This is a genomic window from Bradyrhizobium sp. LB8.2, from assembly GCF_040548035.1.
Taxonomy (GTDB): domain Bacteria; phylum Pseudomonadota; class Alphaproteobacteria; order Rhizobiales; family Xanthobacteraceae; genus Bradyrhizobium.
In genome coordinates, this window is sequence record NZ_JBEPQV010000009.1 from 1 (window position 1) to 54,448 (window position 54,448).

The 54,448-nt window shown below is 64.5% G+C and carries 57 protein-coding genes (1 of these 57 cut by a window edge); 36 read left to right on the forward strand and 21 right to left on the reverse strand.

Annotated features, from left to right (window positions below):
* Positions 1-151: 151 nt before the first annotated feature.
* Together ABIB06_RS13335 and acnA are read right to left on the reverse strand one after the other, a co-directional pair.
* Positions 152-928: a DUF1223 domain-containing protein gene (locus ABIB06_RS13335; protein WP_247444084.1), complete on the reverse strand. Its 777-nt coding sequence runs from the start codon at positions 926-928 to the stop codon at positions 152-154.
* A gap of 221 nt (positions 929-1,149) precedes the next feature.
* Positions 1,150-3,870 carry an aconitate hydratase AcnA gene (gene acnA / locus ABIB06_RS13340; RefSeq protein ID WP_247344443.1) on the reverse strand — a complete coding sequence of 907 codons (2,721 nt, stop codon included), beginning with the start codon at positions 3,868-3,870 and terminating at the stop codon, positions 1,150-1,152.
* Between the two features lie 243 nt (positions 3,871-4,113).
* Between acnA and ccmA the strand changes: the two genes are divergently transcribed.
* From ccmA to ABIB06_RS13365, 5 genes are all read left to right on the forward strand, one after another.
* Positions 4,114-4,716: a heme ABC exporter ATP-binding protein CcmA gene (gene ccmA / locus ABIB06_RS13345; RefSeq protein ID WP_354048369.1), complete on the forward strand. Its 603-nt coding sequence runs from the start codon at positions 4,114-4,116 to the stop codon at positions 4,714-4,716.
* 76 nt (positions 4,717-4,792) lie between these two features.
* A complete protein-coding gene (ccmB, locus tag ABIB06_RS13350) occupies positions 4,793-5,461 on the forward strand; it encodes a heme exporter protein CcmB (protein ID WP_354048371.1) in 669 nt (222 codons plus the stop codon).
* 76 nt (positions 5,462-5,537) lie between these two features.
* A complete protein-coding gene (locus ABIB06_RS13355; RefSeq protein ID WP_354048373.1) occupies positions 5,538-6,329 on the forward strand; it encodes a heme ABC transporter permease in 792 nt (263 codons plus the stop codon).
* Positions 6,326-6,511, forward strand: a complete 186-nt coding sequence (gene ccmD, locus ABIB06_RS13360) for a heme exporter protein CcmD (RefSeq protein WP_354048375.1) — start codon at positions 6,326-6,328, stop codon at positions 6,509-6,511. The genes ABIB06_RS13355 and ccmD overlap by 4 nt, the downstream gene beginning before the upstream one ends.
* Positions 6,508-7,095: a DsbE family thiol:disulfide interchange protein gene (locus tag ABIB06_RS13365; protein WP_354048377.1), complete on the forward strand. Its 588-nt coding sequence runs from the start codon at positions 6,508-6,510 to the stop codon at positions 7,093-7,095. Before ccmD ends, ABIB06_RS13365 begins: the two co-directional genes overlap by 4 nt.
* 102 nt (positions 7,096-7,197) lie before the next feature.
* Here the strand turns inward: ABIB06_RS13365 and ABIB06_RS13370 are convergent, their stop codons facing one another.
* Together ABIB06_RS13370 and ftsY are read right to left on the reverse strand one after the other, a co-directional pair.
* Positions 7,198-7,800 (reverse strand): septation protein A, encoded by a 603-nt coding sequence (locus ABIB06_RS13370; protein WP_247344460.1) that lies wholly within the window; start codon positions 7,798-7,800, stop codon positions 7,198-7,200.
* Between the two features lie 3 nt (positions 7,801-7,803).
* Positions 7,804-8,751 carry a signal recognition particle-docking protein FtsY gene (ftsY, locus tag ABIB06_RS13375; protein WP_354048379.1) on the reverse strand — a complete coding sequence of 316 codons (948 nt, stop codon included), beginning with the start codon at positions 8,749-8,751 and terminating at the stop codon, positions 7,804-7,806.
* Positions 8,752-8,811: 60 nt separating this feature from the next.
* Here ftsY and ABIB06_RS13380 point away from each other — a divergent pair, with 60 nt between their 5' ends.
* Together ABIB06_RS13380 and ABIB06_RS13385 are read left to right on the forward strand one after the other, a co-directional pair.
* Entirely contained in the window at positions 8,812-9,513 is a 702-nt protein-coding gene (locus tag ABIB06_RS13380; protein ID WP_354048381.1) for an RluA family pseudouridine synthase, read from the forward strand.
* A 252-nt stretch (positions 9,514-9,765) separates the two neighbouring features.
* Complete coding sequence (locus ABIB06_RS13385) at positions 9,766-10,875, forward strand: DUF2336 domain-containing protein (RefSeq protein WP_354048383.1); 1,110 nt, start codon at positions 9,766-9,768, stop codon at positions 10,873-10,875.
* 133 nt (positions 10,876-11,008) lie between these two features.
* Here ABIB06_RS13385 and mtaB read toward each other — a convergent pair whose 3' ends face one another.
* Both mtaB and dapF read right to left on the reverse strand, forming a co-directional pair.
* On the reverse strand, positions 11,009-12,262 hold the full coding sequence (mtaB, locus tag ABIB06_RS13390) for a tRNA (N(6)-L-threonylcarbamoyladenosine(37)-C(2))-methylthiotransferase MtaB (RefSeq protein WP_354048385.1): 1,254 nt from the start codon (positions 12,260-12,262) through the stop codon (positions 11,009-11,011).
* Positions 12,262-13,137, reverse strand: a complete 876-nt coding sequence (gene dapF / locus ABIB06_RS13395; protein WP_247344475.1) for a diaminopimelate epimerase — start codon at positions 13,135-13,137, stop codon at positions 12,262-12,264. The genes mtaB and dapF overlap by 1 nt, the downstream gene beginning before the upstream one ends.
* A gap of 220 nt (positions 13,138-13,357) precedes the next feature.
* Here dapF and ABIB06_RS13400 point away from each other — a divergent pair, with 220 nt between their 5' ends.
* Both ABIB06_RS13400 and ABIB06_RS13405 read left to right on the forward strand, forming a co-directional pair.
* Positions 13,358-14,170 (forward strand): GyrI-like domain-containing protein, encoded by an 813-nt coding sequence (locus ABIB06_RS13400; RefSeq protein WP_354068856.1) that lies wholly within the window; start codon positions 13,358-13,360, stop codon positions 14,168-14,170.
* A gap of 5 nt (positions 14,171-14,175) precedes the next feature.
* The gene (locus tag ABIB06_RS13405; protein ID WP_247344481.1) at positions 14,176-14,895 is read left to right on the forward strand and encodes an SIMPL domain-containing protein; all 720 of its coding nucleotides are present in this window, start codon (positions 14,176-14,178) and stop codon (positions 14,893-14,895) included.
* A 145-nt stretch (positions 14,896-15,040) separates the two neighbouring features.
* Here ABIB06_RS13405 and ABIB06_RS13410 read toward each other — a convergent pair whose 3' ends face one another.
* Complete coding sequence (locus ABIB06_RS13410) at positions 15,041-16,105, reverse strand: MBL fold metallo-hydrolase (RefSeq protein WP_247344485.1); 1,065 nt, start codon at positions 16,103-16,105, stop codon at positions 15,041-15,043.
* Positions 16,106-16,435: 330 nt separating this feature from the next.
* Between ABIB06_RS13410 and ffh the strand changes: the two genes are divergently transcribed.
* The 7 genes from ffh to ABIB06_RS13445 all read left to right on the forward strand — a co-directional run bounded on the left by ffh (position 16,436) and on the right by ABIB06_RS13445 (position 22,454).
* Positions 16,436-17,983 (forward strand): signal recognition particle protein, encoded by a 1,548-nt coding sequence (gene ffh / locus ABIB06_RS13415; RefSeq protein ID WP_247344487.1) that lies wholly within the window; start codon positions 16,436-16,438, stop codon positions 17,981-17,983.
* A gap of 86 nt (positions 17,984-18,069) precedes the next feature.
* Positions 18,070-18,402 (forward strand): 30S ribosomal protein S16, encoded by a 333-nt coding sequence (gene rpsP, locus ABIB06_RS13420; RefSeq protein ID WP_247330959.1) that lies wholly within the window; start codon positions 18,070-18,072, stop codon positions 18,400-18,402.
* 9 nt (positions 18,403-18,411) lie between these two features.
* Positions 18,412-18,948, forward strand: a complete 537-nt coding sequence (gene rimM, locus ABIB06_RS13425) for a ribosome maturation factor RimM (protein ID WP_247344490.1) — start codon at positions 18,412-18,414, stop codon at positions 18,946-18,948.
* Positions 18,949-19,055: 107 nt separating this feature from the next.
* Positions 19,056-19,811 (forward strand): tRNA (guanosine(37)-N1)-methyltransferase TrmD, encoded by a 756-nt coding sequence (gene trmD / locus ABIB06_RS13430; RefSeq protein ID WP_247344493.1) that lies wholly within the window; start codon positions 19,056-19,058, stop codon positions 19,809-19,811.
* 107 nt (positions 19,812-19,918) lie between these two features.
* Positions 19,919-20,302: a 50S ribosomal protein L19 gene (rplS, locus tag ABIB06_RS13435; protein ID WP_247344496.1), complete on the forward strand. Its 384-nt coding sequence runs from the start codon at positions 19,919-19,921 to the stop codon at positions 20,300-20,302.
* Between the two features lie 441 nt (positions 20,303-20,743).
* Positions 20,744-22,150: a 3-isopropylmalate dehydratase large subunit gene (leuC, locus tag ABIB06_RS13440; RefSeq protein WP_354048391.1), complete on the forward strand. Its 1,407-nt coding sequence runs from the start codon at positions 20,744-20,746 to the stop codon at positions 22,148-22,150.
* A gap of 94 nt (positions 22,151-22,244) precedes the next feature.
* Complete coding sequence (locus ABIB06_RS13445) at positions 22,245-22,454, forward strand: hypothetical protein (protein WP_247344503.1); 210 nt, start codon at positions 22,245-22,247, stop codon at positions 22,452-22,454.
* Between the two features lie 54 nt (positions 22,455-22,508).
* On the opposite strand, the gene ABIB06_RS13450 is transcribed toward ABIB06_RS13445, so the two are convergent.
* The 3 genes from ABIB06_RS13450 to ABIB06_RS13460 all read right to left on the reverse strand — a co-directional run bounded on the left by ABIB06_RS13450 (position 22,509) and on the right by ABIB06_RS13460 (position 23,827).
* Positions 22,509-23,075, reverse strand: a complete 567-nt coding sequence (locus ABIB06_RS13450) for a hypothetical protein (protein ID WP_354048393.1) — start codon at positions 23,073-23,075, stop codon at positions 22,509-22,511.
* Between the two features lie 152 nt (positions 23,076-23,227).
* A complete protein-coding gene (locus ABIB06_RS13455) occupies positions 23,228-23,494 on the reverse strand; it encodes a hypothetical protein (protein ID WP_247344509.1) in 267 nt (88 codons plus the stop codon).
* A 51-nt stretch (positions 23,495-23,545) separates the two neighbouring features.
* Positions 23,546-23,827 carry a hypothetical protein gene (locus ABIB06_RS13460; protein ID WP_247344596.1) on the reverse strand — a complete coding sequence of 94 codons (282 nt, stop codon included), beginning with the start codon at positions 23,825-23,827 and terminating at the stop codon, positions 23,546-23,548.
* Positions 23,828-23,982: 155 nt separating this feature from the next.
* On the opposite strand from ABIB06_RS13460, the gene ABIB06_RS13465 reads away from it, so the two are divergent.
* The 3 genes from ABIB06_RS13465 (at position 23,983) to ABIB06_RS13475 (ending at position 25,946) form a co-directional block, all read left to right on the forward strand.
* On the forward strand, positions 23,983-24,384 hold the full coding sequence (locus ABIB06_RS13465; protein WP_354048395.1) for a metallopeptidase family protein: 402 nt from the start codon (positions 23,983-23,985) through the stop codon (positions 24,382-24,384).
* A gap of 90 nt (positions 24,385-24,474) precedes the next feature.
* Positions 24,475-25,080, forward strand: coding sequence for a 3-isopropylmalate dehydratase small subunit (gene leuD / locus ABIB06_RS13470; RefSeq protein ID WP_354048397.1), 606 nt, complete (start codon positions 24,475-24,477; stop codon positions 25,078-25,080).
* 80 nt (positions 25,081-25,160) lie between these two features.
* On the forward strand, positions 25,161-25,946 hold the full coding sequence (locus tag ABIB06_RS13475) for a glycosyltransferase family 32 protein (protein WP_354048399.1): 786 nt from the start codon (positions 25,161-25,163) through the stop codon (positions 25,944-25,946).
* A 229-nt stretch (positions 25,947-26,175) separates the two neighbouring features.
* Here the strand turns inward: ABIB06_RS13475 and ABIB06_RS13480 are convergent, their stop codons facing one another.
* Positions 26,176-27,339 carry an MFS transporter gene (locus ABIB06_RS13480; protein ID WP_247344520.1) on the reverse strand — a complete coding sequence of 388 codons (1,164 nt, stop codon included), beginning with the start codon at positions 27,337-27,339 and terminating at the stop codon, positions 26,176-26,178.
* A 306-nt stretch (positions 27,340-27,645) separates the two neighbouring features.
* Between ABIB06_RS13480 and ABIB06_RS13485 the strand changes: the two genes are divergently transcribed.
* Positions 27,646-28,164: a hypothetical protein gene (locus tag ABIB06_RS13485; RefSeq protein ID WP_247344523.1), complete on the forward strand. Its 519-nt coding sequence runs from the start codon at positions 27,646-27,648 to the stop codon at positions 28,162-28,164.
* Between the two features lie 17 nt (positions 28,165-28,181).
* On the opposite strand, the gene ABIB06_RS13490 is transcribed toward ABIB06_RS13485, so the two are convergent.
* Complete coding sequence (locus tag ABIB06_RS13490) at positions 28,182-29,069, reverse strand: HpcH/HpaI aldolase/citrate lyase family protein (protein ID WP_247344525.1); 888 nt, start codon at positions 29,067-29,069, stop codon at positions 28,182-28,184.
* Positions 29,070-29,180: 111 nt separating this feature from the next.
* Here ABIB06_RS13490 and ABIB06_RS13495 point away from each other — a divergent pair, with 111 nt between their 5' ends.
* Positions 29,181-29,825 carry a carbonic anhydrase gene (locus ABIB06_RS13495; RefSeq protein ID WP_354048401.1) on the forward strand — a complete coding sequence of 215 codons (645 nt, stop codon included), beginning with the start codon at positions 29,181-29,183 and terminating at the stop codon, positions 29,823-29,825.
* Positions 29,826-29,945: 120 nt separating this feature from the next.
* On the opposite strand, the gene ABIB06_RS13500 is transcribed toward ABIB06_RS13495, so the two are convergent.
* A complete protein-coding gene (locus ABIB06_RS13500; RefSeq protein ID WP_247344531.1) occupies positions 29,946-30,980 on the reverse strand; it encodes an aspartate-semialdehyde dehydrogenase in 1,035 nt (344 codons plus the stop codon).
* Between the two features lie 116 nt (positions 30,981-31,096).
* Between ABIB06_RS13500 and ABIB06_RS13505 the strand changes: the two genes are divergently transcribed.
* Entirely contained in the window at positions 31,097-31,885 is a 789-nt protein-coding gene (locus ABIB06_RS13505) for a hypothetical protein (protein ID WP_247344533.1), read from the forward strand.
* Positions 31,886-32,041: 156 nt separating this feature from the next.
* Entirely contained in the window at positions 32,042-32,419 is a 378-nt protein-coding gene (locus tag ABIB06_RS13510) for a hypothetical protein (protein ID WP_247344536.1), read from the forward strand.
* A 99-nt stretch (positions 32,420-32,518) separates the two neighbouring features.
* Here ABIB06_RS13510 and leuB read toward each other — a convergent pair whose 3' ends face one another.
* Positions 32,519-33,631, reverse strand: a complete 1,113-nt coding sequence (leuB, locus tag ABIB06_RS13515) for a 3-isopropylmalate dehydrogenase (RefSeq protein ID WP_247344539.1) — start codon at positions 33,629-33,631, stop codon at positions 32,519-32,521.
* Between the two features lie 156 nt (positions 33,632-33,787).
* Between leuB and ABIB06_RS13520 the strand changes: the two genes are divergently transcribed.
* Positions 33,788-35,020, forward strand: coding sequence for a YbfB/YjiJ family MFS transporter (locus tag ABIB06_RS13520; RefSeq protein WP_247344542.1), 1,233 nt, complete (start codon positions 33,788-33,790; stop codon positions 35,018-35,020).
* A 10-nt stretch (positions 35,021-35,030) separates the two neighbouring features.
* Here ABIB06_RS13520 and ABIB06_RS13525 read toward each other — a convergent pair whose 3' ends face one another.
* The 4 genes from ABIB06_RS13525 to ABIB06_RS13540 all read right to left on the reverse strand — a co-directional run bounded on the left by ABIB06_RS13525 (position 35,031) and on the right by ABIB06_RS13540 (position 38,261).
* Positions 35,031-35,813 carry a molybdopterin-dependent oxidoreductase gene (locus ABIB06_RS13525; protein ID WP_247344544.1) on the reverse strand — a complete coding sequence of 261 codons (783 nt, stop codon included), beginning with the start codon at positions 35,811-35,813 and terminating at the stop codon, positions 35,031-35,033.
* A gap of 14 nt (positions 35,814-35,827) precedes the next feature.
* Entirely contained in the window at positions 35,828-36,457 is a 630-nt protein-coding gene (locus ABIB06_RS13530; protein ID WP_247344548.1) for a cytochrome b/b6 domain-containing protein, read from the reverse strand.
* Positions 36,458-36,639: 182 nt separating this feature from the next.
* Positions 36,640-37,194, reverse strand: a complete 555-nt coding sequence (locus tag ABIB06_RS13535; RefSeq protein ID WP_247344551.1) for a fasciclin domain-containing protein — start codon at positions 37,192-37,194, stop codon at positions 36,640-36,642.
* A 305-nt stretch (positions 37,195-37,499) separates the two neighbouring features.
* Positions 37,500-38,261, reverse strand: coding sequence for an SDR family oxidoreductase (locus ABIB06_RS13540; RefSeq protein WP_247344554.1), 762 nt, complete (start codon positions 38,259-38,261; stop codon positions 37,500-37,502).
* 115 nt (positions 38,262-38,376) lie between these two features.
* Between ABIB06_RS13540 and ABIB06_RS13545 the strand changes: the two genes are divergently transcribed.
* Entirely contained in the window at positions 38,377-39,906 is a 1,530-nt protein-coding gene (locus tag ABIB06_RS13545) for a malonate--CoA ligase (protein WP_247344557.1), read from the forward strand.
* Positions 39,907-39,933: 27 nt separating this feature from the next.
* Positions 39,934-40,440: a hypothetical protein gene (locus tag ABIB06_RS13550; protein ID WP_354068854.1), complete on the forward strand. Its 507-nt coding sequence runs from the start codon at positions 39,934-39,936 to the stop codon at positions 40,438-40,440.
* Here the strand turns inward: ABIB06_RS13550 and ABIB06_RS13555 are convergent.
* On the reverse strand, positions 40,433-41,293 hold the full coding sequence (locus tag ABIB06_RS13555) for a sulfite exporter TauE/SafE family protein (RefSeq protein WP_247344563.1): 861 nt from the start codon (positions 41,291-41,293) through the stop codon (positions 40,433-40,435). The genes ABIB06_RS13550 and ABIB06_RS13555 overlap by 8 nt on opposite strands.
* Before the next feature lie 508 nt (positions 41,294-41,801).
* Between ABIB06_RS13555 and sdhC the strand changes: the two genes are divergently transcribed.
* From sdhC to ABIB06_RS13605, 10 genes are all read left to right on the forward strand, one after another.
* Complete coding sequence (sdhC, locus tag ABIB06_RS13560) at positions 41,802-42,200, forward strand: succinate dehydrogenase, cytochrome b556 subunit (RefSeq protein WP_247344566.1); 399 nt, start codon at positions 41,802-41,804, stop codon at positions 42,198-42,200.
* Entirely contained in the window at positions 42,197-42,601 is a 405-nt protein-coding gene (sdhD, locus tag ABIB06_RS13565) for a succinate dehydrogenase, hydrophobic membrane anchor protein (protein ID WP_247344568.1), read from the forward strand. Before sdhC ends, sdhD begins: the two co-directional genes overlap by 4 nt.
* Positions 42,602-42,604: 3 nt before the next feature.
* Entirely contained in the window at positions 42,605-44,440 is a 1,836-nt protein-coding gene (sdhA, locus tag ABIB06_RS13570; RefSeq protein WP_247344571.1) for a succinate dehydrogenase flavoprotein subunit, read from the forward strand.
* A 43-nt stretch (positions 44,441-44,483) separates the two neighbouring features.
* Positions 44,484-45,266 carry a succinate dehydrogenase iron-sulfur subunit gene (locus ABIB06_RS13575; RefSeq protein ID WP_247444127.1) on the forward strand — a complete coding sequence of 261 codons (783 nt, stop codon included), beginning with the start codon at positions 44,484-44,486 and terminating at the stop codon, positions 45,264-45,266.
* A 192-nt stretch (positions 45,267-45,458) separates the two neighbouring features.
* The gene (locus tag ABIB06_RS13580; protein ID WP_354068852.1) at positions 45,459-47,633 is read left to right on the forward strand and encodes a hybrid sensor histidine kinase/response regulator family protein; all 2,175 of its coding nucleotides are present in this window, start codon (positions 45,459-45,461) and stop codon (positions 47,631-47,633) included.
* A gap of 170 nt (positions 47,634-47,803) precedes the next feature.
* Positions 47,804-48,628 carry an FkbM family methyltransferase gene (locus ABIB06_RS13585; protein ID WP_247344576.1) on the forward strand — a complete coding sequence of 275 codons (825 nt, stop codon included), beginning with the start codon at positions 47,804-47,806 and terminating at the stop codon, positions 48,626-48,628.
* Positions 48,629-48,649: 21 nt separating this feature from the next.
* The gene (locus ABIB06_RS13590) at positions 48,650-49,036 is read left to right on the forward strand and encodes a VOC family protein (protein ID WP_247344580.1); all 387 of its coding nucleotides are present in this window, start codon (positions 48,650-48,652) and stop codon (positions 49,034-49,036) included.
* Between the two features lie 71 nt (positions 49,037-49,107).
* Positions 49,108-49,605 (forward strand): pyridoxamine 5'-phosphate oxidase family protein, encoded by a 498-nt coding sequence (locus ABIB06_RS13595; protein WP_247344583.1) that lies wholly within the window; start codon positions 49,108-49,110, stop codon positions 49,603-49,605.
* Positions 49,605-49,847, forward strand: coding sequence for a hypothetical protein (locus tag ABIB06_RS13600; RefSeq protein ID WP_247344586.1), 243 nt, complete (start codon positions 49,605-49,607; stop codon positions 49,845-49,847). The genes ABIB06_RS13595 and ABIB06_RS13600 overlap by 1 nt, the downstream gene beginning before the upstream one ends.
* 186 nt (positions 49,848-50,033) lie before the next feature.
* On the forward strand, positions 50,034-52,166 hold the full coding sequence (locus ABIB06_RS13605) for an OmpA family protein (RefSeq protein ID WP_247448481.1): 2,133 nt from the start codon (positions 50,034-50,036) through the stop codon (positions 52,164-52,166).
* A gap of 160 nt (positions 52,167-52,326) precedes the next feature.
* Here the strand turns inward: ABIB06_RS13605 and argG are convergent, their stop codons facing one another.
* Positions 52,327-53,664 (reverse strand): argininosuccinate synthase, encoded by a 1,338-nt coding sequence (gene argG, locus ABIB06_RS13610; protein WP_247352388.1) that lies wholly within the window; start codon positions 53,662-53,664, stop codon positions 52,327-52,329.
* Between the two features lie 93 nt (positions 53,665-53,757).
* On the reverse strand, positions 53,758-54,448 hold the 3' portion of the coding sequence (locus ABIB06_RS13615; RefSeq protein WP_247352390.1) for a phosphatase PAP2 family protein. The gene runs 86 nt beyond the window's last position; the window shows 691 of its 777 coding nt (coding positions 87-777); the start codon falls outside the window, past its right edge; it ends in the stop codon at positions 53,758-53,760.

The following is a 54,448-nucleotide window of genomic DNA, read 5'->3' on the forward strand; positions in this document are numbered from 1 at the left end:
AAGCACCGCATTCTGCACCGACTGGCTCGCCAGCTCGGCCAGCAAATCGTCCCCAATCCAGCCGCCGTCGTCTGACAGACGTGTTCATGGAGAGGGTTGAGAGCGCAGTACGACGCTTAGGCAGTACGACTCTTAGAGAGAGAGAATCGAATCAGTGCAGCGACGTATACGCCGCGCCCAGCATCGGCCCCGGCTTTTCCCGGCTGCCGTCCTGGACATAGACCACAGCGCCGTCGACGCCGTCGCGCGTGAGGTTCTCGATCGGCACCGTCCAGCTTTCCGAACGGCCGGTCCAGTCGCCGACCTTGAGCAGGTTGCGAACCACGTTGTGATAGATGACCTGCTGTCCGCGATTTTCGCCGCGGCTGATCGCGATCGGCACCGATTTCGCAATCGAGCAGATCCAGACCTCGCCACGCGAGACCGCCGGCTCCTTGCTCGCGGCCACCGAGACATTGATCTGCTTGCCCGCGAGCGACATCGTCACCGGCACGCTCATCACGCCCGTGCCCTTGTCGGTCTTGCCGATCGCGCTTTCGATGCCGGTGCGGTCGCTGCCGACGACATGCGTGGAGCCGTTGACCACAACCTGGGGCGTATAGACTTCGCGGTCGCCGCGCATGCGCGAATAGGCCCGCTGCCGTGCAGAAAAACGCGAATCCGCCAGTGTGTCCTTCCAGCCGAGATAATCCCAATAGTCGATCGGCATGCTCAGCGCGATGATCGAGGGATCGCTGGAGAGGTCGCCGATGATCTTGTCGGCCGGCGGGCAGGAGGAGCAGCCCTGCGAGGTAAACAATTCGACAACGGCGCGGGGCTCAGCTTCGGCAGGACGAATGACGGCGACGATCGCGCAGATCCCGAGCGCGCCCGACCAGAGGGCACCGGACCAACGCGAAACCAGATGAGAAGCCGTCATTGTTGTCATGTCGAACGCCGCACACCATTACTCGTGAGAGGGGAAATCTTACCGCCGGATGGTCACCGTAATCTTACGGGTCTCACACATTCGACCGTCCTTGACGAAGTTCTCTGCCGGACGGGCCCATCTGAAGCCTGCCGCAAAGGCGCGAAGGCGGCCTTGTGATAGGCCGCCTTCGTGTAACCTACTACTCACTTCGCAGTGAGCCACCGTTCACAAATCCGCGCTTACGCCGCGAGCTTGCGCAGCACGTAGTGCAGGATGCCGCCGTTGCGGTAGTATTCGAGCTCATCCAGCGTATCGATGCGGCAAAGCAGCGAAATGCGCTGCAACGAGCCGTCGCCGGAGACGATCTCCGCGGTCAGCTTCTGGCGCGGCTTCAAATCGCCGACGAGACCACGCAACGTGACCTTCTCGTCGCCCTTCAGACCGAGCGACGACCAGGAGGTGCCGTCCTCGAAGGTCAGCGGCAGCACGCCCATGCCGACCAGATTGGAGCGGTGGATGCGCTCGAAGCTCTGGCAGATCACGGCGCGCACGCCGAGCAGACGGGTGCCCTTCGCGGCCCAGTCGCGCGAGGAGCCGTTGCCGTATTCCGCGCCCGCGAACACCACCAGCGGCACCTGCTCCTGCTGGTACTTCATCGCGGCGTCGTAGATCGACATCTGCTCGCCGTCGGGCCAGTGCTTGGTCAGGCCGCCTTCAGGGATATTTCCGTCCGCACCTTTGAGCATGAAGTTCTTGATGCGGATGTTGGCGAAGGTGCCGCGCATCATGACTTCGTGGTTACCGCGCCGCGTGCCGTACTGGTTGAAGTCGGCCGGACGCACCTGGTGCTCGCTGAGGTATTTGCCCGCGGGCGAGGTGAGCTTGATCGAACCGGCCGGCGAGATGTGGTCGGTGGTGATCTTGTCGCCGAACATGGCGAGGATGCGCGCCTCGACGATGTCGGTGACCGGTTCCGGCTCCTTCTTCATGCCGTCGAAATAGGGCGGGTTCTGCACATAGGTCGAGCTCATGTTCCAGCGATAGGTCTCGCTCTCGACCGTCTTGATCTTGCGCCAGTTGGTGTCGCCCTTGAACACGTCGGCATACTTCTTCTTGAAGATCGCCGCGGTCACGAACTTCTTCATGAAGGCGTTGATCTCCTTCGTCGTCGGCCAGATGTCCTTCAGGTAGACCGGCTTGCCGTCCTTGCCTTCGCCGAGCGGCTCGACGGCGAGATTCTTGGTGACGCTGCCCGCGAGCGCGTGGGCGACGACGAGCGGCGGCGAGGCCAGATAGTTCGCCTGCACGTCCGGCGAGACGCGGCCTTCGAAGTTGCGGTTACCGGAGAGCACGGCAGCCGCGACGATGCCGTTGTCGTTGATCGACTTCGATATCTCCTCGGGCAGCGGGCCGGAATTGCCGATGCAGGTGGTGCAGCCGAAGCCAATCAGGTTGAAGCCGACCTTGTCGAGATCGGCCTGGAGACCGGAATCGGCGAGATAAGCCGCCACCACCTGGCTGCCCGGGGCGAGCGAGGTCTTCACCCACGGCTTCGCCTTGAGGCCCTTCGCGGCGGCATTACGCGCCAGCAGACCGGCGCCGATCAGCACGCTCGGATTCGAGGTGTTGGTGCAGGAGGTGATCGCCGCGATCACGACGTCGCCATGGCCGAGGTCGAAGTTCCTGCCGTCGACGGCAAAGCGCTTCGTCGGCTCGTCGGTCTTCTTGTATTCGCTGGCGAGGGCGACCGAAAAGCCTTCGGCGACCGACGGCAGCGCAATGCGGCCTTCGGGACGCTTCGGACCGGCCATCGAAGGCACGACGTCGCCGAGGTCGAGCGTCAGCGTCTCCGTGAACACCGGATCGGCCGACTTGGCGGTGCGGAACAGCCCTTGCGCCTTGGCATAGGCCTGCACCAGCGCGACGCGCGCCGGGGCGCGGCCGGAGGTCTTGAGATAATCGAGCGCGGCGGCGTCGACCGGGAAGAAGCCGCAGGTCGCGCCGTATTCGGGCGCCATGTTGGCGATGGTCGCCTTGTCGGCGACGGAGAGATGGTCGAGGCCGGGACCGAAGAACTCGACGAACTTGCCGACGACGCCGAGCTTGCGCAGCATCTGCGTCACTGTCAGCACGAGGTCGGTCGCGGTGACGCCTTCCTTCATCGCGCCCTTCAGCTTGAAGCCGACGACGGTCGGCAGCAGCATCGACAGCGGCTGACCGAGCATGCAGGCTTCCGCCTCGATGCCGCCGACGCCCCAACCGAGCACGGCGAGACCGTTGACCATGGTGGTGTGGGAGTCCGTGCCGACCAGCGAGTCGGGATAGGCGACCTCGAAGGTGCCGGTCTTCTTGCCGACCGTCATCTTCTCCTTCTTGGTCCAGACCGTCTGCGAGAGATATTCGAGATTGACCTGGTGGCAGATGCCGGTGCCGGGCGGCACGACGGAGAAGTTCGTGAACGCCTTCTGGCCCCACTTCAGGAACTCGTAGCGCTCCTGGTTCTGCTTGTATTCCTCGGTGACGTTCTTGCCGAAAGCCTTGTTGTCACCGAAGAAGTTCACGATCACGGAGTGGTCGATAACGAGATCGACCGGCACCAGCGGATTGATCTTCTCGGCATCGCCGCCAAGCTTCTGCATCGCGTTGCGCATGGCAGCGAGGTCGACCACCGCCGGCACGCCGGTAAAATCCTGCATCAGCACGCGAGCCGGGCGGAACGCGATCTCATGCTCCAGCGACTTCTTGCGCAGCCATTTCGACACCGCGACGATGTCTTCCTTCTTGACCGAGCGACCGTCCTCGTTGCGGAGCAGGTTCTCGAGCAAAACCTTCATCGAATAGGGAAGTTTGGAAATTCCCTTCAGACCATTCTTCTCGGCCGTGGGCAGGCTGTAATAGACATAGGTCTTGGCGCCGACCTTGAGGGTCTTTTTGCATTTGAAGCTGTCGAGCGAGGTCATGAAAGGAAATCCCAATTGTTAGTTATACCCGGCAAGGGGTATTTTAACACCGTCAGCGATTCCGGCTAGGTCGCTTGCAGGGGCAGGTTAAGTTGCTGCATCAAGTAGTTCCGGGCTTATAGAAGCTTTCTAACGACGCCGCCACAGCCACAATGGTGCCGCAGCAATTCGCGAGCCAAAAATTCCCATGCGCTACCCCAAGATTTCCTGAGGCCTGGCTTGAGCGGATTGATACGAGGCACGATGCAGCTTTCCGGACGCGGGGTGATTTGCGTGCGGGGCGGACGCGACGTGTTTTCCGGGCTCGATTTCCAGGCCGGCTCCGGCGAAGCCGTGGCGGTCGTGGGCCGCAACGGATCGGGCAAGACGTCGCTGCTGCGGCTGATCGCGGGCCTGCTCGTTCCGACGGGCGGCACGATCGCGCTGGATGGAGGCGATGCCGAGCTGACCCTGCCGGAGCAGTGCCACTATCTCGGTCATCGCGACGCCCTGAAGCCGGCCCTGAGCGTGGCGGAGAATCTGGCATTCTGGACGGATTTTCTCGGCGGCGAGCGTTTTGACCCTGCCGAAAGCCTCGCCATCGTCGGCCTCGATCACGCCGCCCATCTGCCGGCCGCCTTCCTGTCCGCCGGCCAGCGCCGCCGGCTCTCGCTGGCCCGCCTGCTGACGGTCCGCCGTCCGGTCTGGCTGCTCGACGAGCCGACCACGGCGCTGGATGTCGCCGGCCAGGACATGTTTTCCGGATTGATGCGCGAGCACCTCGGCCGCGGCGGCCTGATCATCGCCGCCACCCATGCCCCGCTCGGCATCGATACGCGGGAGCTTCGGATCGGGGGTGTGGCATGAGACGGTCCGACCCTCAGATTTCCACGCGGTCGGGTCTAGCCTCATCCTTCCCCCGCTGCCTTGCGAGAGCCACCCCATGACCGCCCTGTTCGCCCTCATTCGCCGGGACATCCGGATCGCGCTTCGCGTCGGCGGCGGGGCGCTGATTGGCGTGCTGTTCTTCCTGACCGTGGTGGTACTGATGCCGTTTGCGGTGGGGCCGGATCTGGCGCTGCTGTCGCGGCTCGGGCCGGCGATCCTGTGGCTGGGCGCGCTGCTGGCGAGCCTGCTGACGCTGGACCGGCTGTTCATGGCCGACCACGAGGACGGCTCGCTCGACCTGATCACCATGAGCCGGACACCGCTGGAACTCGCCTGCGCGTCGAAAGCGCTGGCGCATTGGCTCGCCGCCGGCCTGCCGCTGATCGTCGCAACCCCCGTGCTCGGCCTGCTGCTCAACCTCGACATGGTCGCAACCGGCGCTGTGGCGCTGACGCTGCTTGCCGGCACCCCGGCACTGACGTTCACCGGCATGATCGGCGCGGCGCTGGCGGTGACGCTGCACCGCGGCGGCTTGCTGATGGCCGTCCTGGTGCTGCCGCTGTCGATTCCGGTCCTGATCTTCGGGGTCGCGGCCTCGCAGGCCGTGATCGTCGGACCCATGACGTTCGGCGCACCGTTCTCGATCCTGTGCGCGCTGTCGCTGGTCAGCCTCGTGGTCGGCCCTTTCGCGGCCGCGGCGAGCCTGAAGCATGGACTGGACTGACCTTGACCCCGATCAACTTTCGCTCCGGACTTTCGTGCTGATTGCCTGAGCGCTTACCTGTGATTATCAGAATACCATGACCCTGATCGACCTCGCCAACCCCACACGGTTCCTCGCGCTGACGGCGCGGGTGTTGCCATGGCTTGCGGCCGCGACTGTCATCCTGCTCGCGGTCGGGCTCTACCAATCGGCCTACGCGCCGGACGACTACCAGCAGGGCGCGACGGTGAAGATCATGTTCATCCACGTGCCCAATGCCTGGCTGTCGATGTTCGTATGGGGCGTGATGAGCCTGGCCTCGCTCGGCACGCTGGTGTGGCGGCATCCGCTCGCCGACGTCGCCGCCAAAGCCGCCGCTCCGATCGGCGCCGCCTTCACCTTCCTTGCGCTGCTGACGGGATCGCTATGGGGCCGGCCGATGTGGGGCACCTATTGGGAATGGGACGCGCGGCTGACCTCGGTGCTGATCCTGTTCCTGATGTATCTCGGCCTGATGGCGCTGTGGCGCGCGGTGGACGATCCCTCCCGCGCGGCGCGCGCTGCGGCCGTGCTGACCTTGGTCGGTGCGATCAACCTGCCCATCATCAAGTTCTCGGTCGATTGGTGGAATACGCTGCACCAGCCAGCATCAGTGATGCGGATGGGCGGCTCGTCGCTCGACAAATCCTTCTTGATCCCGTTGCTGGTGATGGCGATCGCGTTCACGCTGCTGTTCGTCACGCTGCATCTGGCAGCGATGCGCAACGAGATTTTGCGCCGCCGTGTCCGCTCGCTGCAAATGATGCAGGCGAGCCGTGTAGCGTTTTCAAGCGAAGTGGGCACCGGTTCGCGTAAAGAAAACGCGTCAAACGAAATTGGGGCTGCATGACGATGTCGCTTGGTCCCTACGCGCCCTTCATCGTGACGTCCTACGCGGCAGCCGCCCTCGTGGTCGTGATCCTGATCGGCTGGATCGTGCTCGACTACCGTAGCCAGACCCAGCGCCTGCGCGATCTCGACCGCAGCGGCATCACCCGCCGTTCGGGGCGCAGCGGGAGTGATCAGCTATGACGAGCGATCAACCGACGTCCGCTCCGCCGCAGCGCCGCACCTTCCTGATGGTGCTGCCGCTGGTCGCCTTCATCGGCTTGGCACTGTTATTCTGGTTCCGGCTCGGCAGCGGCGATCCCTCGCGGATTCCTTCCGCGCTGATCGGTCGTCCCGCGCCGCAAACCACGCTGCCGCCGCTCGATGGATTGCAGGCTGACAACGCGCAGGTCCCCGGCCTCGATCCCGCCGCCTTCAAGGGCAAGGTCAGTCTCGTCAATGTCTGGGCGTCCTGGTGCGTGCCGTGCCACGACGAGGCGCCGCTCCTGACCGAATTGGCAAAAGACAAACGCTTCCAGCTCGTCGGCGTCAACTACAAGGACGCCGCCGACAACGCGCGGCGCTTCCTCGGGCGCTACGGCAACCCGTTCGGCCACGTCGGCGTGGACGCCAACGGCCGCGCCTCGATCGAATGGGGCGTCTATGGCGTGCCGGAGACGTTTGTCGTCGGACGCGAAGGCACCATCGTCTACAAGATGGTGGGACCGATCACGCCGGACAATCTGCGGACGGTGTTGTTGCCGCAGATGGAGAAGGCGCTGAAATAGTCACCGTCATTGCGAGGAGCCCTTGCGACGAAGCAATCCAGACTGTCTCCGCGGAGGGATTCTGGATTGCTTCGCTTCGCTCGCAATGACGAGTTGGGAAATTCAACCCTTCCGCACATCCCCCGCCTCGGCCTCGCTTGTCTCCAGCGACGCCGGCTCGAGATGATAACGCTTGGTCAGCGGCATCTGGGCGATGGCGAAGACCATGGTCAGTGGGGTGACGCCGAACACCTTGAAGTTCACCCAGAAGTCCGTGCTCTGGGTGCGCCAGACGATCTCGTTCAGCACCGCCATGCCGGCGAAGAACAGCGCCCAGCGCAGTGTGAGGATGCGCCAGCCCCGCGGCGTCAGGTTGAACATCTGGTCGAACATGACGGCGATGAAGGAGCGACCGAACAACAGGCCACCGCCGAGGATCGCGGCGAACAGGGCGTAGATGATGGTCGGCTTGAGCTTGATGAAAGTCTCGTCGTGCAGCACCAGGGTCAGCGTGCCGAACACCAGCACGATGACGCCTGTCACGATCGCCATGATCGGGATGTGCCGCGTCACCACATAGGAGGCGATCATCGCAATGACGATCGCGACCATGAAAGCGCCGGTCGCGGCGAACAGATTGAACTTCGCATTCATGAAGAAGAACACGAGTAGCGGGCCGAGCTCGGTCGCAAGCTTGAACAGCGGATGCGGCTGGGTCTTGTCCATTCTTCAGCTTTCGATTCCGGCAATCGCGCGGGCGAAGTCCCGCGCGGTGAACGGCGCAAGATCGTCGACGCCTTCGCCGACGCCGATGAAATGCACCGGCAGTTTGAATTTATCCGCGAGCGCCACCAGAATGCCGCCGCGGGCGGTGCCGTCGAGCTTCGTCATCACGAGGCCGGTGACCCCTGCCGTGCGGTGGAAGGCCTCGACCTGCGAGAGCGCGTTCTGGCCGACGGTGGCATCCAGCACAAGCAGCACCGCATGCGGCGCAGTCGCGTCCACCTTGCGGATGACCCGCACGACCTTTTCGAGCTCGTTCATCAGCTCGGCCTTGTTCTGAAGCCGACCGGCGGTGTCGATCAGGAGCACGTCGACGGCCTGCTCCTTCGCCGCCGTCAGCGCGTTGAAAGCTAGGCTCGCTGAATCCGAGCCCTGCGCGCCCGATATGACGGGCGTCTTTGTGCGTTCGCCCCAAACCTTGAGCTGCTCGATCGCCGCGGCGCGAAACGTGTCGCCGGCGGCCAGCATCACCTTGCGGCCTTCGGACGCGAATTTTTGCGAGAGTTTTCCGATGGTGGTGGTCTTGCCGGAGCCGTTGACACCGACCACGAGGATGACGAAGGGCTTCTTGCCGGCGTCGATCTCGAGCGGCTTCGCCACCGGCGCCAGCACCTTCTCGACCTCGGTCGCGACGACGTCCTTGACTTCGTCCGCCGAGATCGCCTTGTCGTAGCGCCCCGTGCCGACGGCCTCCGCAATCCGCACCGCGACCGAGGTGCCGAGGTCGGCACGCAGCAGCACGTCCTCGATGTCGTCGAGCATGGCGCGGTCGAGCTTGCGCTTGGTGACGAGGTCGGCGACCGCGGTCCCGAGCGAGGACGAGGTGCGCTTCAGCCCGTTGGACAGGCGGCGCCACCAGCTCTGCTTGGGGGTCTCGGGGGTGGTATCGTTCATGGTGGCGGTGTGTTAGCCGTTCCGGCTTCCAAACGAAAGTCTTGACCGAAAGTCCTGCAATTGCTCGATGTTCCCGAATTGACCGCTGACGAAATCCTGGCGCGCGTGCTCCATCGCGACGGATTGATGCTGGTCATCGACAAGCCGGCCGGCCTGCCGGTGCATCGCGGCCCCAAGGGTGGCGCCAATCTGGAAACTTCCTTCGACGCGCTCCGTTTTGGCCTGCCGCGGCCGCCGGTGCTGGCCCACCGGTTGGACAAGGACACCTCCGGTTGCCTCATCCTCGGCCGTCATCGCAAGGCGACCGCCTCGCTCGGCCTGCTGTTCAAGCATGGCAAGATCGGCAAGACCTACTGGACCATCGTCGAGGGCGGCCCCGCCCAGGACGAAGGCATCGTCGATATGCCGCTGGGCCGCCTCAATGCCGAACGTGGCTGGTGGCAGAAGCCGGATCCGGAAGGCCAGAAGGCGGTCACCAACTGGAAGGTGATGGGCCGGGGCAATGGCCTCACCTGGCTCGCCATGGAACCTGTGACCGGGCGGACCCATCAATTGCGGGTGCATTCGGCGTCGACGGGATGGCCGATCTTCGGCGATAACATTTACGGCAACGGCCCGCGTTTCGGGGAACCGAAACTGCACCTGCATTCCCGCGAGATCGTGGTGCCGATCTCCCGGAACAAGGAGCCGGTCCGCGTCGTGGCGCCGGCCCCGCCCCACATGCACGCGCGGCTCCGCGCCTGCGGGTGGAACGGAGAATAGCCATTTCAGACCCTCATGGTGAGGAGCGCGGAACGCGTCTCCGGACGATGCCTTGCATCGCCGGGCGAACCATGCAGGCCCGCATCTCGCCCTGCGGCCATCCTTCGAGACGCCCGCTTCGCGGGCTCCTCAGGATGAGGAGCAGTGCCCGCCGGGCTTCCTATAGTTTACGAAACGTTCAGTGCTCGTCCCTCATGATAGCGGTTGCTTAGAACAGGCTTCCGTCAATCTGCTCAGGACGAGCTGCGCGTCATGTCCACGGCCGGGTTATCGATCATCGACGAGGTCGAGTCCGCGCTTCGGACAGGCTCCGCCGAAAAGGGCCTGGCAACCGCCCGCCGCGTCACCGACCTGTTCCTGTCCTCCGCCGGCAGTTTTGACGACGAGCAGATCGCGCTGTTCGACGACGTGCTCGAGCGCCTGATCGGCACCATCGAGCTCCGGGCCATCGCGGACATGGCCGCGCGCGTTGCGCTCGCCGAGATCAGCGCGCAGCTCGCGCCGATCGCGCAGGCGCCACCATCGGTCATCCGCCGCCTCGCCAACAATGACGAGATCCGCATCGCCCGTCCCGTGCTCCAGGAATCCGCGCGCCTCGACGATGGCGAGCTGGTGAAGATCGCATCGAGCAAAGGCGAGCCGCATCTGCTCGCGGTCGCCGGGCGCTGGTGGCTGAAGGAGATCGTCACCGATGCGCTGCTGGCGCGGCGTTATCCCAGCGTCAGCCGGCGGCTTGCCGCCAATCCCGGCGCGCGCGTTTCCGGCAACGGATTTGCCGTCATCGTCGGACAGGCCGAGGCTGATCCCGAACTCGCCGTCAGCGTCGGCGTCCGCGTCGACCTGCCATCGGATCTGCGCCGCGAGTTGCTGCGCTCGGCGACCGACGCCGTGCGCACCCGCCTGTTGTCGCGCGCGCCGACGCATCTGTTCGACGAGATCCAGGGCGCGATTGCAGCGGTCACCGTCGGCGTCGAGCGCGAAATGTCGGGGGTCCGCGACTTCGAAGGTGCCAAACGGGCAATTGCAAACCTCAAGGCGGGCGGCCAGCTGACCGAGACGACATTGCTCGGCTTCGCCACGCAGCGGCGCTATGAAGAAGCCGTGGCGGCGTTGGCGGCACTGTCCGGATCGACCGTCGAAGTGATTCGCCCACTGATGCAGAGCCTGCGTGAGGACGGCCTGCTGGTGCCGTGCAAGGCGGCACAGCTCAGCTGGGAAACCACCGCCGCCGTGCTCGAAAGCCGTTTTGCGACGGGCGCGATGAAGCCGGCGGACATCGCGAGAGCGCAAGGCCATTACGCACGCATGACGCCGGAGAATGCGCGGCGGACGCTCAGGTTCTGGCAGGTGCGGGCGTTGTAGGCGTACGCTGCGTACCAAGTTGAAGATGTCGTCACCCGCGAAAGCGGGTGATCCAGTATTCCAGAGACATTCGTGAGGTACGGAGGGGCCGCGGCGTACTGGGTCGCCCGGTCAAGCCGGGCGACGACACTGACTATGTGGCTAACCGCTCGCCATCACTAGCCGTAATTCTGAGCGGCACGACGCTTCCCACCTCTTCGCCCCCAATCGCCACCGGCAGATAGTGCTCCGTCCGTCCCTGCTCCGCGCTCTCGATCAGCACCTCACGCGTGGCACCGATCTCGGCTTGCAGCCGGTGGCGCAATGCCGCTTCGCCCGCCGCACGTAGCCGCTTCGCGCGTTCCTTGATGACTGGCCCCGCGACCTGCGGCATCCGCGCGGCCGGCGTGCCGGGGCGTGGCGAATAGGGGAAGACGTGCAGGAAAGTCAGGCCGCATTCCTCGACCAGATCGAGCGAGCGCGAGAACATCTCCTCGGTCTCGGTCGGAAAGCCCGCGATGATGTCGGCCCCGAACGCGATGTCCGGCCGCAGACGGCGCACCTGGTCGCAGAACGCAATTGCGTCGCCACGCGAATGCCGCCGCTTCATGCGCTTCAAGATCATGTCGTCGCCGGACTGCAGCGACAGATGCAGATGCGGCATCAGCCGCGAATCGTCGGCGATGGCATCTAACAGATCACGATCTGCCTCGATCGAATCGATCGAAGAGATGCGCAGCCGCTTGAGCTCCGGCACATGCCGCAAAATCTGCTTCGTCAGCATCCCGAGTTTCGGTGCACCCGGCAGATCACTGCCGTAGCTGGTGAGGTCGACACCGGTCAGCACGATCTCGGCATGGCCGCGCTCGACCAACGCCCGCACCTGATCGATGACGGCGCCCATCGGCACCGAGCGCGAATTGCCGCGCCCGAACGGAATGATACAGAAGGTGCAGCGATGGTCGCAGCCGTTCTGCACCTGCACGAATACGCGCGGCAAGCCGCTCGCAAAACCGTCGATAAGATGCGGCGCCATCTCCTTCACTGCCATGATGTCGCTGACGGCGATTTTTTCGCTGGCACCGAGATCGAACGCATTGCGCGCATCGCGCCACGCGCTGCTGCGCATCTTGTCGTCATTGCCGACGACGCGATCGACCTCGGCCATAGCGGCGAACATGCCGCTTTGCGTCTGCGCGGCACAGCCGGTGACGACGATGCGCGCTCCCGGCCGCTCGCGCTTCAATTTGCGGATCGACTGGCGCGCCTGCGCCACCGCCTCGTTGGTGACGGCGCAGCTGTTGATGACGATGGTATCTGAAAGGCCCGCGCTCTCGGCCTCGCGGCGGATCACCTCGGCCTCGAAGGCATTGAGGCGGCAGCCGAAGGCGACGATGTCGACGGCCATCAGCCGACCGGCGCGAACAGCGCCGGATCGAAACTGCCTTCATATTCGAAGGTCGCCGTGCCCGTCATCAACACGTGGTCGTCGCGCTCGCGCCATTCGATACCGAGCTTGCCGCCGGGCAGCGTGATCTCGACATTGCGCCCGGCGCGCTTCAGCCGCGCCGCCGCGACTGCGGTGGCGCAGGCCGCGGAGCCGCAGGCCCTGGTGAGGCCCGCGCCGCGCTCCCAGGTGCGGATCGTGATATGGTCGCGATCGACGATATGGGCCAGCGTGATATTGGCGCGCTCGGGGAAGATCGGGTGATTTTCCAGCAGCGGACCAAAGCGCTCGAGATCGTAGGCGTTGACGTCATCGACCCAGAACACCGCATGCGGATTGCCCATGCTCACCACCGAGGGCGAATGCAGGATCGGATTGTCGATCGGACCGATCTGCAGTTCGATGTAGCGGGTGTCGCGGAATTCCTGGTCGAGCGGAATGTCCTGCCAGCCGAACTTCGGCGCGCCCATGTCGACAGTGTAGAGATCGGGCGCAGGACCCTGCCAGCAATTGAGCAGGCCCGCGGCCGTCTCGAACGTCACCGTCGTCTGGCCGGTCTTCTCGAACAGGCGCCGCACCACGCAGCGCATGCCGTTGCCGCAGGCGCCGGCCTCGGAGCCGTCATTGTTGTAGATGCGGATGAAGGCTTCGGTGCCGTCGAACCGCGGCTTCTGCAGCACCATCAACTGGTCGTAGGGCACGCCGCCTTGAGCCGACGCCACCGCGCGGGCATCGTCCGGGGTGACCGGCGCGGTGGAATCGCGCATGTCGACAACGACGATCTCGTTGCCGATACCGTTCATCTTGGCAAATGCGTGATTAGCCAGCGCGCTCATGAAAATTCCCGAATTTCGCCTGCCTTATATGGCGATCCTTGCCGGCTTGGCCAGTGATTTGCCACCTGACGTCAGGACGTCTGCCATGACGCATCTGTCATGGGACGAATTCGGCGCTCGCGTGTTAGAACGACGCAATTCGCGCAAACCGGGACGCGCAGCCGGGTTAAGCCCTTGGTGGATTAAGGCCTTGGTGCATAAGGTTTTGGGGAGAGTAAAAATGTTCAGGTTTCGTTGTCTCGCTTTGGCCGCGCTGATCCCGGCAGCGGCCTTGTCGTTTGGTCTGTCCGCCACGCTGGCCCAAACGCCGAGCCCGGCGCCGGCCGCATCAGCGAGCCCCTCGCCGGCCCCGTCGGCTTCGCCCTCCCCGGCGGCAAGTGCCTCGCCCGCACCCGTGGCTACGCCCTCGCCGGCGGCCAGCGCCTCGCCAAGCCCTGCGACGTCAAGCCCTGCGACGTCAAGCCCTGCGACGTCAAGCCCTGCAACGTCGCCCTCACCCGCAGCCAGTGCCTCACCGAGCCCCGCCGCCCCGCCGCCCGCTGCCGCCGCAAACCCGGCTCCCGTGCAGACCGCCGATCCCTTCGGCCAGGAGGCTACGCTCGAGCCCAAGAAGGTCGTGATGGTCAAGGGCACCGCCAATTGGGACTCGGCCTTCGACACGCTGGTCGACGCCTTCAAGGCGCTGAACACGCTGCTGGACAAGCAGGGCATCAAGCACGCCGGCAATTCGATGATCGTCTACACCTCGACCGACGACACCGGCTTCACCTTCCTTGCCGAGATCCCGGTCGAGCAGGACCCGAAGAACCTGCCCAAGGACATGAGCATCGGCAAATCGCCGGAGGGCAAAGCCCTGAAATTTGTCCATCGCGGCTCCTACGACAACATGGACAACACCTACGAGGCGATCACCAATCACCTCGACGACAAGAAGCTGGAAGCCAAGGACACCTTCATCGAGGAGTACCTCACCGATCCCCTGAAGACGGCGGAGGACAAGCTCGTGATCAATGTTTTCGTGCCGCTGAAGTGAGACCGATGAAAAAGCCCGCGATCCTTTTTACCTCCCTTGTTGCGTCCTTTGCCGCCGCGCTGCCGGCAACGCCTGCGCTCGCCGACGATTTTCCGTCCGCGATTTCGGTGAGCGGCGAAGCCACGATTTCCGCCGCGCCTGATCTGGCGCAGATCAATGCTGGCGTAGCCAACGACGCCAAGTCGGCGAAGGAAGCTTCCGACGCCAACAACGCCGCGATGGGCAAGGTGCTGCTGGCGCTGAAGGGCGCAGGCATTGCCGAGAAGGATTACCAGACCTCGCGGCTGTCGCTGCAACCGCAATATGGCCAGAACAAATCCACCGGCGCCTCGCCCGTGGTCGGCTTCCGCGCCTCGAACCGCGTCACCGTGAAAATCCGCGACGTGACCAAGGTCGCTGGCATCATCGACACGCTGGTCGGCGCCGGCGCCAACGATATCGGCAATATCTCCTTCGAAGTGACGCAGGCGTCAAAACTGCTCGACGACGCCCGCGAGCAGGCGGTCACCGATGCCCGCCGCAAGGCGGAGATCTATGCCAGGGCCGCCGGTGTGACGCTGGGTGCGCCGCTCAGCGTGTCCGAAGGCGGTGCCCCAATGCCGCTGTTCAAGGGCCGCATGGCCGCTGCTCCAATGGCCGCAGGCGGCGCCGCCGTCGCACCGGGCGAGGAAACACTGTCGGTGACGGTGAATGTGAGCTGGGCGATCAAGCCAAAAGAGCAGTAGGTCTCGTGTCCCGGACGCGCTGCAGCGTGAAACGCTGCTGCGCAGAGCCGGGACCCAGCGTGCCGCAAGCATGGGCCCCGGCTCTGCAGCGCACCGTCGAAGAGACGCTGCGCTGCGTCCGGGGCACCAGCGGTTTGCCAGGACGTTAAATCTCCACCACCTGCCCCGGCTTCATCGCCACGAACCGCTCTTGCTGAATCTTTGCTGCATCCAGCGCCTCGACCAGCGCCTTGGCCGGCGCGTCGATTGCCTCATCGGTCAGCTGGAACGTGCCGTGATGATGCCCCAGCGCGGCTTGCGCGCCGCAATCCGCCAGCGCCTTCACCGCATCTTCCGGATTCATGTGCTGGTCGCGCATGAACCAGCGCGGCTCGTAGGCGCCGATCGGGAGGATCGCGAGACGCAACGGTCCATACTTCTCGGCGACGCGGCGAAAATGCTTGCCATCGCCGTAGCCGGAATCGCAGACGACGTAGATTTTCCCCGCTGGCGTCTCCAGCACGAAACTCGCCCACAGCGCCTTGTTGCGATCGAACATGCCGCGCGCCGACCAGTGTCGGGTCGGCACTAGCGTCACGGCGATGCCGCCGCCGAGCTCGACGCGATCGTGCCAGTCGAAGGCTTCCACCTTGAGCGTGGAATCGGTGCTCCGCATCGTGACGTCGTTGCCGAGCGGGGTGACCACGCGCGGGGCAAAATTCTTGGCGAGCCGCGACAGCGTCGCGATGTCGAGATGGTCGTAGTGGCCGTGCGAGACCAGCACGATATCGATCTTCGGCAGCTTGTCGAAGGCAATGCCGGGATCGTTATGCCGTTTCGGTCCCGCGAAGCTGACGGGCGAGACCCGCGTCGACCAGACGGGATCGACGAGGATGTTGAGGCCGCCGGTCTGGATCAGCCAGCTGGCATGGCCGACGAAGGAGAGCCGCACCTTGTCGCCGTCGACGCGCGCCGGCGGGGCATCGGCGTGGGGGCTCGGCGCCCAGTCCGGCCAGGCCGCGCGCTGTCGCTTGCCGCCGAACTGCCAGCGCAGCACCTCGCGAAGCGATTTCGGCGGCGCGCCGTCCGGATCGAAGAAGGTCAGCCCGTCGAAATGGTCGGAGGCGGGACCGTCATAGGTTTTCATGCGGGACATCCAAAGAGAGGGCACGCCAACCAACGCGCTGGCCCCGGCAAGCAGTCCGAAAAGGCGGCGGCGGGTGATCTTCACGGGTCAAGCTTCAGGGCTGGTCGGAGCGGCCGGACATCACCCTCATATGGGCCGGGCCAGAGAAAAAGGAACCTGCGGTCAAAAGAATCATCTTTTCAGTGACTTACCCTGGCGAAGGCGTTCCGCCCCCCTAACTTTCCTTGACTTTTGAGCGTCAGCGGCGTTTAACCCCGCCACTTCTCGGAAAGGCTTTCTTTTCGACCCGCCGACTGGTCCCTGAGGCCAGAGGCCAACGCCCGACAGCGCTATGCGCCCTCGGGCGTGAAGGTGTTTGGATTTTCTGCTCCCTCGCCCCGCGCTCGCGGAGAGAGGTGAAAAAGGACAACGGCATTGTTCGACAATCTGTCGGAACGGCTTGGCGGCATTCTCGATCGTCTGACGGGGCGCGGTGCGCTGACCGAAAAGGACGTCGACGCCGCGATGCGCGAGGTGCGCCGCGCGCTGCTGGAAGCCGACGTCGCGCTCGAAGTGGTGCGCAGCTTCACCGAGCGGGTCCGCGAGCAGGCGATCGGCGCCACCGTCGTCAAGTCGGTCACGCCCGGCCAGATGGTGGTCAAGATCGTCCATGACGAGCTGATCAACATGCTCGGCGCCGAAAGCCAGACCATCGACGTCAATTCCGTGCCGCCGGTGCCGATCATGATGGTCGGCCTGCAAGGCTCCGGCAAGACGACCACCACCGCAAAGCTCGCCCGCCGCATGGTCCAGCGCGACAAGCGCAAGGTGCTGATGGCGTCGCTCGACATCTACCGTCCCGCGGCGATGGAGCAGCTGGCCGTACTGGGCCGCGACCTCGACATTCCGACGCTCCCGATCGTCGCCGGCCAGCAGCCGGCTCACATCGCGAAGCGTGCGCTGGAGGCCGGCAAGCTCGGCGGCTACGACGTCGTGCTGCTCGACACCGCCGGCCGCACCACGCTCGACGAAGAGATGATGGCGGAAGCGGCAGCGATCAAAGCCGCCGCCAATCCGCATGAAGTGCTGCTGGTGGCAGACAGCCTCACCGGCCAGGACGCCGTCAACCTCGCCCGCGCCTTCGACGAGCGCGTCGGCCTGACCGGCATCGTGCTCACACGTGTGGACGGCGACGGCCGCGGCGGCGCCGCGCTGTCGATGCGCGCCGTCACGGGCAAGCCGATCAAGCTGCTCGGCACCGGTGAAAAAACCGATGCGCTGGAGGATTTCCATCCCGACCGTATCGCCGGCCGCATCCTCGGCATGGGCGACGTGGTCTCGCTGGTCGAACGCGCCGCCGCTAATATCGACGCCGAAAAGGCCGCGCGCACCGCCGAGCGCATGCGCAAGGGGCAGTTCGACCTCAACGATATGCGCGAGCAGCTGTCGCAGATGGCGAACATGGGCGGCATCAGCGGGCTGATGGGCATGATGCCCGGCATCGCCAAGATGAAGAACCAGATCGCGGCCGCCGGCATCGACGACAAGATTTTGAAGCGCCAGGTCGCGGTGATCGATTCCATGACGCGCGACGAGCGCCGTCATCCCGATTTGCTCAAGGCCAGCCGCAAGAAGCGCATCGCCGCAGGTTCCGGCCAGAGCGTCGAGCAGGTCAACAAGCTGCTCAAGATGCACCGGAACATGGCCGACATGATGAAGGCCATGGGTTCGGGCAAGCGCGGGCCGCTCGCCGGTATCGCACAGGCGATGGGCTTTGGCGGCGGCATGAAGCCGCCTTCGCCGGAAGAGATGAAGGCGCTGCAGGAGAAGATGCAAGGTGGCGGCGGACAAGGTCTGCCCAGCCTGCCGAAGGATTTGCCGGCTGGTCTGCGCACCGGTCTGCCGAACGTTCCCGGCCTGACCGGGCTGAGCGGCAAGCCGATGCTTCCGGGCCTCGGCGGATTTCCGGGCAAGAAGAAATGAGGAATTCGTCGCACGGGTCGTAGGTGTCCCGCGCGGCGCGAAAATACCAATCAATCGAACAAACTGTACTTTTAAGGAGAACTAAGATGTCCGTCGTTATCCGCCTCGCCCGCGCTGGCACCAAGAAGCGCCCCGTCTATCACGTCGTCGTCGCCGATTCGCGCTTTCCCCGCGATGGCCGCTTCATCGAGCGTCTCGGCTATTTCAACCCGCTGCTGCCGAAGGACAACGAGACCCGCCTGAAGCTCGACATGGACAAGGTCAAGGCCTGGCTCGCCAAGGGCGCGCAGCCGTCGGACCGTGTGTCGCGCTTCCTCGACGCCGCCGGCGTCAAGAAGCGCGAAACGCGCAACAACCCGGAAAAGGCCGTGCCGCGCAAGGAGCGCAAGGCGCAGGCCGAAGCCGCCGCGAAGGGTTAAGGCCAGACCATGCCGGAGCTGGTCTGCGTCGCGCGGATCGGCGCCGCGCATGGTGTGCGCGGCGCGGTCAAACTGTGGACCTTCACCGAAGATCCCTTTGCCATCAGGCGCTACGGTCTGCTCTCGTCGAAGGACGGCAAGCGCCAGTTCGAGGTCGCACAGGCGCGCGAGGCCAAGGATCATCTGGTCGCGACGTTCAAGGGTGTCACGACCCGCGATGAGGCCGAACGGCTCAACGGCATCGAGCTCTACGTCGCGCGCGAAAAGCTGCCCGCGACCGACGCGGACGAATATTACCACACCGATTTGATCGGGCTTGCCGCCGTCACCCCTGACGGCGACGCGCTCGGCCGCGTGCTCGCGATTCATAATTTCGGCGCCGGCGACCTCATCGAGATCGCTCCACCCAAAGGCCCGACGCTGCTGCTGCCGTTCACGAACGCGGTGGTGCCCGAGGTCGATCTTGCCGGCGGCCGCGTCGTGATCGCGCTGCCGCAGGAGATCGAGGGCGAGGACAAGGACAAGGACCAAGGCCGGGACGCATAACCACAGGCCGTGGTTTTGGTTAAGCTGGTGGCGCCGATCATCGCAAAACGGGCAGCGGTGACTGTGGGTCCCGGGCCTTCGCCGGGACGACGGATTTCTTAGGACCAATGACCAATCCCCTACCCTGGCGCGCGACGGTGCTGACGCTGTTTCCGGAAATGTTTCCGGGGCCGCTGGGCGTGAGCTTGGCCGGCCGGGCGCTGGCGTCCGGGCTTTGGGAGCTGGAGGCGCGGGACATCCGGGCCTCGGCCACCGATCGCCACCGCAGCGTCGACGACACCCCGGCCGGCGGCGGGCCGGGCATGGTGCTCCGGGCCGATGTTCTGGCGGCGGCCATCGATGCCGCCGAAAGCGAACAGGATCGGCCGAAACTGCTGATGAGCCCTCGGGGTCGGCCATTGACCCAGGCCCGCGTCCTGGAGCTGGCCAAGGGTCCGGGTCCCCTGGTCGTCTGCGGGCGGTTCGAGGGGGTGGATCAGCGGGTGATCGACCGGCGAGGCCTGGAGGAGGTCTCGATCGGCGATTACGTGCTGTCCGGGGGTGAAATCGCCGCGCTGGCGCTAATAGATGCCTGCGTCCGGCTGCTGCCGGGCGTGATGGGCAAGGAAGCCTCGGGAACCGAGGAAAGCTTTTCGGACGGCCTGCTCGAATACCCCCAATACACCCGTCCGCAGCTGTTCGAGGGAACTCCGATCCCCGAAATCCTGACCTCAGGCGACCATGCCAAGGTCGCTGGCTGGCGGCGGGCGGAATCCGAGGCCCTGACGGCAGCCCGGCGACCCGATTTGTGGGCCCAAATCCCGAGCAAGGCCCCGAATCGGGCCGGACGCCAAAAAACGCCAAAAAACAAGACAGACGGGTGACAAACGCTCCGGCTTGTCCTATAGGAGCGCCACATCCGCAATAGCTGGATAGACGAATTTCGCGCAGCCCCCGTCCTGCGGCTGGGCGCGCCGATGGAGACTTACCCATGAACCTGATCCAACAGCTTGAAAAAGAGCAATTCGACAAGCTCGCCGCCGGCAAGGAGATTCCGGAGTTCGGACCGGGTGACACCGTGATCGTCAACGTGAAGGTGGTCGAAGGCGACCGATCCCGCGTGCAGGCCTATGAAGGCGTCTGCATCGGCCGCTCCGGCGGTGGGCTCAACGAGAGCTTCACCGTCCGCAAGATTTCCTACGGCGAGGGCGTCGAGCGCGTGTTCCCGGTGATGTCGCCGATGATCGACTCGATCAAGGTGGTGCGCCGCGGTAAGGTGCGTCGCGCCAAGCTCTATTATCTCCGCAGCCTTCGCGGCAAGTCGGCCCGCATCGTCGAGAAAAAGCAGGACCGCGCCACCGCCGTCAACGAGTAAGCTTTCGCTTACAGGCGAGTTTCGGAGAGCGCGGGGCCAAACCCCGCGCTTTTTTGTTCCCTGCTCGCAGGTCTCGCCCTCATCCTGAGGAGCGCGTCTCGAAGGATGCAGGCCCGCCTGTGGCCTCGCCCTTCGAGACGCGCGCCGAGGCGCGCTCCTCAGGGTGAGGGGCATGTCTTGCGCGAGCCTTGAAAGCCCTCGCGATTCCAATTCGGCCTGCTATATATTCTTGGAATGTTTCCAGATCCGACCAGCCTCTCGTCCGCCAAGCGCATCGTCATCGACGATCGCTCACGGCTGCCTGGCCGGTTCTTCGGGCGCTTCGCGACCTCGGCAACGTCAGAGCTTACGCGCGCAGCCTAAAAGCTGCGCTGACGATTTTGTTGCCCCGCGCGCCACCCGCGCAACCCGCTCTACACAACATTCCTGGAGCTGACGCTCATGTCCAAGCCGACCACATTGTACGACAAGATCTGGAACGACCATCTGGTGCACGAAGCCGAGGACGGCACCTGCCTGCTCTATATCGATCGTCATCTGGTGCACGAGGTGACCTCACCGCAGGCGTTCGAAGGCCTGCGCACCACCGGGCGCAAGGTCCACGCGCCCGAGAAGACGCTCGCTGTCGTCGATCACAACGTCCCGACCACCGACCGCACCAAGCCGAATCCGGATCCGGAGAGCATCGAGCAGATCAAGGCGCTGGCCGACAACGCCAAGGAATTCGGCATCGAATATTACGACGAGTTCGACAAGCGCCAGGGCGTCGTCCACGTCATCGGACCCGAGCAGGGTTTTACGCTGCCCGGCACCACCATCGTCTGCGGTGACAGTCACACCTCGACGCATGGCGCGTTCGGCGCGCTCGCGCACGGCATCGGCACGAGCGAGGTCGAGCACGTGCTGGCGACGCAGACGCTGATCCAGAAGAAGGCGAAGAACATGCGCGTCACCGTCGACGGCAAATTGCCGGACGGCGTGACGGGCAAGGACATCATCCTGGCCATCATCGGCGAGATCGGCACCGCGGGCGGCACCGGCTACGTGCTGGAATACGCCGGCGATGCGATCCGTGCGCTCAGCATGGAAGGCCGCATGACGGTCTGCAACATGTCGATCGAAGGCGGCGCGCGCGCCGGCCTGGTCGCGCCCGATCAGAAAGCCTACGACTTCCTGCGCGATCGTCCCAAGGCGCCGAAGGGTGCCGCCTGGGACACGGCGATGCGCTACTGGGAAAAACTGCGCTCCGACGAGGGCGCGCATTTCGACCATGAGCTGCGCCTCGATGCCGCCAAGCTGCCGCCGATCGTGACCTGGGGCACGAGCCCCGAGGACGTGATCTCGATCACCGGCATCGTGCCCGACCCCGACAAGATCGCGGACGAGGCCAAGCGCCTGTCGAAGCACCGCGCCTTGAAGTACATGGGCCTGACCGCGGGCACGAAGATCACCGACATCAAGCTCGACCGCATCTTCATCGGCTCCTGCACCAACGGCCGCATCGAGGATTTGCGCGCGGCAGCAAAGATTGCGCAAGGCAAGACCGTTTCAGCGCATGTCAACGCCATGGTCGTGCCGGGCTCCGGCCTCGTGAAGGAGCAGGCCGAGGCTGAAGGTCTGGACAAGATCTTCATCACGGCCGGATTCGAATGGCGCGAGCCCGGCTGTTCGATGTGCCTCGCCATGAATCCGGACAAGCTGGCTCCGGAAGAGCGCTGCGCCTCGACCTCGAACCGCAATTTCGAGGGCCGCCAGGGCTTCAAGGGCCGCACCCATCTGGTGTCGCCGGCGATGGCGGCGGCCGCGGCCATCGCGGGTCACTTCGTCGACATCAGGGAGTGGCGCTGAGCCGCTTCCTGCAATTTGAACGATCGCGGCAAACCGCCGTTAATCGGCAGCGCCGATACTGCGTCCTCGCGACGGTTTCGCGAGGACACGCCTCATGGTCAACAAGCCTGAATATGTCGATCTGATCAGCGCGGCGACGCCCCAGCATCGGCGGCGCACCGCACCGCTGCGCATCGTCGCCAAACCCGAGGTCGAGGAAACCTCAAGGCTCAGCCGCTGGCCGCCGGCGATGTTCAAGCAGTGGAAGCTAGAGAACCTCACACGCTGGAAGTCGGCTTCGTGGAAGCTGAAGGATTGGCTTTAAGCCACCGAATGAAAAAAGGGCGCCACCGAGGCGCCCTTTTCATTTCGATCGTGCTTACCAATACCGGTACGGATGGTGCCAGCGATGCCAGCGGCAGACGCGGCGCGGGCCGTAATAGGTCCAGATGACCCGGCAGCGACGCGGATAGCTGTAATAGGGATAGTAGCCGCCGTAATAGCGCCGGTGGAAATGGCGATGGCCGTAGTAGGCGGGACGATAGCCGCCATAACGGTGATAGCCGCCAAAGCGATGAACTCCGCCGTAGCGATAGCCGCCACCATGAAAGGCGGGCGCGGCGCGGAAGCCACCACCGTGGATGCCACCGCCGCGGAAGCCACCGCCGCGGAAGCCGCCGAAATGTCCTCCGCCACCGTGGAAGCCGCCTCCTCCATGGAAGCCGCCGCCATGTCCACCACCGCCATGTCCACCGCCGCCACCGCCGCCGTGGCGAATCTGGATCATGTCGTCGCTTGCGGCCTTCGCCGCCGGCAACGCCGTCGGATTGATCGGAGTCATTGCTTCAGCACGACGCGTGGTCCCGGCCGACAGCATCAGCGTCGTGGCGGCCGCAATCCCGAGCAAGCGGATCGGGCTTGCTCTGAGACCCAATATCCTCAGCATCGATTTCTCCCTGAATCTGGACAGCGGAGTTGCGACGCTCGTTCGCGCCGTGCGTCTGCGCTGTTCATTGACGGTCGCTCCCGAGATTAAATTAGGGACGGCGACGTGAATGCCTCATGAATGAACGATGTTCCCGGCGTCGTGCTGCGACGTCACCACCACGGCCCGAAGCTGAGCACGAACGGTGCGGGCACGCCGTAAGGATAAGGGCGGTAGTAGACAGGCCGCGCGTAGTAACGCGGCTCGTGAGGTGCGACGCGGCGCACAGCGTCATGATGGCGTCCGTGACGCCGCGCACCGAGGTCCGTTGCGGACGCCGACGCCTTTCTTGTCGCGGCATCCTGCGTCGCGGCAATGGAGACGCCGGGTAAAGCGACGATCAGCCCGAGGGCAACCGCTACTCCGATCCATCTCGTCATGATCGACCTCTGCTGCGCCCGCATGCGGTGCTGCCGGCGGGATCGGCCAACTCAGCCCCGACGCCAGTAGCAGCTCATATGCGGCACGATCACCGTGCCGCTGGGGCGGTATTCCTGCACATAGGTGGCGTTGCACTCGCGGACCGCATCGGGACCGGGGTTGTAGCGCGGATAGACGCCGTCAGGAGTGTAGTAGGGCGTAACGCGCAGACGCGCCGGCCGCCGCTTGCGCGGCGGCGGGACATCGTCTGACGAGGCCGCCTGGGCCAGCCTGATGCCGTGGGCCGCGGTCTGGGCTTCCGCGCCAACGCAAAACTGCGAAAACAACCCCATGCACAGTAGCGTCAGCGCTGTTTTCGTTCGCATTTTTCCGCCCACTTGAACGTCCTATTCGAGGCCCTACGCTCCCCGTTTTGACGGCGCCCGTCAACCTCGCCGCGCTTATAATGCCGGATGCATCGGCGCGGAACCCGCGCTAAGAGGGATCCATGTGGACGGAATTGAAAGCGCCTTCGCTGGCCGAGATGGAAGCGACGGCCCATGACATCTTCGAGCGCCTGCCGGCGGAATTTCGCAAGCTCTGCGAGGGCGTGATCATCCGCGTCGACGACTTCCCGACCGAGGAAGTCCTGGACTCGATGGAATGCGAGAGCGAGTTCGACCTGCTCGGCCTGTTCCAGGGCATCGGCCTGCCGCAGCAGAGTTTTGGCGATGTGGCGCGTTTGCCCAACATGGTCTGGCTCTACCGCCGGCCGATCCTGGATTACTGGGCCGAGCACGACGAGAGCCTCGGCCATATCGTCCGCCACGTCCTGATCCACGAGATCGGCCATCATTTCGGCCTCTCGGACGACGATATGGCCGCGATTGAGGCCCAAGAGCCGGGTTGAGCAGACGAGATCTGCCGAATTCGGCCTAGGATTTGGGGCTCGATCGCGATAAATATCGGTTCTTCTGAGCCACCCCGGGAAAGCGCAACCATGGACAAGTTCACCACGCTGGAAGGCGTCGCGGCGCCGCTGAAGATCATCAATGTCGATACCGACATGATCATTCCGAAGCAGTACCTCAAGACCATCAAGCGCACCGGCCTCGGCAAGGGGCTCTTCTCCGAGCAGCGCTACAAGGACGACGGCAGCGAGAATCCGGATTTCGTCCTCAACCAGCCCGCCTATCGCAATTCGAAGGTGCTGGTCGCCGGCGACAATTTCGGCTGCGGCTCGAGCCGCGAGCACGCGCCCTGGGCGCTGCTCGATTTCGGCATCCGCTGCGTGATCTCGACGTCGTTCGGCGACATCTTCTACAACAACTGCTTCAAGAATGGCATCCTGCCGATCCGCGTGTCGCAGGAAGACCTCGACAAGCTGTTCGACGACGCCGAGCGCGGCGCCAACGCGACGCTGACGATCGACCTGCCGAACCAGGAGATCCGCGGCCCCGACGGCGGCACGGTCAAGTTCGAGATCGACCCGTTCCGCAAGCACTGCCTGATCAACGGCCTCGACGACATCGGCCTGACGATGGAGAAGAAGTCCTCGATCGACACTTATGAAGAGAAGCTCAAGAGCGAACGCGCCTGGGCTTGACCGCAAGCTTTTAGACGAGCCCCGGTGCCATCAGCGCCGGGGCTTTTTCTTTGCCCTCATTATCTCGTATAGCTTCGCGCATGCTGCCCGACATTGTCACCTTCTGGCATGGCCCGATGGACACCCTGCGCCAGACCTGTCTGCGTTCGCAGCTCGCGGCCGGCCACAAGGTCACGGTCTACAGCTTCGACACCATTCCCGGCCTGCCCGCGGGTGTCGGCAATGCGGAGGCGGAGGCGATCCTGCCCCACGCCTTCTCCGAACGATTGCGGCCGCCGCAACCGGACGGAAGCTGGCGCGACTGGACCACGCTTCAGTTCAGCGATTTCTTCCGCATGAAGCTGATGGCAAAGGGCCTCGGCCTGTGGCTCGATGCCGACGTGCTGCTGCTCAAGCCCGCCGAGATCGATCCCGCAAAGCCCTACTTCGCCTGGGAGCGGCCGCGCCAGCTCGGCAATTCCGTGATCTATCTGCCGGCCGAGCACGGCATTGTCGACGCCTTTGAGGAGCTGATGGAGCAGGAGGAGCTGACGCCGGACTGGCTGTCGCTGCGCCATCGCGTCACGTTTGCGGTGCGCCGCCTGCGCGGCGGTTCGAACCGCCTCTCCGACATCCGCGTCGCGATCTTCGGACCAGCGGCATTGACCGCGCTCGCCCGTCGCACCGGCGAGCTGAGCTGCGCGCTACCGAAACAATCGTTCTATGCCGTGCATGCCGAGCCAAAACTGTTCTTCGACCCCTCGAACTATCTCGGCCTCGTCAGCGACCCCGATATCATAGGCCTGCACATCTCGCCGAAAGGGCGCGGCGGCGAAAAGCCGATCCCGGGCAGCCTGTACGCATGGGCGGCGGAGCGGTTCGGCTGAACACGCCGTTTGATCCAGCGCGGCGGAGAACTATCAGGGCTACCGTGCCAATGCGTCGACGTTGGAAACGCTCGATCGGGTGACCCACGGCGCACTGAATCTGCCCTGCGCATTGCTGGGTTCCTGTGCCTGCTGCCCGTCTCTACGGATGCGAGTCATTTGTCGGGGCACCTGCTCTATGCCAACGGAGCGGACGCGCGGCAGCGATGATTGCGGCGCCGGTGACCCGCTAACGCTGTAAGCGGCTGGCAAGGACAAACATCGGCAAAGATGCAAGCTGCGCGGCGATTGCGAAGATGACCAGCGCCAGAATCGAGCGCTCATAGAGCAGACCCGTCACGACACTGCCGATCAGCCAGCCAATGCCATAGCCTCCATAGAACAGACCGAAGGCAAGGTTGCGCCTGCCTTCCGGCAGGACGGTGGCAACCAGCGCCTTGAGCAGCGTGTCCTGAGTGGCGTAGCCGATTCCCCACAATACGATGCCCACAAGCGCCGTGCCGAAGCCGCCGAAGAACACGAAGGGCGAGAACGTCGCCGACAGCAGAACTGCAACGAGCACGACCGGTAGCCCGAAGCGATCGAACAGCTTCCCGAAAGCAAGACTGACGAGGACTCCGCATCCGGTGGAGATCGCGAGGAAGACAGGTATCCACTGCCCGGTCACGACGTGCGTTCGATCGAAATGATACGAGATCAGCTCAAAGCTCATAAGGCCGGCAGCAAAGAATGCGCCTGCGATCATGTAGCCCCAGAAGGCAGGCGAGAAATCACCGGCCGAAGCGGTCTGACCCTGCTCGAGCTTCGAAGGCACGGGAAAGCCGGCGCGCGCCACAGCAAGCGACAGGAATGCAAGCAACGCCGGAATCAGCAGCAGCAGATAGCCCAGCTGATAGCTGCCATTCCAGAAAAGGACGGCGGCAATCATGAGCGGTCCGATCGTAGCTCCGACCTCGTCGAGCGCGGTGTTGAGACCGTAAACCCACCCCTTGCCGAGTTCGCCGGTCGTGTACGAGATCATCGCCTCGACCGTCGGCTTGCGGATCGCGCGCCCGACACGCTCGGCCAGCACCAGCAAAGCGGCGACCTGCCAGTTTCCTGCAACCGCCATCGCAGGCACCGCAATCAGGTTGATGCCATAGCCAATGAAGGTGATGAGCCAATAGCGCCCGCTCTTGTCGGCAACGTATCCGGAGAAGGGCCGCAGCGCATAGCCAAGAAACTCTCCCGCGCCGGCGGTGATGCTGACTACGGCGGCGCTCGCCCCCAGCGTCGCCATGAACGGGCCATTGATGCTGCCGCCGCCCTCATAGGTGACATCGCCGAACAGATTGACGATGCCCATGGTGAACACGAACGTGAAGGCCGGCGAACTTCCTTGCCAAATGCGCATGCAGCGATAGCCCGCGCCAAGGCGGGCTCCGATTGTCCCAGCCGCTCGATGCAAAGCAACGGCCGATGACGGCGTCGGTTCCCCAAGGGACCCGCGCCTATCGTATGGGAAGCGCCGAGTGACGAGGCTGAGCTACGGCTTGCTCATCGCTGCGATCGCGTCCGCGAAGATCGCGTTGCAGGCGTCGATCTGCGACGGATGAATCAGCGTCTTGCCGTCAAAACCGAGATCGCGGCCGAAAGGCGAAGATGACTAAGAACAAAAGCTGAGCCGCGCGGTTAGAGAGCAAACTCGCGAGGTGAGATCATGCGCCGTTCAGACTTAGCAACCGTCCTGTTCCTGCTCTCTGGCTTCGTTCCCGTCACCGCGTCTGCTCAGCAGACGACGCCGGATACGAACCAATCTTCCAGCCAAGCTGGCCCTGATCGCACCCCTCAACAGTCGGGCCAATCCCAAACCCAAAACACCCCAACTCAGCCGGACCGCACACCTCAGCAGTCGGACCAATCCCGCGACCGAGACCGCCGCAGCGCCGAAGACACGCGGATCAATCGAGATTGGACGACGCGGCAGCGTGGCGAGGACCGCATGGACATGGACCGCATGCGTCAGCGCCAGATGGGACGCATGATGGACCGGGATGAGGATCATCAGACCACGGGACGAAATTGGCGGCGCGACGATGATGACATGGATCGCGGCCCCGGATATGGCTCTGCGAATCGCAGCGAAGGCCGCAATTACCACGAAGTCCGGCCTCGTCCTCGCGTAAAGACCTGTCTCGAATACGAAAACGGGGACGAGTTCTGCCGATACCGCGACTAGCTGATGCGGTACGCGCCCTAGCCCTGACCCTTGCCCATCGCGGCGATCGCATCCGCGATCTCGATCGTGCGTCGGGCCATGTCGGCGTGCAGGCGCTCCACCATGGCGCCGTCGAGACGGATCGCGCCGCGCGAGACGTTCTCCGGCAATTCGAACGCCGCGATGATTTTTCGCGCGCGCGCGACTTCCTCCTCGGGCGGCGTGAAGATCGCGTTGCAGGCGTCGATCTGCGACGGATGAATCAGCGTCTTGCCGTCAAAACCGAGATCGCGGCCTTGCGCGCATTCGGTGGCGAAGCCGTCGGAATTGGCGATGTCGCTGTAGGGACCGTCGAGGATTTCGAGGCCGTGGGCGCGCGTTGCCAGGATGCAATGCGTGATCATCGGGATCATCGCGGTGCGGCCCGGCAGCATCTTGATCCGGGTCTCGCGCGAAATGTCGTTCGGACCGAACACAAAACCTGACAGGCGCCTCTTGGGATCGCGCCCGGCGGCAGCCAGTTCCTCCGCATGCAGCACCGCGCGCGCGGTCTCGATCATGGCCCAGACTTTTACGGTCGGCGCCGCGCCGAGCTCGGCGAGACGGCGGCCGATCGTGTCGAGGTCCTCGACGCTGGAGACCTTCGGGACCAGGATGCCGTCGGGCGAGGCCTTGGCCGCCATCGCGAAATCGTCGGCCCACCAGGTCGTGTCGAGGCCGTTGGTCCGGATCAGGATCTCGCGCTTGCCGAACCCTTTGGCCGCGATCGCGGCAGCGATCCCGTCGCGCGCCAATGCCTTCGCATCGGGGGCGACGGAGTCTTCCAGATCGAGGATCAGGCCATCGGCGGCGAGATTGCGCGCCTTTTCCAGCGCGCGGGGGTTGGAGCCGGGCATGAACAGATGGCTGCGGCGCGGGCGGGTCATGCAAGCGTTCCTTCCGGTTTCCTCGTCTCACTTCCGACCGAAGCCGATAGCATCTGGCCTGCCTATTCGAAAGGCTTGTTCGCCCCTGCGGTATATGATTAGGCATAGGCCATGAACACATTCCCAGAGCACTTGCTGGAAGGCTACAAGGCCTTCGCGACCCAGCGGCTGCCGACCGAGCAGACCCGCTACCGCGAGCTGTCGGTGAAGGGGCAGTTCCCGGAAGTGATGGTAATCGGCTGCTGCGATAGCCGCGTCTCGCCCGAAGTGATCTTCGACGTCGGCCCGGGCGAACTCTTCGTGGTCCGCAACATCGCCAATCTGGTGCCGGTGTATCAGCCCGACGGCAACGCGCACGGCGTCTCTGCGGCGCTGGAATATGCCGTGACGGTGCTGCAGGTGAAGCACATCGTGGTGCTCGGGCACGCACAATGCGGCGGCATCCGCGCTTTCGTCGACAAGATCGAGCCGCTGACGCCTGGCGACTTCATCGGCAAATGGATGCAGATGTTCATCAAGCCCGGCGAAGTGGTGGAGCAGCGCGACCACGAAACCATGGCGCAATTCGTCGAGCGCATCGAGAAGGCCGCGGTGTTCCGCAGCCTCGAAAACCTGATGACCTTCCCGTTCGTGCAGAAGGCGGTCGACGCCGGCCAGATGCAGACCCACGGCGCCTATTTCGGCGTCGCGGAAGGGTCGCTGTTCGTGCTGGACAAGGACACGAAGGAATTCAGGAACGCGCGAAGCGTGGCTTGAAGTCGCCCTTCGTCGGGTGGGCAAAGCGAAGCGTGCCCACCACTTCTTTCGTCATCTTGGAAAGATGGTGGGCACGGCGCGCGAAGTGCGCGCCTTCGCCCACCCTACGAGATCCCGCCCTTACGCCGCCTTTTTCTTCGCGCTGATCAGCTTGCGGTTGATCAGCACTTCGGCGATCTGAATCGCATTGAGCGCGGCGCCCTTGCGCAGATTGTCCGACACGCACCACAGCACGAGACCGTTCTCCACCGTCGCGTCCTCGCGGATGCGGCTGATATAGGTGGCGTCCTCGCCGGCCGCTTCGTACGGCGTAGCGTAGCCGCCGGGCTCATGCTTGTCGATGACGAGGCAGCCCGGCGCCTTGCGCAGGATGTCGCGCGCTTCATCCGCGGTGATCGGGTTCTCGAACTCGATGTTGACGGCCTCGGAATGGCCGACGAAAACCGGCACGCGCACGCAGGTCGCGGAGAGCTTGATCTTGGGATCAAGAATCTTCTTGGTCTCCGCCATCATCTTCCACTCTTCCTTGGTGTAGCCGTCCTCCATGAAGACGTCGATCTGGGGGATGACGTTGAAGGCGATGCGCGTGGGAAACTTCTTATTGACCAGCTCCTGGTTGGTGTAGACGGCCTTGGTCTGCGAGAACAGTTCGTCCATCGCATCCTTGCCGGCGCCCGACACCGACTGATAGGTCGAGACCACGACGCGCTTGATGGTGGCCTTGTCGTGCAGCGGCTTCAGCGCGACCACGAGCTGCGCGGTCGAGCAGTTCGGGTTGGCGATGATGTTCTTCTTCTTGAAGCCCGCGGTCGCGTCCGCGTTCACTTCCGGCACGATCAACGGCACGTCCGGATCCATGCGCCAAGCCGAGGAATTGTCGATCACGACGGTGCCGGCGGCGCCGATCTTCGGCGACCATTCCTTCGACACTTCGCCGCCCGCCGACATCAGGCAGATGTCGACGTCGGAGAAGTCGTAATGCTCGAGCGCTTTGACCTTCAGCGTGCGGTCGCCGTAGGAGACCTCGACGCCCATGCTGCGGCGTGACGCCAAGGCCACCACCTCGTCCGCGGGGAATTTGCGCTCGTCGAGGATGTTGAGCATTTCCCGTCCGACATTGCCGGTCGCGCCGACGACTGCGACTTTGTAACCCATCGTTCACTCTCCGACGAAAAAGCTCTTTCCTGAAGCTGAGGCTTAAACAGGAAGAGCAGCGCTTCTATGCGAGAACCGGCCTCAAGACAACGTTGGACCATGCCTGAAGGCCGTGGATGCAGTCGCCTGAGGCCAGCACGGCCGCAACCCCCACCCAAATCCAATTGGCGCTCGCAGCCTTCGCCGATGAGATCGTCGGCACGCTGGCGCGTCTGTTCGTCTATGTGGGGGCTTTGGTGCTGTTTGCCATCCTCGGGCTTGCGGCACTCGGCCAGCTGCCTGAGCTCCGCGACGATGGGTCGGCGGTGAAGCCGGGTTGGAGCGTAGCCGACCGCTCGCATCCGGCCTTCGCCCTCAGCCGGCTCGATTCATCAGAAAAAACAGGAGCCTACACCATCCTCAGGCATCCCGAAGGCGGCCGCAGGGACGTGATGCGCTGGGCGAGCGAGGCGGACAGGCCCGTGGCCGAGCTCGAGATTTACCGGGAAGGCGACGAATTCGACGTGGCGCGTCCGGCGACCGCGGACCTGGCCGTCCAGATGGGACTGGGCACCGCGACCCCGCTTGAGCAGGCCGGCCTGATCGACACCAAATTCGGCCATGTCGCCCTGTTCCGGCCAACGGGCACGGCGGCGGGCGCGTCGTCCTGCCTCGGCTACCTCAAGCGCAGCGAGGAGCCAGCGCTCCAGATCTCCGGCTTCTCCTGCCAAGGCGGTACCCTGCCCGAGCGGCGCGCGGCGATCGCCTGCACGTTGAACCGGCTGACGCTACTGACCTCGGGCAACGAGCCGAAGCTGGCCGAATTGTTCGCCCATGCGGAGCTGAAGCGCCGCGCTTGCACTTCCCAGGGTTCGTCGGACTGGCTGCTGGGTGCCGCGAACGCACAATTGCGCGGAGCGCTCTGACCGGCATCAAGCTCAAGTGGCTGGTATTCATGCAACTTTTGCCAACGCGCACGATTATTCCGCGCTGGTGTGACCCAATAGACCTAGTTGCGGCCGCCCGGGCCGGGCTAGTATGGGATGATATCGACTGGCGGCTTGCCGCCTGAAGGGGACGTGATGAGCTCGAAATTCTCTGCCAAATTGGCGACGTGGCTCGCGGCAGGCGCCGTGGTTGCCATGAGCCTCGCGACGCCGGCCTCGGCCGACACCAAGCCCAAGCGCTATGACGATCGCGGCCGGCATTATTACGGACCGAGCGGCCCCAACACCGTCTATCAGCAGGGCCGCACCCGCCTCTATGTGAGCAAGCGCTCCTGGCTCGACGGCGGCACCGAGGTCAATCCGGGCGACCGCAAGTTCTCCGACTATGCGTTTCCGCCGGAGAATGGTCTCCCGACATTCGCGCGCGAGAACAACACCCGTCCAATCGATCGCCAGCCGCTCAGCACCCCGTCGGATGTTGGCGGATACCCGCGAAATTTCCCGCTGTACTGAGGCGGAATTATCGACCTGAATCAAAAATGGCCGGGCTCGCGCCCGGCCATTTTTGTTTGTCGTGTAGCCGGATTTCGCGAAGCAATCCGGGCTACGACTCTAAGCGTGCAGCTTCTGCAATTCCTTCAAGATCGCTTCGCCCATCTGCGTGGTCGAGGCGGCTGTGGTGCCGTCCGACTTGATGTCGGCGGTGCGCAGGCCGCTGGCCAGCACGGCCGCGATCGCGGCATCGACCTTGTCGGCGAGATCGCCCATGTCGAAGGAATAGCGCAGCGCCATGCCGAAGGACGAGATCATCGCGATCGGATTGGCGAGACCCTGGCCTGCGATATCGGGCGCCGAGCCGTGCACGGGCTCGTACAGCGCCTTGCGCTTCTTGCTCTTGACGTCGACCTCGCCGAGCGAGGCGGACGGCAGCATGCCGAGCGATCCCGTCAGCATCGCCGCGATGTCGGACAGCATGTCGCCGAACAGATTGTCGGTGACGATGACGTCGAACTGCTTCGGCCATTTCACCAGCATCATGCCGCCGGAATCGGCGAGCTGATGCTCGAGCGTCACGTCGGCATATTCGCGCTTGTGGACCTGGGTCACGACCTCGTTCCAGAGCACGCCCGACTTCATGACGTTGCGCTTCTCCATCGACGTCACCTTGTTCTTGCGCTTCTTCGCAAGCTCGAAGGCGACGCGGGCGATGCGCTCGATCTCATAGGTGTCGTAGACCTGGGTATCGATGGCACGCTTCTGGCCGTTGCCGAGATCGGTGATGGTCTTGGGCTCGCCGAAATAGACGCCGCCGGTGAGCTCGCGCACGATGACGATGTCGAGGCCCTCGATGGCTTCGCGCTTCAGGCTCGAGGCATCCGCCAACGCCGGGTAGCAGACGGCGGGGCGGAGGTTGGCGAACAGGCCGAGATCCTTGCGCAGGCGCAGCAGGCCGGCTTCGGGGCGCACCTCGTAGGGCACGGCATCCCATTTCGGGCCGCCGACCGCGCCGAAGATGATGGCGTCGGCGGCAAGCGCCTTGGCCATGTCGCCTTCCGAGATCGACACCTTGTGCGCGTCATAGGCCGAACCGCCGACCAGGCCGGTGTCGGTCTCGAACTTGGCGATCCCGGCCGAATTGAGCCAGTCGACCAGCCGCTTCACCTCGCCCATCACTTCGGGGCCGATACCGTCGCCGGGGAGCAGCAGCAGCTTGTGGGTCGCCATGACGTTCTTCCTCCGTTTCGTCATGGCCCGGCACAAGGCCGGGCATGACGGCGCTCTTGAATTTCGGCCGGAGTGCTAGAGCGGCGTTGCGCGCTTGGCAAGACACCATTGCCGCCTCGCGGCTGTGCAAGGCAGGCAGGGCCTGCCACACTGCGCATGCCGGAGTACCCCTTGCCCGCCCAAGACTGTTTTGCTCAAGACCGCCGCCCTCCACCCGACGCCCATCCCGCGCGGCTGATCCTGACCTTGTCGCTGGCTGCGACGGTCGGGCTCGGCATCGGCCGCTTTGCCTATGCCCTGGTGCTGCCGGACATGCGGGAAGACCTCGGCTGGTCCTACTCGGCCGCCGGTTTCATGAACACCATCAACGCCGTCGGCTATCTCGCGGGCGCGCTTGTGGCGTCCCGGCTGATCCAGCGCGTCGGCTGGGCGGCCGCGATCCGCGGCGGAACCCTGGCCTGCGTCGCCGCCCTTGCGACTTGCGCCCTGACCGGGAATTTCGTTGCATTGAGCTTGGCGCGTCTCGTGCTCGGCTTCGGTGCCGCCGCCGGTTTCGTCGCCGGAGGCGCGCTGGCCGCTTCGATCGCGCAATCGCGCCCGCAGCGGGCCAATTTCCTCCTCAGCCTGTTCTATGCCGGGCCGGGCATCGGCATTCTCGCCTCGGGCCTGATCGCCCCGTTCACGCTTCAATATTTCGGGCCGGGATCGTGGTGGATCGTGTGGTGGGCGCTGACGCTGCTGTCCGTCGTGATGACCGTGCCGCTGTTCCTGGTCCGCATCGAGAGCGGAGTGCGTTTCTCGCAAGGCGGCCACGCCGCCTTCGCGATTGTGCCCGTGCTGATCTATCTCGCCGGCTACTTCCTGTTCGGCGCGGGCTACATCGCCTACATGACCTTCATGATCGCCTATGTGCGCGACGGCGGCGGCGGCCCCGCGGCGCAGGCGGCGTTCTGGAGCCTGATCGGTCTCAGCGCCTTCGTCACGCCGTGGGCCTGGCGCGGCGTGCTCGCGCTCGATCGCGGCGGGCTTGCCACCGCCATCATCCTCGGCACCAACGCGCTCGGCGCCGCCCTGCCGATGCTCGGGCATTCGCCGGCATGGCTCGCGGTCTCCGCCGTCGTGTTCGGCGTCGCCTTCTTCGCCGTGGTCGGCTCGACCACCGCCTTCGTGCGCTTCAACTACCCGCCGGAGGTGTGGCCGACCGCGATCGCGGCGATGACGATCTCGTTCGGCGTCGGCCAGACGCTCGGCCCGATCGTGGTCGGCGCGATCACGGATGCGCTGGGGAGCTTGAGTTACGCGCTGAATGTGTCGGCGGCGCTGCTGGCGTTGGGGGCGGTTGCGGCGCTGTGCCAGCGCAAGGTGGGGCCGAAGGGCTCGGTGCCGTAGGACAGCGTGACTAGCTCCCGCTGAACGAATTATACCCCTGATCTTCCCAATAACCGCCCTTGTAGTCGTTGGTGACTTCCATCGAGACCACGTATTTCGGGTTCTTGAAGCCGAGCTTGGTCGGGACGCGGATCTTCATCGGGAAGCCGTAGGCGCGCGGCAAGATCTCGTTGGCGTATTTGAACGTCATCTGGCTCTGCGGATGCAGCGCGGTACGCATGTCGAGCGGAGAATTGTAGCCGTCCTTGTCGGCGCACTGGAACCAGACGTACTTTGCGCGCGTGTCGGCACCGATCAGCTTGAGGAAGTCGCGCAACGGCGTGCCGGTCCAGCTGCCGATCGCGCTCCAGCCCTCGACGCAGATGTGACGGGTGATCTGCGTGACCTGCGGCAGCTTGTACAATTCCGGAAGCGTCCACGACTTCTTGTTGTCGACGAGGCCGCGGACTTCGAGCTTCCAGTCGGCGCCGTCGACATCCGGCGCGTCGTCGAGATCGTAATAGGCGTTGAACGGAAACGGCTTGGTGATCGCGCTCTCGGGGAATGTCGGCGCCAGCGCGTCGGGATTGAAGATGAAATCCTGCACGGCGTCGTTGAATTTCGAAACCGTCTTGAGCATCTCCTCGGCGGAGGACGAGTCGATCACGTCGCAGCCGGTGAGCAGCGTCAGCGCCCCCAAGCTGGCGCCGCCCGCGATGAAGCGGCGACGGCTGACATCAGGCATCGTCTTGAGGGAGTCCTTGATCAGCAGCCGCTTGTCGACGCCGGGGATCAGGAATGAGCGTTTTGCCATGGTTCTTGCTCCGCTCAACGGCCGATGATCATCGCGCGCAGGCTCTTCGGCACCAACAGCGCGAGCACAACGTGAATGACGAGGAAGGCGCAGATCGCGGCCATGCAGAAGAAATGGATGTAGCGCGCGGTCGGATAGTCGCCGAACAGCATGACCAGCCAATGCAGTTGCACCGGCTTCCACATCGACAGACCCGACAGCACGATCAGCACGCCGACCGCGATGATGCCGGCATAGAGCACGCGCTGGACGTAATTGTAGACGGTGAGATCGGCATGGCCGAGCTTGAAGGTCAGCGCCGCCCTGACATCGTGAAGCACGCCGGACGGGGTGATCGGCAGCAGTTTCCTGCGGAAGCGGCCGGTGGCGAAACCGGTGACGAGATAGGCGAGGCCGTTGATCATCAACAGCCACATCGCCGCAAAATGCCAGAGCAGGCCGCCGGCGAGCCAGCCGCCGAGCGTGTAGTCGCGGGGAAAAGTGAAGCCGAACAGCGGCGAGGCGTTGTAGATCTGCCAACCCGACAGGATCATCAGAATCATGGCGAGCGCGTTGATCCAGTGCATGACCCGGACCCAGGCCGGCTGGATTACTTTGGCCGGGGCGGCGCTGACCTGCTCATCGGTGACTGTGAGGCTCGACATGATGGTTCCGTCCTGAACATCGTCTGACAGCAATTATACGCCGATGCTTCCGCTTTCGTTACGCCCTGTCCGACATTGAATCGATACCGGCGATCTATAGTGGTCACAATAAAGCGAGCCGGGTATCCCCGGCTCGCTTTTTCGTCGCATCCGGTTCGGGGATGAAGCCGGACCGCGCGGGGTTACGTCGCGGGCATCAGCACGGTATCGACCACATGGATCACGCCGTTGGACTGGTTGACGTTGCTGATCGTCACCATCGAGGTGCCGCCCTTGGCATCGACGATCCAGACCTTGCCGTCCTGCTTCTTCACCGTCAGTTCCTCACCTTCGGCGGTCTTCATCTTCTTGCCGTCGGTGAGGTCGGAGGCCTCGAGCTTGCCGGGCACGACATGGTAGGTCAGGATCCTGGTCAGAGTGGCCTTGTTCTCAGGCTTGACCAGAGTGTCGACGGTGCCGGCCGGCAGCTTGCCGAAGGCGGCGTTGGTCGGCGCGAACACCGTGAACGGGCCCTTGCCTTCCAGCGTCGGCACCAGGCCGGCCGCCTTCACCGCCGCCACCAGCGTGGTGTGGTCCTTCGAGTTGACGGCGTTCTGGACGATGTTCTTGGACGGGAACATCGCGGCGCCGCCGACCATGACGGTCTTTTCCTCGGCGCGGGCGGGCGCGACGACGGTCGCGGTGATGGCCAGGGTGCTGAACGCGGCGGCAGCGAGATAGGCAATACGCTTCGACATGGAGAGTCTCCCGATTGGATGGTGACCGGCATTGGCCGGCGTTCGAGTTGGGCAACAACAGTGGCTGCGAACCTGTGAGCGTGAAGCAGCAGCGCCGTCGTTGGCTCAAACTACGGGAGGGTTTGCGATGGGGTTTCGAACAATAATTTATCGTGATGCGTGAAACTATGTGGGAGATGCTTCGTGGGGTGCATCAACCCGTCATTGCGAGGAGCAAAGCGACGAAGCAATCCAGACTGCTACCGCGCACGCATTTCTGGATCGCTTCGCTTTGCTCGCAATGACGCGAGCGGCTCTACGTCCTGCTAATCCCTGTTGTGCGGCGTCTGGATAAACCCGCGATTATGCGTCGGGCTGATCAGCAGCTCGTTGATACACACCCGCGCCGGCATGCTCGCGATGAACGCGATGGTGCGGCCCAGATCTTCGGATTGCAGCATCTTCGCCTGCTCGGCCTCGCTCGGCACCACCGGGCGCAGCTTCAGGATCGGGGTCGCCACCTCGCCCGGCATCAGGCAGCAGGCGCGCAGGCCGTTGACGCATTCGTCCATGTTGAAGGAATGGGTCAGCGCCAGCACGGCGTGTTTGGTGGTGGTGTAGGCCGGGCCCGGCATTTTCGAGACGTGGCGGCCGGCCCAGGACGAGACGTTGATGATGGCGCCGTCCTGCTGCTTGCGCATCGTCGGCAGCACCGCGCGCATGCAATAGAGCACGCCGTTGAGATTGACCTGGACCAGTTGGTCCCAGCCCTCCAGTTCCATGTCCTTCCAGCTCCGCTTGGGAACATTGATACCGGCATTGTTCACGAGCAGGTCGATCCGGCCGTGCTTCGCGACGATTTGATCGGCCGCCTTCTGGGCTTCGGAGGCGACCGACACGTCCAGAGCAATCGCCTCGGCCGCCCCGCCGTCCCCGGCGATCTTCGCAACCACGGTATCCAGGGCGTCCTTGCGGCGGCCCGAGACCACGACGATCCAGCCGTCGGCCGCGAGCGCCTCGGCACCGGCTTCCCCGATCCCGCTGCCCCCGCCCGTGACCCAGGCCACGCGTTTCCCGTTTTTGGTCATGCAAACTGTCTCCGTTGCTTCATTGGGGCGGTTTTTGCTAATCCAGCCCTCGGTTTTGACCGGCCTTGTCTGACGAGCCTTGTCGTACAAGTTCCTGCGGTCGAGGAAATCTTGCATGAACCCAGCTGCCAACGCCAACCTGTTTTCCCGCCTGTTCGACGGCCTGGACGATCCGAAGCGCCTTGCGATCGAGACGCATGACGGAGGGCGCATCAGCTATGGCGATCTGATCGCGCGGGCCGGTCAAATGGCGAATGTGCTGGTCGCGCGCGGCGTGAAGCCCGGCGATCGCGTTGCGGTGCAGGTCGAGAAATCCGTGGCCAACATCGTGCTGTACCTGGCCACGGTGCGGGCCGGCGCGGTCTATCTGCCGCTCAACTCCGCCTATACGCTGAACGAGCTCGACTACTTCATCGGCGATGCCGAGCCCTCGCTGGTGGTCTGCGATCCCTCCAAGGCGGAGGGCCTTGCCCCGATCGCCGCCAAGGTGAAGGCAAAAGTCGAGACGCTCGGGCCGAACGGCAAGGGCTCGCTGACAGAGGCCGCCGACAAGGCGAGCAGCGAATTCGCCACGGTGTCGCGTGCAAACGACGATCTCGCCGCGATCCTCTACACGTCGGGCACCACCGGCCGCTCCAAGGGCGCGATGCTGACCCATGACAATCTGGCATCGAACTCGCTCGCGCTCGTCGGCTACTGGGGCTTCACCGACAAGGACGTGCTGATCCACGCGCTGCCGATCTACCACACCCACGGCCTGTTCGTGGCCACCAATGTGACGCTGTTCGCGCGCGCGGCGATGATCTTCCTGCCAAAACTCGACCCGGATCTGATCATCAAGCTGATGGCGCGTGCCACGGTGCTGATGGGCGTGCCGACCTTCTATACCCGCCTGCTCCAGAACGCCGGGCTGTCGCGCGAAACTACAACACACATGCGGCTGTTCATCTCGGGCTCGGCGCCGTTGCTGGCCGAAACCCATCGCGAATGGTCGGCGCGCACGGGGCACGCGGTGCTCGAGCGCTACGGCATGACCGAGACCAACATGAATACGTCGAATCCCTATGACGGCGAGCGCGTGCCCGGCGCGGTCGGCTTTCCCCTCCCCGGCGTCTCCGTACGCGTGACCGATCCTGAAACCGCCAAGGAACTGCCGCGTGAAGAAATCGGCATGATCGAGGTCAAGGGCCCGAACGTGTTCAAAGGCTATTGGCGCATGCCGGAGAAGACCAAGGCGGAATTCCGCGACGACGGCTTCTTCATCACCGGCGACCTCGGCAAGATCGACGCCAAGGGCTATGTCCACATTCTCGGCCGCGGCAAGGATCTCGTGATCTCCGGCGGCTTCAACGTCTACCCCAAGGAAATCGAGAGCGAGATCGACGCCATGCCCGGCGTGATCGAATCAGCCGTGATTGGCGTGCCCCATGCCGATTTCGGCGAGGGCGTCACGGCCGTGCTGGTCTGCAACAAGGGCGCCGATGTGAGCGAGGCGGCGGTGCTGAAGGCGCTCGACGGCCGGCTGGCAAAGTTCAAGATGCCCAAGCGCGTCTTTGTCGTCGACGAGCTGCCACGCAACACCATGGGCAAGGTGCAGAAGAATATTTTGCGGGATACGTACAAGGATCTGTACGCGAAGAAATAGGGGCGCAATCGCTCCGGGCTGGGGGACATGAACCGAGAGCAAGCAAAAAAGATACACAAAAACCTGCTCGATGCTGCCGCGGCATTCCGCCGAGCTGAGGCCGCGATCGTCGATGTTGGCGATGACGGCAGAAAGCTGTTTGCAGAACCGCTTGTAACGGCGGTTTTCCATTTGCAGTTCAAGCTTCTGCGACTGATCTACAAAAGACACCCTGACCTGGAGCCGCCGCTACCGCCGGCAACAATCGACAGCACAGTTCGCTGGGAGGAAGTCTCGCTGCCGCCGTCGGTGCTGGAGACCGATATCGATCGAATCATTTTCTCCGTGATGAAACCTCGCTGGCAGAAGGTGGCGATGGTCCTTTACTGCGCGGCGGAGAAGGTCGAGGAGGGAGAGCTAGGCGCACCTATCGAATATGAAGTGTTCGCGGCCCGCATTCAGGCGTTGGTCGAGGCCGACCTCCTGGATGCGCAAGGTGATCTCCGGGTGTGGACTCGGAGCGAAGTGAGATTGAAGGACCGGTCGGTTAACTAGCGCCCACCAGGCTCAACACAAACCGGCTGCCGACAATGAAGAGATAACACCCGAACGCCACCTCCAGCGTCCGCTTCGACATCGCGTGCGCGGCTCTCACGCCGAGTGGTGCGGTGACGAGGCTCATCGGCATCACCAGGACGGCGCCGATCAGCGAGACGTAGCCGAGCGCGAACGGGACTTGCAGGGCTGCAACGCCGGGATAGCTGGCCGCCGCCGGCCAGCCGGCGTAGATGTAGCCGAGCGCGCCGGGGATCGAGATCAGCACCGCGAGCGCCGACGATGTGGCCACTGCCTGATGGATCGGCCGGCCGTAGAACGTCATCAGCAGGTTCGAGAACAGGCCGCCGCCGATGCCCATCAACGTCGACAAAATGCCGACGCAGAAGCCGTAGATTCGCATCAGCGGACCCTTCGGCAAGTCATCTCCGAGCTTCCAGCTCTCGCGCGCGAAGATCAGCCGTACCGCGGCCGACCACGCGACGGCGACGAACACGATCTTGAACAGCCGCTCCGGCGCGTAGCGCGCGACCACGCTGCCTGCGATGACACCGATTACGATCGGTAGCCACCAGACGCGAAGGATGGGGGTGTCGACGGCGCCGCGCTTGTAATGCGCTTGGAACGAACGGATCGAGGTCGGGATGATCACGGCCAGCGATGTGCCGATGCAGAGCGGCATACGCACTTCCAGTGGCACGCCGGCGATGCGGAAGCATTCATAAAACACCGGCACCAGAATCGCGCCGCCGCCGATGCCGAACACGCCGGCCAGAAATCCCGAGAGCGCGCCCGTTGCGATCAGCAGCAGCGCGAGTTCGACGATCTCCTTGATATCGAGACCTGCAATCACCCCTGACCTGCCCCCCGCAACTGGTCGCAACGTCTCCGAGGCATGCGCCCGGACATGGTTGCGCGGAAAGCTGTAAGCGATCTGGTTTGCGCGGTCGACACATCGCATTTGCGGGCTGGGGTGGAATGCAGGCTGCGCATATCCGGCAGATGCCCCAAAAATGGTGAAGCGGCAGCTTGCAGACCGGGTCGGGAGGTCCGCTGGCACACGCCATCGGAAGTTTGGACGGGACGGGATGGTCCGTTTAGAGGTGTTCCAACAGCGATTTCAATGACGATGGACGGGAAGCACGAAGAAATGAATATATATTCTATGTTTGGTCCGTGGGCCAGCGCCCTGGTATACCAGGCACCGGATTGGCCTTGTTTCATCAACGCCATAGCGCTGAACGCCGGTTCGATTGATGGCGAATTGGTGATTGCGCAGGCCAAATCGACTCCGTAAATAGAGCCGACCTTCCGCGATCCCCGCGCGCCCATGCTGGGCCGCAATAAAGCAATCGAAGCCCATGACCGCACGGATCGAACGACCGCTTTCTCCCCACATGCAAGTCTACCGCTGGACGCTGACGATGGCCCTTTCCATCGTCCATCGCGCCACCGGCATCGCCCTTTACGCCGGGACGCTGCTACTGGTCTGGTGGCTGGTCGCCGCAGCCTCCGGCCACGCCGCCTACGCCACCGTCCAGGCGTTCACCGGCAGCATCATCGGCCGGCTGATCGTGTTCGGCTACACCTGGGCGCTGATGCACCATATGTTGAGCGGCCTCCGGCACCTGGTGTGGGATCTCGGTTACGGCTTCAAGGCCAATGAGCGCGAAGCGCTGACCTGGGGCGCGCTGATCGGCGGCATCGTGCTGACGGTGCTGATCTGGATCATCGCCTACGCGATCGGAGGTGTACGATGAGCGCAGCCGACACCCCGAAGCGCAGCATGCGCACCCCACTTGGGCGCGTCCGCAATCTCGGCGCCGCACATTCCGGCACCTCCGATTTCTGGCGCCAGCGCATCACCGCCGTCGCGATGACCCTGCTGATGCTGCCGGTGATTGTCGTCGTGATGATGACGCTCGGCAGCAACCAGGCCGGCGCCAAGGTGATCCTCGGCTCGCTGCCGATAGCGGTGATCATGCTGCTCTTCATCGTCGCCAGCGTCTGGCACATGAAGATCGGCATGCAGGTCGTGATCGAGGACTACATCCATAACGAGAAGCTGAAGCTCATCTCGGTCATGCTCAACAATTTCTTCTCGATCGCCGTGGCGCTCGCCTCGACCTACGCGATCGTGAAACTTTCCTCCGGAGTGTAACCCATGGCCACAGGAACGAATGGCAAGGGCAACGGCGCTCCCGCCACCAACGGAAAAGCCTATCCGATCGAAGACCACACCTATGACGTCGTCGTGGTCGGCGCCGGCGGCGCGGGCTTGCGCGCCGTGGTCGGCTGCGGCGAAGCCGGCCTCCGCACGGCCTGCATCACCAAAGTGTTTCCGACCCGCTCGCATACGGTCGCGGCGCAAGGCGGCATCTCGGCTTCGCTCGGCAACATGCACAAGGACGACTGGCGCTGGCACATGTACGACACCGTGAAGGGGTCGGACTGGCTGGGCGACCAGGACGCGATCGAATACATGGTGCGCAACGCGCCCGAGGCGGTCTACGAGCTCGAGCACTGGGGCGTGCCGTTCTCGCGCACCGAAGACGGCAAGATCTACCAGCGCCCGTTCGGCGGCATGACCTTGGACTACGGCAAAGGCCAGGCGCAGCGCACCTGCGCCGCCGCCGACCGCACCGGTCACGCCATGCTGCACACGATGTACGGCCAGTCGCTGCGTCACGCGGCCGAGTTCTTCATCGAGTTCTTCGCCATCGACCTGATCATGGACGACCAGGGCACCTGCCGCGGCGTCGTCGCGATCAAGCTCGAGGACGGCACGCTGCACCGCTTCCGGGCACAGACGGTGATTCTCGCGACCGGCGGCTATGGCCGCGCCTATGCCTCCTGCACCTCGGCGCACACCTGCACCGGCGACGGCGGCGGCATGGTGCTGCGCGCCGGCCTGCCGATGCAGGACATGGAATTCGTGCAGTTCCACCCGACCGGCATCTACGGCTCGGGCTGTCTCGTGACCGAAGGCGCACGCGGCGAAGGCGGCTATCTCGTCAACTCCGAAGGCGAGCGCTTCATGGAGCGTTATGCGCCGTCGGCGAAGGACCTCGCCTCACGCGACGTCGTCTCGCGCGCGATGACCATCGAGATTCGCGAAGGCCGCGGCGTCGGCAAGAAGAAGGACCACATCTTCCTTCATCTCGACCATCTCGATCCCGCGGTGCTCGCCGAGCGCCTGCCGGGCATCTCCGAATCGGCAAAGATCTTCGCCAATGTCGACGTGACGCGCGAGCCGATCCCGATCGTGCCGACCGTGCACTACAACATGGGCGGCATCCCCACCAATTATCACGGCGAAGTGCTGACCAAGAAGGACGGCGACGACAACGCCATCATCCCCGGCCTGATGGCGATCGGCGAAGCCGCCTGCGTCTCCGTGCACGGCGCCAACCGCCTCGGCTCGAACTCACTGATCGACCTGGTCGTGTTTGGCCGCGCCGCCGCGCTGCGGCTGGCCGAAAAGCTCACGCCCAACGCCAAGCAGCCCGAACTGCCGACGAATTCGGCCGATCTCGCGCTCGGTCGCCTCGACCATTACCGCTACGCCTCCGGTGGTACGCCGACCGCAAAACTGCGCGAAGGCATGCAGCATGTGATGCAGAACAATTGCGCAGTGTTCCGCACCGGCGACATCCTGAGCGAAGGTCAGAATCTGATCGAGAAGGTCCACAGCGGCATCACCGACATCGCCGTGTCCGACCGCTCGCTGGTGTGGAATTCCGACCTGATCGAGACGCTCGAATTCGACAATCTGATCTCGCAGGCGGTGGTGACGATGAACTCGGCCGCCAACCGCACCGAGAGCCGTGGCGCGCATGCCCGCGAGGACTTTTCCGACCGCGACGACAAGAACTGGATGAAGCACACGCTGGCCTGGCTGGAAGACTCCGGCAAGGTCAAGATCGAGTACCGCCCGGTTCACGACTACACCATGACCAACGACGTCCAGTACATCCCGCCCAAAGCTCGCGTTTACTAAGCGGCGCGCGTGTATTGATCGAACAGCGAAGGCCTTGATCGAAATGGTTGAATTCGCACTTCCGAAGAACTCGAAAATCACCGGCGGCAAGTCCTGGCCGAAGCCCGCGGGCGCGACCGAAACGCGCGAATTCCGCGTCTATCGCTGGAACCCGGACGACGGCAAAAATCCGAGCGTCGACACTTATTACGTCGACACCCATGATTGCGGTCCGATGGTGCTGGACGGCCTGATCTGGATCAAGAACCATATCGACCCGTCGCTGACCTTCCGCCGCTCCTGCCGCGAAGGCGTCTGCGGCTCCTGCGCGATGAACATCGACGGCCAGAACACGCTGGCCTGCACCCGCTCGATGCACGACGTGAAGGACGGCGCGGTGAAGATCAATCCGCTGCCGCACCAGCCGGTGGTGAAGGACCTGGTCCCCGACCTCACCAATTTCTACGCGCAATATGCGTCGATCGAGCCGTGGCTGAAGACGACCTCGCCGACGCCGCAGAAGGAATGGAAGCAGAGCCACGAGGACCGCGAGAAGCTCGACGGCCTCTACGAGTGCATCCTCTGCGCCTGCTGCTCGACCTCGTGCCCGAGCTATTGGTGGAACAGCGAGCGCTATCTCGGTCCCGCCGCGCTGCTCCAGGCCAACCGCTGGGTGTCCGATTCACGGGATGAGGCCACCGGCGAGCGCCTCGACGATCTCGAGGATCCGTTCCGCCTCTACCGCTGCCACACCATCATGAACTGCGCCAAGGCATGCCCGAAGGGCCTCAACCCGGCGGAAGCCATCGCCGAGCTCAAGCTCAAGCTGGTCGAGCGCCAGATCTAGGCGTCATTCATGCTGCGATGCCCGGCCGAAACGGCCGGGGCATTTTCTATGGCGGGCGCCTGTTGGAGTAGATTTCTCCTCCGCTCCGTGAGCGAGCGCACCGGCGGATTGCAACCTCCGGTTATCGCCACAAGCCGCTTCCTTCCCGGCGTAAAATTCAAGTAAGCTCTCCGGTGGGGGACCGGAGCGACCGTGCAGGGCGCGCAACGCAATTCGCTGAGACTGTTGCAGTGGATGATGGGCGCATCCCTGGCGCTCCCGATTGCGTTGTTCGCGATCGCATCCTCGATCTCCTACACCTCGACACACGACATCGCCGACCGCGAGATCGAGCGCACCCTCGATGTCGCACATGAGCACGCACTCAAGGTGTTCGAGACGATCGACCGCAGCCTCGCCGAGCTCAACGAGGTGGTGCGCGGCCTGCCCGACGACGTCATCCGCTCGCGCGAACCGGCCCTGCACCGCCGCCTGAAGCAGCTGACCTTATCGCTGCCGCAGCTCAAATCGGCCTGGATCTTCGATGCGGACGGAAAGTCGCTGGTCAACAGCCTTGCCTCGCCGCCGCCGGAGCAGAGCTTTGCGGACCGCGACTATTTCTATGCCCATGTCGACCAGGCCATCGGCACATTCATCGGCGCCTCGCTGACACCGCGCGCGCCCTATCAGGGTGCTCGCTTCTTCGGGGTTAGCCGCCGCCGTGACTCCGACGACGGCAGCTTCATCGGCGTGATCCAGGCCTCCGTCCTGCCCGAATATTTCGAGAGCTTCTATGCCAGGATCGGCTCCGATCCCGGCAGCTTCTTCGCGATGGGACGCCCCGACGGGGTGGTGCTGGCGCATCTTCCGCGGCTCGACCGCGACCTTCGGCTCGATCCCAACGGACCGGTCGGCCGGAACATCGCAGCTCACCCCGAGCACGGCCTCATCACCGTCGCGTGGCCTTCAGACGGGATCGAGCGCCGCATCGGTTACCGGCGCGTGGCCGAATATCCCATCTATGTCAGCGCGGGGCTCGAGACCTCGGCCATCCGCGCGCGCTGGTTCGCCACCATGGGCCAGCATCTGGTGTTCGGCGTTCCCGCCACCGCGCTGCTGTTCCTGCTGCTGGCGCTGGCGATCCGGCGCACCCAGCATCTCCAGGCCGAGGCCGCAGCGCGACGTGAAGCCGAGGAAGCACTCAAGCACAGCCAGCGCCTGGAGGCGCTCGGGCAGCTCACCGGGGGCGTCGCGCACGATTTCAACAACCTCCTGACCGTGATCCGCGCCTCCGTCGACCTGTTGAACCGGCCGCAACTGAGCGAGGAGCGGCGCCAGCGCTACATCACCGCCATCGCGGACGCGGTCGCACGCGCGGCCAAACTGACATCGCAGCTGCTCGCGTTTGCGCGGCGCCAGACCTTGAAGCCTGAGGTGTTCGACGTCGGCGCGCGGATGCAGTCGCTGCACGACATGCTCGCGACGCTGCTCGGACCCGCGATCGAAATCGCGATGCGGCTGCCGGCCGAGCCCTGCCTCGTCAATGTCGATGCAAGCCAGTTCGAGACGGCGTTGATCAACATGGCGACCAATGCGCGCGATGCCATGCACGGCAAGGGCAGGATCGTTTTCAACGTCGAGACCGTGACGACGATTACGGAGACGCGGGCTCCCGTCTCGGGCAGCCATCACCGTACAGGCACCCATGATCTTCCAGGTCATCTGGGCTTCGTCAGCATTGCCGTCAGCGACACCGGCATCGGCATTCCGGCTGCGCGGCTCGAGCGCATCTTCGAGCCGTTCTTCACCACCAAGCAGGTCGGCCACGGCACCGGTCTCGGCCTGTCGCAGCTGTTCGGCTTCGCCCGGCAGTCCGGCGGCGAGGTGACGGTCACCAGCGAGGTGGGCCAAGGCAGCACCTTCTCGCTCTATCTGCCGCGCGTGGCGCCGCACCTGCTGCCGCAGCGGCAGGCACCGAACACGGCCCCGGCAGTGGCCGGCAGCGGCATGTCGGTGCTGCTGGTCGAGGACAATATCGAGCTCGCCAATTTCGCCGCCGACGGCCTCACCGAACTCGGCTACAGCATCACGCTGGTCGACAATGCAACCGATGCACTCGCCGAGCTGGTCATGGACGCCGATCGCTTCGATGTCGTTTTCTCGGACATCGTGATGTCGGGCATGACCGGGCTCGATCTCGCGCAGGCGATCCGCGACCGCGGCATCGGCGTGCCGGTCGTGCTGACGACCGGCTACAGCGAGGCGCTGTCCCAGGACGGCAATTTCGATTTCGAGCTCGTGCAAAAGCCCTACGCAATCGATCAGCTGTCGCGCATCCTGCATCGGGTCGCCCGGCTCCGCCGGGTGCGTGGCGGCGCTGCCGAATGATCCGGCACATGGAATCAGGACAAGATGATGAGGATGGTCAAGAAGGCGGCGTGAGGCGTAGCTCGGACGGTGCGCAGCTCAATCCGGGAAAGCCCGTACAGACGTCTTCCGCCGTTGGAGTCCCCGGCAAAACCGGTTATGCATGCGCCGCTTACAACGAGGACTCCGACTTGACGACCGACAAGGCTCCTTCGTCCGCGCCATTCGGCGCGTTTGCGCCGAATGCGGCGCAGGCCGCGATCATCGGCCTCGCACAACGCTCGGGGCTGAAGCGCGGCGCATTCCGGCCCTGGATGTCGCGGCTGGTCAATTTGCTGCGCGGTGGTCCCGTCGACGTGACGTATCAGGGCGCCTCGTTCCGGTTCTATCACCAGGGCAGCGCGACCGAGCGCGGTGCGCTGTTCAATCCCGACTACAATCTCGACGAGCTCGACTTCCTGCGCCAGCACACCCCAGCGGGCGGCGTGTTCGTCGACGTCGGCGCCAATGTCGGCACTTTTGCGCTGGTGATGGCGCAGCAGGTCGGGCCATCAGGGAAAGTGGTCGCAATCGAACCGCATCCGATGACGTTTGGGCGGCTCTCATTCAACCAGGCCGCATCGAAAGCGACGCAGGTGCGCCTGGTGCAGGCTGCCGCAGGCGACAGCGACGGCGAGCTCATGATCGAGAGCGGCGGCGGCAATCTCGGCGCCACCCACGTCGTCACCGGCACCGCCAGCGCGGAGGCCATCAAGGTCCCGTCGCTGCGGCTGACGCGCATTCTCGACGAGGCAGACGTCACGAAGGTGGACGCGTTGAAGATCGACGTCGAAGGCTTCGAGGACCGCGTGCTGATCGGCTTCTTCCGCGACGCGCCGCAATCGCTATGGCCGCGCGCGGTGGTGATCGAGCATCTGTCACAAAAGGAATGGCAGCAGGACTGTATTGCCGACATGGTCGCGCGCGGCTTTGCCGTTGCGCGCAAGACGCGGAGCAATACGTTCCTGTCGCGCTGACGACAAACGACGGAGGTTGCGATGATCGACCATATGGGCTTTCCGGTCTCCGACTATGAGCGCGCCAAGGCGTTCTACGCCAAAGCGCTGGCGCCGCTCGGCTACAGCCTGATCATGGAGGTCACGCAGGAGCAGACCGGCCACGATCCGGCCGCCGGCTTCGGCGCCGACGGCAAGCCGGATTTCTGGATCGGCGGCGAGGGCGCGCTGAACAAGCCGGTGCATGTCGCGATCACGGCCAAGGACCGCTCCGCGGTGGACGCGTTCTACAAGGCGGCCTTGGCCGCCGGCGGCCGCGACAATGGACCACCCGGCATTCGGGCGCATTATCATCCGGACTATTACGGCGCGTTCGTGCTCGATCCCGACGGACACAACATCGAGGCGGTTTGCCACGCGCCGGAATAGATAAGTTCCGTCTTTCGGCCGGAACCTCGTTCCGCGCCCGCCGTTGTCGTCTCTTGCAACAGGAGCACGATATGGCCAACGACAATGCCCGCGACGTCGACCGCGATTTGAACCGCGCCTGGGATCTGATGAAGACGATCGGATTCGCGATGCTGGTGACGCGCGACGGCGACAAGCTCCGGGCGCGGCCGATGAGCGCCTATCTCGATCGCAACGCGAACACGATTTATTTCCTCACCGACGCGCGGCGTCACAAGGACGAGGAGATCGCGCGTCACCCGTCCATCAACCTGTCGTTCGCGGATGCCGGCAGCCAGAAATACGTTTCACTGACAGGCACCGCAATCGTCTCCAACGACCGTGCGAAGATCAAGGAGCTGTTCTCGACGCCGGCCAAGGCGTGGTGGGACTCTGCCGAAGATCCGAACATCCGCGTGCTCAAGGTCACGCCTGATGATGCCGAGTTCTGGGACTCGCCCGGCACCGTGATCTCTTATGTGAAGATGGCGGCTGCGGCGGTGACAAACACGCGGCCCGATATCGGCGATAACCGCAAGGTCTCGATGTAATGCCGATCGAGCCGCCCGAGATTCCGCCGTCGACACCCGGCACGCCCGCCGAGCCGCCGCCGGGGATTCCGCCCGGTAATCCGCAGCCCGAAATCGCGCCGCCGGTGCGCGAGCCCGGCTCGCCAGCGCCGCCCGACGAATTGCCGGGCCGCATGCCTGAAGAGATTCCATCGCGCGGACCGAACGGCCCGCTCACACCGAATCCCGCGAAGGACGCAAGTCCGCCGCGGGATCGCGTTTGAGACCGAGCATCAGGTCTGAGGCAATTGCAACCTGCGCCTGAATGCGCAATGAACGTCACTGTAGTGCGGTGATTTGCGTGCAGAAATAAATCGGGCCACGACCGCTTTGTCCGCCACAATCCGGCCTAACGCGTAGCTGTTCATCCCAACGTGTCGTCAAAGAACCTTCCGGGGAAGTTCACCATCATGACTAATCTTCGTTTCGTGCTGCTTGCCACCACGGCTCTGACCGCGATGCAATTGGCAAACTCGGCATCGCATGCGCAAAGCGCAGCGCCGCTCGTGGTTGCGCAGGCGCAGCCACAGGAAACCGGCCCTGACGGAAAACCGAAGCAGCCGCCGAAGGGACCACCAGCGGCCGCGCCTCCGGCGGCGCCCGCGCGCCCGGCCGCACCGCCGCCCGCAGCTGCACCGCCCCATCCGCCCGCGGCGCCTCCGCCGGCCGCCGCACCGCCGCGCCCAGCAGCGCCGCCACCGCCACCTGCGGCCCGTCCGACGCCCCCACCGCCGCCTGCCGCGCCGAAGCCGCCTTCGCCGCCGCCGGCTGCGGCTCCGCAACAGCATGCGCCGCCTCCGGCACCGCCCGCGGCGCGCCCGGCTCCCACACCGCCGCCCGCCGCAGCTCCGCAGCAGCACGCGCCCACGCCACCGCCGCCTTCGGCTCGCCCGACGCCACCGCCGCCTCCCGCAGCGGGCCCTTCGGGACGGCCCGCGCCTGCTCCCACGGCGACACCTGCTCCGGCACCTGCCGCTCCCACAGCGCGCCCGGCGACGCCTAATGCCCCAACCGCCACGCCCGCTCCGACAGCAACCCCTGCGCCGACTGCAACCCCGGCTCCGCGCAGCACGCCGGGCACGCCGCCGACCGGCCGCCCCGGTGCACCGCCCCCTGGCGGACGTCCTGGCGCGCCTCCGGCTGCAGGGTCACCTGCTCCAGGCGCTACACCCGCACCGACCGCCACGCCGGCACCCGCTGGCGCTCCGACGCCGCCGCCGACCGGACGTCCGGGTTCGGCTCCCGCACCCGGCGCTACCCCGGCCCCGACAGCGACGCCCGCCCCAGGCGGCGCCGTAACGCCCCCACCCGGTCGTCAGGGTGGAACCCCTCCTGCTGGCGCGCCCGCTGCGGGAGCTCCGCCGACCCAGCCGCAGGCAGGTGTCCCACCCCGGCCGACGCCTCCCCCCGGGGCCGCAGCACCGAGCACCGTCCCCGGCTCGGCGGCCGCAACCCCACCGCCCAACAGGGCGCAATACGCTCCGCCGACGGTTGCGCCGGCCTTCCGCGCCGCGCCCACGACGACCACACCCCTGCCTCCACCGCCGCGTCCGCCACAGCGTGATCTGACGCCGATCGCGATCGGTGCAGGTGTCGTCGCCGGTGCTGTGATCGGCGCCACCATCGCCGACTACCGCAACCAGCGCCGCGAATCCGTCGAAGGCGGCCGCACCGTTTACACCGAGCCGGACCGCATCATCGTTCGAGATCCGGGTGGGCAGACATACGTCCGCGGCAACGATCTCTATCGCTTCCGCTATGGCGCCCGCGACATCCGCACCGACACTGTCGGCGGCGATAACCGCACCGTGGTGATCCGTCCCGACGGCAGCGAGATCATCACCGTGGTGGGTCAGGACGGTCGATTGCTGCGTCGAATCCGCAGGGACCCAGCCGGGCGCGAGATCATCATCATCGACAACAGCTACCGCGATCCGCGGTCGGTCGGCGGCTTCTACGTCGACGCGCCGCCTCCGGTGGTCAACATTCCCTACGATCGCTACATCGTCGACGCCGAGGAGGCGTCGCCGGACGTGATCTACCAGACCATGGTGGCACCGCCGGTGCAGCGGATCGATCGCCGCTACACGCTCGACGAGATCCGCTACAGCCCCAATGTTCGCATGCAAATGCCGAGCATCGACGTCAACACGATCAACTTCGAGACAGGATCGTGGACCATCCCACCGGACCAGGCGGAGAAGCTGCAAGCGATCGCCGACGGTCTCAACCGCGCTATCCAGGCCAACCCGCGCGTGGTCTTCCTGATCGAAGGTCACACCGACGCGGTCGGCAACGACGTCGACAATCTGTCATTGTCGGACCGCCGTGCGCAATCCGCGGCCGAATTGCTGACCCAGCAATTCAGTGTGCCGGCTGAGAACCTGACGTCGCAGGGCTACGGCGAGCAGTACCTGAAGGAGCAGACGCAAGAGCCGAGCGCGATCAACCGGCGCGTCACCGTCCGCAACATCACGCCATTGCTCAACGGCGGCCAGGCCTCACTGCCGCCGCCCCCGCCCGGCACTGCGCCGCCGCGCTGAGGCGACACACAAATGCAAAATGGCCGGGAGCGATCCCGGCCATTTTTTTCGTCATTGCGAGGAGCGAAGCGACGACGCAATCCAGACTGCCGCCGCGGAAAGATTCTGGATTGCTTCGCTTCGCTCGCAATGACGAACGAAATCGCAATCCCTGTTCCGGCTAACCCTTGTCGTTCTCCAGCCGGAAGATCTGCGAGCCTTCGCTGCCCGAGAGCAGACCCGTGTCGCTGTAAAGCTTCAGCTTGGCGCGGGTATCGTTGATGTCGAGGTTACGCATGGTGAGCTGACCGATGCGGTCGGCCGGTGTAAACGCCGCGTCCTCCACCTTCTCCATGCTGAGCCGCTCCGGCGCATAGGTGAGGTTGGGGCTCTCGGTGTTGAGGATCGAATAGTCGTTGCCGCGGCGCAGCTCGAGCGCCACCTCGCCGGTGACGGCGCGCGCGACCCAGCGCTGCGCGGTCTCGCGCAGCATCAGGGCCTGCGAATCGAACCAGCGACCCTGATAGAGCAGGCGGCCGAGACGCATGCCGCTGATGCGATATTGTTCGATGGTGTCCTCGTTGTGGATACCGGTGACGAGGCGCTCATAGGCGATGTGCAGCAGCGCCATGCCCGGCGCTTCATAGATGCCGCGGCTCTTGGCTTCGATGATGCGGTTCTCGATCTGGTCGCTCATGCCGAGGCCGTGGCGGCCGCCGATCGCGTTGGCTTCGAGGAACAGCGCGACGGGATCGCTGAAGGTCTGGCCGTTCAGCGCAACCGGCTGACCTTCCTCGAAACGCACCACGACCTTCTCGGCCTTGACGTTGCAGTCGTCGCGCCAGAACGGCACGCCCATGATCGGGTTGACGATCTTGATGCCGCTGTCGAGGCTTTCGAGATCCTTGGCCTCATGCGTGGCGCCGAGCAGATTGCTGTCGGTCGAGTACGCCTTCTCGGCGCTCATCTTGTAGGCAAAGCCCTGCGCCGCCATGAAGGCCGACATCTCGGCGCGGCCGCCGAGCTCGTCGATGAACTGCTGGTCGAGCCAGGGCTTGTAGATGCGCAGGCCCGGATTGGTCAGAAGGCCGTAGCGGTAGAAGCGCTCGATGTCGTTGCCCTTGAAGGTCGAGCCGTCGCCCCAGATGTTGACGCCGTCTTCCTTCATCGCCGCGACCAGCATCGTGCCGGTGACGGCGCGGCCGAGCGGCGTGGTGTTGAAATAGGTGATGCCGCCGGTCGAGATGTGGAAGGCGCCGGACTGGATCGCGGCGATGCCTTCGTGGACGAGCTGCGTGCGGCAATCGACCAGCACCGCTTTCTCGGCGCCGAACTCCATCGCCTTGCGCGGGATCTCGTTGTAGTCGGCTTCATCCGGCTGGCCGAGATTGGCGGTATAGGCGTAGCAGCGCGCGCCCTTCTGCTTCATCCAGAGCAGCGCCGCGCTGGTGTCGAGGCCGCCCGAAAAAGCGATACCGACTTTCTCACCCTTGGGCAGGCTTTTCAGGATCGTGGTCATGGGGCTTCCAATCGGTCTCGAAGGGCTGATGTCGTTTCACGGGTTGACCGCGCGATTATCAAATTTCGCGGGTCTCGGCACCCATTTAATGGCTCAAACTGAGGGCTCGGCGCCCGTCTTGCGGCCGAACAGGCGCTGACGAAGCCTGTAGGCGGGCCAGTTCAGCCGGGTCAAGGCGGCATCGACCGCCGCGTCCGAGAACCGGGTCCGCGGCCAGCGGTAGATCAGCGCGAAGGCAAACCAGATCACGACGAAGGTCACGAGGCCGGCGATCGAGACATCGGTGAAGAAGTGGCCGCCGAAGGCCATCCGCAGCCCGCTGGTCACGAGGCCGAACACCACCGCTCCGGCATAAGCGAGCGGCCGCCACGCCGGCGGCGCCAGTGCCGCCGGCGCCAGCGTCCAGAACGCGGTCGCGCCCTCGCCCGAGAAGAACGAGCAGTTGCGCGCGCAGCCGCCGCGCGGATCCCACCACGGCACGAATTGCTGGTCGCCGGCAAACTGCGTCACCACCACCGGGCGCGGCCGACCCCAATAGGTCTTGAAGGTGAGATTGGTCAGGATGCCGGCCGACAGGATGATCGTGACCAGCAGGAAGACGATCGCGCGCCCCGATACCATCAGCGGGCGGTCGGGACGGACCATCTTGACCACAAGCGCGATCAACGGAGGCAGCACGAACGCCCAGGAGACCCACATCGCGGCATCGCGCGCGAAGCCGGCCCAGCCGTTCAGCTTGAGCGGAAACGTCTTGGTGTCAGGGTCGAAGAACAGCGCAGCAAGC

Bases quoted from the DNA above. Each gene is read 5' to 3' on its own strand.
- leuB (WP_247344539.1), bottom strand. From the start codon at position 33,631: ATGGCGACCCACAAGCTGCTGCTGCTCCCCGGCGACGGTATCGGCCCC.
- ABIB06_RS13450 (WP_354048393.1), bottom strand. From the start codon at position 23,075: ATGCTGAGGATATTGGGTCTCAGAGCAAGCCCGATCCGCTTGCTCGGG.
- ABIB06_RS13600 (WP_247344586.1), top strand. From the start codon at position 49,605: ATGCCGATCGAGCCGCCCGAGATTCCGCCGTCGACACCCGGCACGCCC.
- ABIB06_RS13605 (WP_247448481.1), top strand. From the start codon at position 50,034: ATGACTAATCTTCGTTTCGTGCTGCTTGCCACCACGGCTCTGACCGCG.
- ABIB06_RS13485 (WP_247344523.1), top strand. From the start codon at position 27,646: ATGCGCCGTTCAGACTTAGCAACCGTCCTGTTCCTGCTCTCTGGCTTC.
- rplS (WP_247344496.1), top strand. From the start codon at position 19,919: ATGAACCTGATCCAACAGCTTGAAAAAGAGCAATTCGACAAGCTCGCC.
- dapF (WP_247344475.1), bottom strand. From the start codon at position 13,137: ATGAGCGCGCTGGCTAATCACGCATTTGCCAAGATGAACGGTATCGGC.
- ABIB06_RS13465 (WP_354048395.1), top strand. From the start codon at position 23,983: ATGTGGACGGAATTGAAAGCGCCTTCGCTGGCCGAGATGGAAGCGACG.
- ABIB06_RS13530 (WP_247344548.1), bottom strand. From the start codon at position 36,457: ATGTCGAGCCTCACAGTCACCGATGAGCAGGTCAGCGCCGCCCCGGCC.
- ABIB06_RS13510 (WP_247344536.1), top strand. From the start codon at position 32,042: ATGAGCTCGAAATTCTCTGCCAAATTGGCGACGTGGCTCGCGGCAGGC.
- ABIB06_RS13335 (WP_247444084.1), bottom strand. From the start codon at position 928: ATGACAACAATGACGGCTTCTCATCTGGTTTCGCGTTGGTCCGGTGCC.
- ABIB06_RS13400 (WP_354068856.1), top strand. From the start codon at position 13,358: ATGTTCAGGTTTCGTTGTCTCGCTTTGGCCGCGCTGATCCCGGCAGCG.
- ccmA (WP_354048369.1), top strand. From the start codon at position 4,114: ATGCAGCTTTCCGGACGCGGGGTGATTTGCGTGCGGGGCGGACGCGAC.
- leuC (WP_354048391.1), top strand. From the start codon at position 20,744: ATGTCCAAGCCGACCACATTGTACGACAAGATCTGGAACGACCATCTG.
- sdhC (WP_247344566.1), top strand. From the start codon at position 41,802: ATGACCGCACGGATCGAACGACCGCTTTCTCCCCACATGCAAGTCTAC.
- ABIB06_RS13535 (WP_247344551.1), bottom strand. From the start codon at position 37,194: ATGTCGAAGCGTATTGCCTATCTCGCTGCCGCCGCGTTCAGCACCCTG.
- ABIB06_RS13370 (WP_247344460.1), bottom strand. From the start codon at position 7,800: ATGGACAAGACCCAGCCGCATCCGCTGTTCAAGCTTGCGACCGAGCTC.
- trmD (WP_247344493.1), top strand. From the start codon at position 19,056: ATGACCAATCCCCTACCCTGGCGCGCGACGGTGCTGACGCTGTTTCCG.
- rpsP (WP_247330959.1), top strand. From the start codon at position 18,070: ATGTCCGTCGTTATCCGCCTCGCCCGCGCTGGCACCAAGAAGCGCCCC.
- ABIB06_RS13590 (WP_247344580.1), top strand. From the start codon at position 48,650: ATGATCGACCATATGGGCTTTCCGGTCTCCGACTATGAGCGCGCCAAG.
- ABIB06_RS13525 (WP_247344544.1), bottom strand. From the start codon at position 35,813: ATGGCAAAACGCTCATTCCTGATCCCCGGCGTCGACAAGCGGCTGCTG.
- ABIB06_RS13475 (WP_354048399.1), top strand. From the start codon at position 25,161: ATGCTGCCCGACATTGTCACCTTCTGGCATGGCCCGATGGACACCCTG.
- sdhA (WP_247344571.1), top strand. From the start codon at position 42,605: ATGGCCACAGGAACGAATGGCAAGGGCAACGGCGCTCCCGCCACCAAC.
- acnA (WP_247344443.1), bottom strand. From the start codon at position 3,870: ATGACCTCGCTCGACAGCTTCAAATGCAAAAAGACCCTCAAGGTCGGC.
- sdhD (WP_247344568.1), top strand. From the start codon at position 42,197: ATGAGCGCAGCCGACACCCCGAAGCGCAGCATGCGCACCCCACTTGGG.
- ABIB06_RS13365 (WP_354048377.1), top strand. From the start codon at position 6,508: ATGACGAGCGATCAACCGACGTCCGCTCCGCCGCAGCGCCGCACCTTC.
- argG (WP_247352388.1), bottom strand. From the start codon at position 53,664: ATGACCACGATCCTGAAAAGCCTGCCCAAGGGTGAGAAAGTCGGTATC.
- ABIB06_RS13520 (WP_247344542.1), top strand. From the start codon at position 33,788: ATGCCGGAGTACCCCTTGCCCGCCCAAGACTGTTTTGCTCAAGACCGC.
- ABIB06_RS13490 (WP_247344525.1), bottom strand. From the start codon at position 29,069: ATGACCCGCCCGCGCCGCAGCCATCTGTTCATGCCCGGCTCCAACCCC.
- ccmB (WP_354048371.1), top strand. From the start codon at position 4,793: ATGACCGCCCTGTTCGCCCTCATTCGCCGGGACATCCGGATCGCGCTT.
- ABIB06_RS13460 (WP_247344596.1), bottom strand. From the start codon at position 23,827: ATGGGGTTGTTTTCGCAGTTTTGCGTTGGCGCGGAAGCCCAGACCGCG.
- ABIB06_RS13480 (WP_247344520.1), bottom strand. From the start codon at position 27,339: ATGCGCATTTGGCAAGGAAGTTCGCCGGCCTTCACGTTCGTGTTCACC.
- ABIB06_RS13540 (WP_247344554.1), bottom strand. From the start codon at position 38,261: ATGACCAAAAACGGGAAACGCGTGGCCTGGGTCACGGGCGGGGGCAGC.
- ABIB06_RS13385 (WP_354048383.1), top strand. From the start codon at position 9,766: ATGTCCACGGCCGGGTTATCGATCATCGACGAGGTCGAGTCCGCGCTT.
- ABIB06_RS13575 (WP_247444127.1), top strand. From the start codon at position 44,484: ATGGTTGAATTCGCACTTCCGAAGAACTCGAAAATCACCGGCGGCAAG.
- ABIB06_RS13550 (WP_354068854.1), top strand. From the start codon at position 39,934: ATGAACCGAGAGCAAGCAAAAAAGATACACAAAAACCTGCTCGATGCT.
- ABIB06_RS13495 (WP_354048401.1), top strand. From the start codon at position 29,181: ATGAACACATTCCCAGAGCACTTGCTGGAAGGCTACAAGGCCTTCGCG.
- rimM (WP_247344490.1), top strand. From the start codon at position 18,412: ATGCCGGAGCTGGTCTGCGTCGCGCGGATCGGCGCCGCGCATGGTGTG.
- ABIB06_RS13445 (WP_247344503.1), top strand. From the start codon at position 22,245: ATGGTCAACAAGCCTGAATATGTCGATCTGATCAGCGCGGCGACGCCC.
- mtaB (WP_354048385.1), bottom strand. From the start codon at position 12,262: ATGGCCGTCGACATCGTCGCCTTCGGCTGCCGCCTCAATGCCTTCGAG.
- ABIB06_RS13405 (WP_247344481.1), top strand. From the start codon at position 14,176: ATGAAAAAGCCCGCGATCCTTTTTACCTCCCTTGTTGCGTCCTTTGCC.
- ABIB06_RS13455 (WP_247344509.1), bottom strand. From the start codon at position 23,494: ATGACGAGATGGATCGGAGTAGCGGTTGCCCTCGGGCTGATCGTCGCT.
- ABIB06_RS13595 (WP_247344583.1), top strand. From the start codon at position 49,108: ATGGCCAACGACAATGCCCGCGACGTCGACCGCGATTTGAACCGCGCC.
- ABIB06_RS13505 (WP_247344533.1), top strand. From the start codon at position 31,097: ATGCAGTCGCCTGAGGCCAGCACGGCCGCAACCCCCACCCAAATCCAA.
- ABIB06_RS13545 (WP_247344557.1), top strand. From the start codon at position 38,377: ATGAACCCAGCTGCCAACGCCAACCTGTTTTCCCGCCTGTTCGACGGC.
- ABIB06_RS13355 (WP_354048373.1), top strand. From the start codon at position 5,538: ATGACCCTGATCGACCTCGCCAACCCCACACGGTTCCTCGCGCTGACG.
- ftsY (WP_354048379.1), bottom strand. From the start codon at position 8,751: ATGAACGATACCACCCCCGAGACCCCCAAGCAGAGCTGGTGGCGCCGC.
- ccmD (WP_354048375.1), top strand. From the start codon at position 6,326: ATGACGATGTCGCTTGGTCCCTACGCGCCCTTCATCGTGACGTCCTAC.
- ABIB06_RS13500 (WP_247344531.1), bottom strand. From the start codon at position 30,980: ATGGGTTACAAAGTCGCAGTCGTCGGCGCGACCGGCAATGTCGGACGG.
- leuD (WP_354048397.1), top strand. From the start codon at position 24,475: ATGGACAAGTTCACCACGCTGGAAGGCGTCGCGGCGCCGCTGAAGATC.